The organism is Kluyvera sp., from assembly GCF_047971185.1.
Taxonomy (GTDB): domain Bacteria; phylum Pseudomonadota; class Gammaproteobacteria; order Enterobacterales; family Enterobacteriaceae; genus Kluyvera.
The window spans coordinates 1-41,002 of sequence record NZ_JBKDZH010000102.1 but is presented as its reverse complement, the minus strand read 5'-3'; the positions used below and the strand labels follow the sequence as shown (position 1 = coordinate 41,002).

Genomic DNA, 41,002 nt, shown 5'->3' with positions numbered 1-41,002 from the left:
TCGCAGGTCTGGAAGTCAAACGTATCATCAACGAACCGACCGCAGCGGCACTGGCTTACGGTCTGGATAAAGAAGTCGGCAACCGTACTATCGCGGTATACGACCTCGGTGGTGGTACTTTCGATATTTCCGTTATCGAAATCGACGAAGTTGACGGCGAAAAAACCTTTGAAGTTCTGGCAACCAACGGTGATACCCACCTGGGTGGTGAAGACTTCGATACCCGCCTGATCAACTACCTCGTTGACGAGTTTAAGAAAGATCAGGGCATCGACCTGCGTAACGACCCGCTGGCGATGCAGCGCCTGAAAGAAGCCGCTGAGAAAGCGAAGATCGAACTGTCTTCCGCTCAGCAGACCGACGTGAACCTGCCGTACATCACCGCAGACGCGACCGGTCCGAAACACATGAACATCAAGGTGACCCGTGCGAAACTGGAAAGCCTGGTCGAAGACCTGGTGAACCGTTCTATCGAGCCGCTGAAAGTTGCGCTGCAGGATGCTGGCCTGTCCGTATCCGATATCCAGGACGTTATCCTGGTCGGTGGTCAGACCCGTATGCCGATGGTGCAGAAAAAAGTTGCTGAGTTCTTCGGTAAAGAACCGCGTAATGACGTTAACCCGGACGAAGCAGTGGCTATCGGGGCTGCGGTTCAGGGCGGCGTGCTGACCGGGGAAGTAAAAGACGTGCTGCTGCTGGACGTTACCCCGCTGTCTCTGGGTATCGAAACCAGGGGCGGTGTGATGACTGCGCTCATCAACAAAAACACCACCATCCCGACCAAGCACAGCCAGGTGTTCTCTACCGCTGAAGACAACCAGTCTGCGGTAACCATCCACGTGATTCAGGGTGAGCGTAAACGTGCATCCGTTAACAAATCTCTGGGTCAGTTCAACCTGGACGGTATCAGCCCGGCACCGCGCGGCATGCCGCAGATCGAAGTCACCTTCGATATCGATGCTGACGGTATTCTGCACGTTTCCGCGAAAGACAAAACCAGCGGTAAAGAGCAGAAGATCACCATCAAGGCATCTTCCGGTCTGAACGAAGAAGAAATTCAGAAAATGGTTCGTGAAGCCGAAGCTAACGCCGACGCTGACCGTAAGTTCGAAGAGCTGGTTCAGACCCGTAACCAGGGCGACCATCTGCTGCACAGCACCCGTAAGCAGGTTGAAGAAGCAGGCGAACAGCTGCCGGCTGACGACAAAACCGCTATCGAGTCTGCGCTGACCGCGCTGGAAGCGTCTCTGAAAGGCGAAGACAAAGCGGACATCGAAGCGAAAATGCAGGCGCTGGCGCAGGTTTCCCAGAAACTGATGGAAATCGCTCAGCAGCAGCACGCACAGCAGCAGGCTGGTGCAGCAGGCGCTGACGCTTCCGCGAACAATGCGAAAGACGACGACGTTGTTGACGCAGAGTTCGAAGAAGTGAAAGACAAAAAATAATCGCCCTGATGCAGGGTAATTAATCAGCACGGGCGAAGAGGTTTCCTCTCCGCCCGTGCTCGCATGTTAAGGGGCTGAACAATACCAATGGCAAAGCAAGACTATTACGAGATTTTGGGCGTCTCCAAAACAGCGGAAGAGCGCGAAATCAAAAAGGCGTACAAGCGCCTGGCCATGAAATACCACCCGGACCGTAACCAGGGTGACAAAGAGGCCGAAGCCAAGTTTAAAGAGATCAAAGAAGCGTACGAGATCCTGACCGATGCGCAGAAACGCGCGGCCTACGATCAGTACGGTCACGCAGCCTTTGAGCAGGGCGGCATGGGCGGCGGCGGTGCCGGTGGTTTCGGCGGCGGCGCGGACTTCAGCGATATCTTTGGTGACGTATTCGGCGATATCTTCGGCGGCGGTCGTGGTCGCCAGCGTGCGTCCCGTGGCGCGGACCTGCGCTACAACATGGACCTGACGCTGGAAGAAGCGGTTCGTGGTGTGACCAAAGAGATCCGCATCCCTACGCTCGAAGAGTGCGATATCTGTCACGGCAGCGGCGCGAAAGCGGGTTCACAGCCGCAGACCTGTCCAACCTGTCACGGCTCCGGCCAGGTGCAGATGCGCCAGGGCTTCTTCGCCGTACAGCAGACCTGTCCACACTGTCAGGGCCGCGGTACGCTGATTAAAGATCCGTGTAACAAGTGTCACGGTCACGGTCGCGTAGAGAAGACCAAAACCCTGTCCGTGAAAATCCCGGCAGGCGTGGACACCGGCGATCGTATTCGTCTGAGCGGTGAAGGCGAAGCGGGTGAGCACGGCGCACCGGCGGGCGATCTGTACGTTCAGGTGCAGGTGAAACAGCACGCTATCTTTGAGCGTGAAGGTAACAACCTGTACTGCGAAGTGCCGATCAACTTCTCGATGGCGGCGCTGGGCGGCGAGATTGAAGTGCCGACCCTCGACGGCCGCGTGAAGCTGAAAATTCCGGGCGAAACGCAAACCGGCAAACTGTTCCGCATGCGCGGCAAGGGCGTGAAGTCCGTCCGCGGCGGCGCGCAGGGCGACCTGCTGTGCCGCGTGGTGGTTGAAACCCCGGTCGGCCTGAACGAGAAGCAGAAACAGCTGTTGAAAGACCTGCAGGAAAGCTTCGGCGGCCCAACCGGTGAAAACAACAGCCCGCGTTCAAAAAGCTTCTTTGACGGCGTGAAAAAGTTCTTTGACGATTTAACGCGTTAATTACTATATTTCTTTATATGACCTCAAGCCTGAGCCTGCGCTCAGGCTTTTTTCTGTTGCTTTATTATGGTACTACCAATATTGCTTTTGTCGCGATTAGAGGCTGACTGCGGATGGGATCGAAAGGAGGTGATAAAGATTTTGATTACAACTTAATCAAAATCTTTGGCGCCGTGATTTCTGCAGGCAATGCGGCTAAAGCTGCCCAGCAATTGGGTATCACGCCTGCCGCCGTCTCGCTGGCGCTGCGACGCTTGCAAAGCCACTATCAGGAAGCGCTTTTCGTCAGAGGTAAAAATGGTCTGTTACCAACCGACAGAGCAATAGATCTTCATCGAGATTTTCAACAGGTTATAGAATTACTGAATGGCACTTTCCTGGCTAAAAACCGGCGAGAAGAAGCTGCTCAGATTACGGTGATGGGCAGTGATATTGTCGAAAGCTATTATCTCTCCCAGCTTCATGATATCGACGTTTTTGAACAGGTGCTCATCAATCATTTTTCTTCCAGAAACATTGCACGAGAACAAATGATTGAACGAATTTTTACTTCGCAGTGTGACCTGGTGATTAGTACTGAGCCGATAGCGCGCCCCGGTATTGAAAATCAGTTAATTGATAGCTTTAAAAGTTTTGTGTGCATCTGTGCGAGTAGCCATATGCTAAGCCAATTAACCCAGTTGACTCTGCATCAATTTTACACATCCCGCCATGCGCTTTTTCAAATGAATATCAATCATTCACCGGGTATAAATGAGCGTGTGCTGGTCAAAAATACCTCCTATCATCACGGTCAAAGAATGATAGGCTATTGTAGTGATTCTATTCACGGTTTGGTTAGCGTAGTGGAACGCACCTCATTGATTGCCTTAATGCCGTTAAAAATGGCGCTTTTTTTCAAAAATCAGCGCAAATATGATATTAAGCTGGTGCTGCCACCGCCCGAATTGATGATCCGCCCGATCCAAATTCATGCCTCATGGAAATATAACGATAAGAATATCTCCGTCATCAATGACATTGTCTCCCGGCTGCATACGCTCTCCTCTTTCCGCCGCTGAGAGGCATCATTCCGGATGTATAAGGTTAAATGATGTCCTTTGATTATTAATCTTTCTGGGGATTATCTACACTCCGCATGAACAACATCCGTTCATATTTATACAGGAGTTTAATATGGCTATTCCCAATCATCTACCGACGACAGAAGTGGTGCTTCTGGAAATCGAAATTCTGCTCACGGTTGTGACCATCGGCGCCTGGGGAGGATTTGTGAGCTACTTCATGCGTAAAGATAAGTCGGCGCCCAGTGATTATCATAAGTCTATTTCTAATTGCTTAATTCAGATGATTATATCTTGCTTCACCAGCTTTTTACTCAGCGCGATTGCCATTGAACAGGGTTTTAGTTTTAATATGGTATTGCTGTTTGCAGGTTTAGGTGGGGTATTCGCTGCTCCGATATTAAAAGTCTTAGGGGCGAAAATAAAAACGTACCTTAATACTTCTGGTATTCATTAAAGCTATACTTTCTGATATAAAAGATTCTTCCCTGAGTCTTTTATATCAGTGTCGTACAATATGTTTACGTCACTCTGTTTTTTATCCAGCCATAAATAAACTGCTCATTTTCATGGCGCTTTTCGGTGATCTCCAGATAATAGGCTCCCTGGCTACAGTTCAGTGCTTTTACCAGCGTTGATTCACCTTCCTTTCCCCGCCAGGATAAAAACCGCGTTAGCGCGGCGAGCGTCAGGGGGCCGATATGTCCGTCGGCTTTGAGGTCGTCGTAGCGTTTCTCTTGCTGATTAAGGACATTTAACCAGCGCTGGAGCCATATACAGGGATAGTGCGCGCCGATATTGACCGCTGCATCACACAGCTCGAAAGAGATGGGATAAGAAATCTGCGCGATACGATCAAAACCGGGTTTGATCCAATAGTCATTTTCGAGGATGGCATAGGCTTCAATGCGTGAAAGATCGCGCATATCTCCCGTATAGCCATGCGCTCGGGCTACGGCTTCCGATATCCCCCAGTTGGTTTCACCGCCTTTGTCTTTGTCGTTAAAAGACCAGCCGCCTTCCATTGCTAAAATACCATCAATAATTGGATTCATTTTACACTCCTTTGCATTAATGAATATGCATGAACATTGCCGTGCCTAAGGTCACTGAAAACACCGTAGTGAGCGCTGCCAGCGCCTTCCTGACCACCTGCTTTTTACTTGCCTGGCGGTTGTGTTCCATCACTTTAATGGCAATATCTTTATTAACCTGTAATCCTTGTCGTGGAATGGTGATAAATAGATCGTTAATCTCTAACGTCTTCAGATCTTTGCGAATGAGATAAAGAATTTGTGTCAAATTAGCATCGTTCACAAATTGACTGCGTTCACCCCATAGCGCATTCGCTATCTGCTGCCGCTCAATGATCTCCTGGTTCGCATTTTCAATGATGAAACTGAGGCACCGGGCTCGCATAGCCGTCATCTTGATGACCCTGGAGTTGGTGCTGGTTCTCAGCTCGTACTTCCCTTCATTGTAAATACAACTTTCATTAATGAGATAAGTTTTCATAACGTCATCCTTTAGTTATATAAGTCCTGATTGCCTGAGCTGAATATAGATGCGAGATTTGTCTTAATCTATTAATACTCATCTTGTTTATTGTATTGCCATATCATCGAGAGATGTTCATCACATTATCTCTAGTGAATTAAATGATATTTACTAGCCTGGTAAATGCTAGTTAATTTGATTTTTGTTTGTTAATTATTAAGTTGACTGAACTACGTCATTTTTCCAGTGATGATTGTTTATGTATATAAATGAGTCATCATTGGCTGCGATGATATTCTGTGTTAATTAAATGATGGTTTGTGATTAGCCATTTGGCCTAGGTCGTTGGATTATGGACCCCGCAGAATGACCTGCGAAAATTATTCGAATTTAAAAGGATATTCATAATGGCTACCAGCAAACTGATTCAAAACGATACCCTGACTGAAACCAGCAACGCGGCCGATGGTTTTAACCCAGCAAAAGACGATGTTAAATTAAGCTATACCTCAGCTCGTGTTGCGAAACCGGTTTATAACAAATATAAAGCTTCCACCACCAAGCCTAAAGTATTTGGCTACTATACCGACTGGTCACAATATGACAGCCGTCTGCAGGGTGACGATCTTCCTGATAACCGTGGCCGTGGCTACGATCTAACCAATGTATCCCCAACCGCTTACGACAAATTGATTTTTGGTTTTGTCGGGATTACCGGCTTTGCAAAGATCGATACCAACGAGCGTGACGAGGTGGCCGAAGCCGCTGCGCTGTGCGGTAAAGTAAAATATGAGCCGACCTTCCTCGATCCGTGGGGCGACTTCCAGTCCTACATTAACCTGGGTTTTGAAACCAGCGGCTGGGATGTTGATCCGCGGACCGTCACCCAGGCGAATGCGAAGGGTCTGCTGGGCGCGCTGCGCGATATGCAGGCTAAAGCAAAGCAGCAGGGCCATACGCTGGCGCTGTCTATGAGTATCGGCGGCTGGAGCATGAGTAACGGCTTCCATGAAACCGCAGCATCTGACTCTTCTCGTCAAATCTTTGCCAAAGGCGTGGTGAAGCTGTTCAAACAGTTCCCGATGTTCAGCGAAGTGGATATCGACTGGGAATACCCGAACAACGAAGGCGCCGGTAACCCGTTCGGTGAAGAAGATGGCGCCAACTACGCGCTGCTGATCGGCGAACTGCGTAAGCAGCTGGACTCCGCTGGCCTGAGCCATGTGAAGATCTCCATTGCCGCGTCTGCCGTAACCTCTATTTTCGATTACGCCAAAGTGAAAGATCTGATGGCCGCCGGCCTGTACGGCATCAACCTGATGACCTATGACTTCTTCGGCACGCCGTGGGCGGAAACGCTTGGTCACCACACTAACCGTAAAGCGCTGGTTGCAGGCGGCTGGTCTGTGGAAACGATTGTTGACCATCTGCTGGCTGAAGGCTTCTCCGCCGACCGCATCAATATTGGTTACGCGGGCTATACCCGTAACGCCCGTCAGGTGGAAATTGAATCCCTGTCGCCGCTGAAAGGTTCTTATACGCCGGGCGCGGGTGAAACGACCGGTACCTTCGAGTCCGGTACCTGCGAGTGGTACGACGTGATGTACAACTATCTGGATCTGGAAAATCAGAAAGGCCGCAACGGCTTCAACGTCTACACCGATCAGGTGGCGGATGCGGATTACCTGTTCAATCCGGAATCTAAGCTGTTTATGTCTCTGGATACGCCGCGTACGGTGAAAGCGAAAGGCGAATACGCGCAGAAGCTGGGCCTGGGCGGCGTGTTTACCTGGACCATCGATCAGGACAACGGCGTGCTGGTTAACGCCGTTCGCGAAGGTCTGGGCTATGAAATGGAATCGGAAACCATCGATATGGAACCGTTCTATTTCGAAGGCATCAACGTTGAGCAGGACGAAGAGAAGGAAGAGGACACAACCACCGATGTAAACCACGCGCCAAAAGCGGCGATTGAGCTGCTGGTTGTGGGCGGCTCTACCGTACAGCTGTCCGGCGAAGGCTCTTCTGATGAAGATGACGATGCGCTGTCCTACAGCTGGGGCGTGCCTTCAGAAATCACCGTGGCGGATAAAACCGCGGCCGTTATCGAGCTGGTTGTCCCGGAAGTTTCTGGCAAAACGGCCTTCCAGTTCACCCTGTTCGTGCGTGATGCGCTGGGCGAGCCGTCCTCTCAGCAGCGCTTTGTATTAACCGCGGTTCCTGCTATCTCTCAGGTTCAACCTGAGCCGGAAGAGGAGGTTATCATTCCGGATCCGGTAGAACCCGAAGAAGACACCACCCCGGCGGATGAGGCAACCTCACCCTACGCGCAGTGGAATGCCAGCACCGTGTATGGCGGAAACTGGGGCTCCTTCGAGATCGTGAGCTGGAAAGGCCATAACTACCAGGTGAAATGGTGGTCTATGGGCGACCAGCCGGATCTGAACTGCGCTGCGGGCGGAGCATGGACTGACCTTGGCGCTTACTAATACTCCTCACTCAATGTGAAAGCGTGGGAACCATAGTTTAAGCCCCGGTTTTCCGGGGCTTTTTTCCATCAGGGAATGAGGGATTCGTTTATGACCGTCTCCATACAATGCAGCAAGATTGACGTCAAAAACTGGTATCAGGAAATCACCTTAACGATCGCTAATGAAGGTAGCGGCACCGTTGATATGAATCACGCGTCCATCAGCTTTACGGGATGCGGCTACCAGGATCCGTGGGGTAACTTCGGCGGTACGCTGAAAGGCGATCTGCCGTTAACGTTACGTAGTCACACGCAGGGAGCGCTGGATATTAATGAAATAGTGATTAATCACAGTAACGCGCTGCCGCTGGCGCCGGGTGAGCGCGGCACATTATCTTTTAGCTTCGCGGCGGTGCAGCTACCGGTCAAAATATCTGATTTTACTTTGACGCTGGCTAGCGGCTCGGCTTGTCAGGGCCAGATTATGCTCAAGTTCCCCGCCATGGCGACAAGTACCACACTGAAACCGACTGTCGATCTCCGGTTTCCCGATGCGCGCATACAGCGTTATGTTGGCGAATGGGGGCAGACGCTCTCGATCGGCGATCTTAGCCCGGGTACCTACGGTATTTCCGCGCCGGAACTGTGCGATAACGCGCTGCGGATCGTCCCACAGCAGGCCGATTTTTCGCTGGTACTGACTACCGGCGATGAGGTTCAGACGTGTTCGATCGCCTATCTGCCACCAATACCGCTGGCTTCTATCTGTCTTAACCTGGACGACGATGATTTTGTCGGGGCGAAAAGGGTGGTGGAGCTGTGGTCTGAAGCGGGCCTGTGTGAGCAGACGCTAACGGTTGGGGCGAATCAGATGCTGTGGGTGACGCAGCTACTCGCCGACCATGATTATGCGATTTGTCTGCAGCCGACCGTCATCAACAATCAGTCACTGAGATCGTCGGCGCAGCCTGCCGTGTTCACGCCGGTTGCCGGACGGACAACCATTGTCGAGGTCGCTTTTCAACAGGCCGCCGTGGAGAGCCGTGATTTTGTCGTCGTCAACGTCACGGTGCTGGGGCTGCCGCCAGGGACCGCGCCTCAACGTTACCGCCTGTGCAGCGGCCAGTACCAGTATGTTTTCACGCTCAACAGCGACGCTCAGCAACAAACGCTGCCTATGCGGCTGATGCCGGGGCAATATACGCTTGAGGTGGCGGATATCACCGTGGACGGAACGCTGTGGCATTGCGATCAGAGTGCGCCGGTACGCTTATGGCAAAGTATCAACCATATGACGCTGGAGTTTGTGCCGGGCCGTTAGACGTGTACATCATTATGGGTATTTCCTGACCTCATTTTGTGGCCGACGCTGTGTTTTGCCTATGTAGATGTTAAGAGTATTTTGTAGTGTTTTTTATTTTAAGTTTAATTTATGTTTTGAGTACTTTCTTATCAGTGGGTAATTAGTTTTTAGTGCTCTTCTCTTACATAAATTCTACATCACATAATTACTTATTATTAATTGAATGAGCTTTGGTTAATCTATATCGTGCGTTTATCATTTCTAATATATTTGTATTAAAATATGATTGATTTTGATTCATCTAATGATGTGAATGACCTGCATTCGTATCTTTTCTCCCGCCAGGCGAAGCCATATGCGGCAATAGATGCTTTATTTTCAGCGCTTATGCCCTATGGCCAGCCCTTTGTATTAAAACCTGGGGAAGAGCTGCCTTTCATTGCGGAACAGGGTAACCAGATTATCCTGTTAGAAGAGGGTATTGTCGCTTACTGCCGCAGCGGCGATCGTATGCATATTACATCCGGGTTTGCCCCTGCGCTGCTGGGCCTGGTGGACTGCTATGGCGCGACTTACGATGTTATTAATCGGCCGACACACTACCTGTGTGCTGAAACCGAATGCCGCGGGCGCGCTGTCGCATTGGTCGACTTTATCCGTATCGCCGATGAGTGCGACCTTTGGCATGATATCGCGCGTTTCCTGGCCTATCGCCTAATGGTCATGTACGCCCGCGATCGCGAGCTGGTTGGCGTCGACTCCTATCTTAAAGTACGCGCGCTGCTTATTGAATTATGGGCATACCCCGAGGATTATCGAAAAGGAATTAATGTTCTTTCATTTATTCAACGGCGCACCGGCATTTCTCGTAGTCGTACTCTGAAAATTCTTTCTGAATTAAAGAAGGGAAGCTATATCAATATCGATAATGGGCGGCTGGTGTCCATTCGCAAATTGCCTTTGGCATATTAATCGACCGCTGCGTTGTGAATTTTTTGTGAGTTAATGTTACTGCTTTTTTGTACTGGCGTTGTTGTAAATAAGGTAATGGCCGAATTTTATGATAAATCAGTCGGCCATACTACGTAACCTCATTTATGTCATCAATTGTTTTTAGATACGCAAGGTGATACGTGGTCCTTTAAAGTCCCAGTAAGATTGTTGCAGGGGGATCTATCTCTGATAAATAATAAATTAGCGTCATGGTAAATAGAGGGTGAATTTATTCTGAATGTTTTTATTTCTTTCTGATTTCACAGATTACGTGTGGGATAAGTATTTTATCAGCATTTATTCCATTCTTGAGTGGCGCTACGGCTAGCTTATTTAAATTCATTGCGAAAAAATAAATTATCACTTATTACATTTAAAGAGGAATTTTATGAAAAAGCCTATTTTGGCCCTGGTGGTTGCCGCGGTGGCTGCGGGGGCGCAGATGTCTGCGTTTGCCGAATTACCGGACGGCACCAGCACCACCGTGACCGGCGGTACCGTGAATTTCGTGGGGCAGGTTGTGGATGCCGCCTGTTCGGTCTCGGCGGATACCGTTGACCAGACCGTTACGCTTGGCCAGGTACGCGCGGTCAAGCTGACCGCCGCCGGTATGGTGGCGAACCAGAAAGAGAAGTTCGACATCAAGCTGGAAGATTGCGATCCCTCCGTTAAGCAGAATGCGGCGGTCATCTTTAACGGCCAGCAGGACGCGAATCTGGCGGGGTCGCTCGCCAATACTGCAGGCGCAGGTTCTGCCACCAACGTCGCGCTGCAGCTGTACGGCCCGGATGGTCAGGTGCTGAATATTGGCGATACCTCGTCCTCGATTACGCTGAATACTGGTGAAAACGTGGTTCCGTTAAGCGTGGATTACATTGCAACCGGTGAAGCGACGGCGGGCAACGTAACGGCGACTGCAACGTTCAGCATGGTCTATTCCTGATTTTTATCGTGCTTTCCTCCGTGCGTGATGCGCGGAGGAGCCGTGATGCGCCTGATGCACCGACGTCATTTGAGTATGTACAGTATGAGCAAAAAGACCCTACATATTATGCAGTCACTTCTGCTGCTGGCCATATTGAGCGTGGCCAATATGGCGCAGGCTGGCGGCATTGCGCTAGGCGCCACGCGGGTGATTTATCCGCAGGGCGAAAAGCAGGCTTCTCTCTCCATCATTAACTCTGCCGATAGCAACGTATTTTTGATTCAGTCATGGATTGCGGACGGCGACGGGAACCGCTCGCCTGACTTTATTATCACGCCGCCGCTGTTTGTGATGCAGCCGAAGAGTGAAAATCTGCTGCGTATTATGTATATCGGCCCGTCGCTGCCGACCGACCGGGAGAGCGTATTTTATCTGAACAGCAAGGCCATCCCCTCAATAGATAAAAAGGCGCTAGCAAACAATACATTGCAAATTGCCACCCAAAGCGTCATCAAGCTGTTTGTGCGCCCGCAGGGGCTGCCGACGCCGCCGACCGATGCGCCGGCAACGCTGCGTTGTCATCGCGAAGGTGGGCGTCTGACGGTGGCTAACCCATCTCCGTACTACGTCTCGTTAGTGGATATTCGCGTCGGCGAGAAAAAGCTCAGCAACACGATGGTATCGCCGAAAGGCGTATTAACGCTGAATGCGCCTCAGGGACGCATCTCCTTCCAGACGGTGAATGATTTTGGCGCGACGACGCCCACGCAATTCTGCCTGACAAACTGATTCTTGCCGGATAGAGATCCTATGACGCGCCCTCAGAACTTCGTCGCAAAGCCCGCACTGGCGAGCCTCGTGCTGGCGCTAAGCGGCGTATTGACGCTGCCAAAAAGCTGGGCGGATAACTATTTCAACCCCGCATTTTTATCCGACGATCCCTCGGCGGTTGCCGATCTCTCGACGTTTGCCCATAACGGGCAGGCCCCCGGCGTTTACCGCGTCGATATCTACGTCAATCAGGCGCTGCAGGCAAGCCGGGATCTCACCTTTAACGCCCTCAAACCGGGGCAGGCGGCAAGCGATAATAGTGGCCTGGTCGCCTGTCTGACGCCGGTCATGTTGCAAAATATGGGCGTGAACGTATCGGCGGTGGCGACGCTGGCAAAAGCCGAGCCGACGGCGTGCGTCGATATTGCCACGGCGATTCCGGCCGCGTCGGCCCGCTTTGATTTTACGCAGCAGCGCCTGGATATCAGCATTCCCCAGGCGGTGATGACAAACGATGTCCGTGGCTACATCCCTCCACAAGACTGGGATGAAGGGGTGAATGCTCTGCTGCTGAATTACACCTTTACAGGGGCGAACAGCAGCGATAAAAGCCGCGACGGGACGGCGGATAATAACTATTTTCTGGGCCTTAACGGCGGGCTAAACCTGGGCGCGTGGCGTCTGCGCGACTATTCCACCTGGAACTACAGCAGCAGCCAGGATAACCAGAGTGACTGGCAGCACATCAGCACTTATCTGGAACGCGACATTGTTGCGCTAAAAGGGGAAATGACGGCGGGGGATAGCTATACCCCCGCTGATGTCTTCGACAGCCTGCCTTTTCGTGGCGTGCAGATAGCGTCTGACGACAACATGCTGCCGGACAGCATGAAAGGATTTGCGCCGACGATCCATGGGATTGCCCGCAGTCACGCTCAGGTGACCATCCGTCAGAATGGCTACATCATCAATCAGCGCTATGTCCCGCCCGGCGCTTTCACCATCAACGATCTTTACCCTACCGCCGCCAGCGGCGATTTAGTCGTTGAAGTGAAAGAGTCGGACGGCAGCACCAGCAGCTATAGCGTACCGTACTCTGCGGTACCGCTGCTGCAACGCGAGGGGCGCGTAAAGTATGCCGCGACGGTCGCGCAATACCGTGGCGACAGCAGCCAGAAGAACGATGTGACCTTTGGTCAGGCGACGGTAATGTGGGGGCTGTCCCATGGGATGACGCTCTACGGCGGCACCCAGTTTTCCGAACGCTATAAGGCGGTCGCGTTGGGAACCGGCGCCAATATGGGGGATTGGGGGGCGCTTTCGCTGGATGTGACGCAGGCCGACAGTACGCTGGCGGATAATAGTGAACATCAGGGGCAATCGCTACGCGTGCTGTATGCAAAATCGCTGAGCCAGTTTGGTACCAACCTGCAGCTTCTGGGATACCGCTATTCCACATCGTCTTTTTATACGCTGGATGAAACGGCGTGGAAGCACATGTCAGTCACCGACGACGAAACCAACGACGACGATGGCCAGAACAGCGGATACAGCGATGACAATCTCTACTATACCAAGCGCGGCAAGGTGCAGCTGAATCTTTCTCAACAGCTCGGCGACTATGGCTCCCTCTTTATTACCGCCAGCAAGCAACGCTACTGGCACACCGATGAAACGAATTCGCTGCTCCAGCTTGGCTATAGCGACACCGTCGACGGTATTTCCTGGAGCCTGTCCTATAACGAAAGCCAATCGCCAGGAGAGTCAGGAACCGATCGGATACTTTCACTGAATATGTCACTGCCGCTGGGCCAGTGGCTAAGCCATCACGATGATATGACCCGCGGGCAGCATAACGTTTACGCCACCTTCAGCACCAGCAGCGACAAACAACATCACGTGACGGAAAACGCGGGGATTAACGGCACGCTGCTGGATGAAAATAACCTCAGCTACAGCGTTCAGCAGGGTTCACAAAACCAGGACGGCGGCGAAAGCGGGGCGGCCAGCATGGAATATGACGGCAGCCGGGGTGATGTCAGCGTGGGTTACAACATGAGCGACAACGGCGACAGTCAGCAGGTGAACTACGGATTACGCGGTGGTCTGGTCGCGCATGCTCACGGTATCACCCTGAGCCAGCCGCTAGGCGATACCAATATCCTGGTGGCCGTGCCGGGGGCTTCAGACGTCAGCATTGAGGATCAGTCAGGGATTCACACCGACTCGCGCGGCTATGCGGTGGTGCCTTATGCCACGACCTATCGACAAAACCGGATGGTGCTGGATGTGAACACGATGGCGGACGACGTCGATATTGATGATGCCGTGACCAACGTGGTACCGACCGAAGGGGCGTTAGCACTGGCGAGCTTTAAGGCTCGGGTGGGTGAGCGCGCGCTGCTGACGCTGCGCTATCACGGTAAAGCGGTGCCTTTTGGCGCAACGACGACGGTCGATGAGGCGGGTGATGCCGCGATTGTCGGGGATAACGGTGAGGTATATCTGCCCGGGCTGGCGCCGCAGGGGCGTTTGCACGTTCGCTGGGGCAATCAGGCGGCGCAGGGTTGCGAGGCGCATTATCAACTGCCCGCGCAATCGCAGGCGCTGGTTCGACAAAAAGTGGAATGTAACTAGATGAAATTACGCCTGCTATTGACGCTGCTGGTGGGGGGGCTGCTTGCGCAAAACGTGCTGGCAGCGGTATGCAAAAACGCCAACGGATCGCCGTCGGATATTGCTTACGATCTGACGACGACGCTCACGGCGGCGCAAAATCAGGCCGGCAATATCGTTCAGCGGACGGACAGCCAGAAGGCCAACGTTCAGGCGGTTTGCCCCGACGGTTCGGCGGCGGATGGGCGGACGTTCCGTTCGTATGTCTCGTCCGATCCCGTTGTGGAAACTGACGGTCGCTGGCAATTCCTGAAGCTCGATCGCGATCGTCTGGAAGGCGCGGTGGCGATCCAGGACGCGGGGGCCGGGCCAATCTATCCGCCCGTGAAATATCATCTGATGCCGCAGGATAGCCGCGTCGATTCCGGGCAGCCGTTTTCCCTACGCGATGCGCGTCTGGTTCTCAAACTCAAGATTATGAAACCTTTTGTCGGCACCGTGAGTATTGCGCCGAAAACCATGTTCGGCGTTTACGTGACGACCACCAACGCCGATCCCTTATCCGACGTCGTCTACAACATCATTTACAGCGGCAGCGTTACCGTGCCGCAAAGTTGTGAAATCAACGCCGGGCAAACGATTCTGGTCAATTTGGGGTCGTTATACAGCGGCAATTTTACCCATACAGGCGAAAAGCCCGTTGGCGTCAGGGCGCGCAGCTTCAACGTGCCGGTGAAATGCAGCGGCGTCGACTCGACGGTCAGTCTGAGTATGCGCGTGGTCGCGACGGCGGACAGTAGCTTCACCCAGGCTATCGCGTCGGATAACCCGGACGTTGGCGTGGTGGTGGAAACCAGCGACGGCACGGCGTTGATTCCCAACAGCGCCAGCAGCGCAGCGCCTTTTGCAACGGATGAGGCCGGGAACGCCAATATTGCGTTGAAGGCTTACCCCGTCAGCACCACCGGAAAGGTACCTGCTGAAGGCGTCTTTACGGCGTTAGCCAGCCTGCGAGTGGATTTTGATTAAATGAACAAACGTCTTCTCTTTCTGACCGCGCTGATGCTGGTCTGGGGGCCTTTTTGCTGGGCGGTTGATACAGGCTATAACCTTGAATTTACCGGAACTATCGTCGCGCAAACCTGCGATGTTGAAATGTCCAGCCTGAGCCAGAGCATCGATCTCGGGCAATTTTCGGTCGACGACTTTCCGTCCGTCGGAACGACGACAAAATTTAAGCCCTTTAACGTCAATCTGAAAAACTGCTCACGCGGCATTAGCGGCACGAAAATCTGGTTTACCGGCGAGGCGGATAACGATAACCCAGCGCTGCTGGCGCTGACCGATACGGGAATGGGCACGCAGAATATGCTGGCCAGCGGCGTTGGCGTAGAGATTCTCGATGAAAATCAGGATGACATCAGCATCAATAATACGGATTCGGTGGTGTATCCGCTGAAGGCCGGGCGCAACACCCTGTCATTTTATATCCGCTACAAATCCACCCAGCCGACGGTGACGTCGGGGAATGCCACAGCGGTGATGTATTTCGATCTGCAATATGAATAAGGAGCCGCAATGAAATATGGCATGTTTTCCGCCTGCTGCGTGGCCCTGCTGGCGGCCACGGCGCAGGCGCATGACGGGCGCGTCTACGTGAGCGGGTCCATTAATAATAATACCTGCACGCTGTCGCCGGATTCGCAAGCTATCGCCGTGGATATGGGGACGGTCTCGAATCGGCAGTTTTTGCATCCGGGCGAAGGCGGAGCCTGGCAGCCGTTTGCCATCAACCTGCAGGATTGCGGCTCTACCGCCAGTGGCGTCACGGTGGAATTTAGCGGCACCGAAAGCGAAAACAATCCCGATCTCCTGGCGCTGAACGCCGAGGCAGGCCATGCCACGGGGGTGAGCATTGCCCTCTACGACGGGGCCAAAAACGCGATTCCGCTGGCGGCCAAAAGCGCCGTCGTGCCGCTGATTGGCGGTCAGTCGTCTGTGCATCTCCAGTTTTATGCTCGTTATATTGCGGACGGCGGAACGGTTTCGACCGGTACGGCGAACGCATCGGCCACGTTTATTCTCAACTATGAATAAGTTTATTTTTCTGCTGGTGGCTATTGGGCTTTTATTGCCGCTGTCATCGACACAGGCTGGCGTCGTCATTGGCGGTACGCGCTTTATTTATGACGCAGAAAAGGCCTCGCTCAGTATTCCGGTACGCAATACCTCGTCATCTAGCTGGCTGATCGATAGCCACGTTCAGCCGGCCTCACGCTGGCCCGGTGCGGAGACGTTGCCCGCATCGGCGTTTGTCGTCACGCCGCCGCTTTTTACGCTGGCGGCGGGCCAGGAGAACAGGCTACGGCTGGTCTATTGCGGCGCGGGGCTGCCGGATGACAAAGAAAGCGTGTTTACGCTAAGTATTGCCGCGATCCCTTCCGGCAACGTGACGGCGAACAGCGTACAGATGGCCTTTCGCTCGGCGATGAAGCTGATATACCGCCCCGCCAATTTACGCGGCGATCCGCAGCTGGCTTACCGGCAGCTGCATTGGGCGCGGGGGCAGGACGGGCTAGCGGTACATAACCCAACGCCTTATTACGTCACGCTTTTCCAGCTGCGGATTAATGGTCAATCGCGTGATAGCGCTGGCGTGGTTGCGCCTTTTGCAACGCGGGCAATACACGGATGCCAGCGGACAACGGCCTGCCATCTGCGCTGGCAAAGCATTAATGACTACGGCCGGGTGATGCCGCCGTTGACCGCTGATGCTACCCGTCAGCGCTGATATTTGTCCCGTCAGGACATTTTTTATCGTTTATAGAATGAGGCTTATCTTATGCTACACCCTGCTTTAACTCGTCCCTCTGTTGCGGCGCTGGCGCTGCTGGGCATTATCTCGCTGCCTGCAATAGCAGCAGGTAGCGATAGCGCGCAGATTGGTCCGGCCGCTGAAGCCTATATCGCCAGCCATCCTGATAAGGTGGGCGAGGCGGTCGCGACGTATCTGGCCGATCATCCTGAATTTCTGGTTGCCGCCAGCGAAACCCTGCATCAGCGTCAGCAAATTGCTCAGCAGCAGGCTTATGTGCAGCTGGCGCTCCAGTACCGCGACGATTTATTGAGTCAAAGCACCCCGTCAGTCGGGCCGGTGAAGGCCAAAGCCGCGGTGGTGATGTTCTTTGATTACCAGTGTTCGTGGTGCAGTAAAATGGCCCCGGAGGTTGAGAATCTGGTTAAAGCAAATCCGGATACCCGTTTTATTTTCAAAGAGTTCCCTATATTTGCATCGCGCTGGCCGGTTTCTGGCCTGGCGGCGCGGGTGGGGGAGCAAATCTGGCTCGCTCACGGCGGCGCGCAGTATCTCGACTGGCATAATGCGCTTTACGCGACGGGTAAAGTGGAAGGCGCGCTGACGGAGCAGGACGTTTACGCGCTTGCGGCGCATTATCTGACCCACGCGCAAATCGCTGGCGTTAAAGAGGCGCAAACCCGCGGTGCGGTGCATGACGCCCTGATGACCAATCAGGCGCTGGCGCAGCATATGGACTTCTCCGGAACGCCGGCTTTTGTGGTGATGCCGCAGGCGGAAAACCCAGACCCTCAACGCGTGTCGGTCGTGCCCGGGAGTACCTCTCAGGATCGATTACAAATGGCGATTCAGCGCGCCAAAGGTTAGCGTGCGGGGCATTTTACCGCGAAGGATGGCACAGCAGGTTCACAGGAGTGTCTCTATGATAAGCAGGATTCGCCGCATCACTTTTGTTACGTTGGTCCCACTGCTGGCCTCTTTGGGGGCGGCGCGCGCAGACTCCGGCGGCAAGCTGGTCTTTTCTGGCAGCGTGGTAGAAATGGGCTGCTGGAATGAGACGGCGCGTTTTGAACTTCACTGCCATCAGCAGGGGACCATTTTGCGCCACGCTATCGTTGAAAATATCGCCACCCCGCTAACCGCACCGCACGCAACGGTTGAAACGCACTATCTTGATGCGGAGAATCAGCTTGTACTGCTGCGTGTCGTTTATGATTAAGGCGTGTCCACGCTCACTTCCCTACGCTAGCGCATTCTCTATGTTTCGTTAAGCCCGGCCTTTTGCTGGGCTTTAATTCGTAAAAAGCGAATTATCAACCAATAATAATCTTGTTTTTTCGATTGGTCATGCCAATTAGAATGGTTTAATCGAGTTATTTACGAAACAGAGAGAAAAAAGTGAAGCATCTTCAGCGTTTTTTTAGCAACGAGGCCTCAGGGGGCATTATCCTGATTATCGCCGCGGTTCTGGCGATGCTGATGGCTAACCTTGGCGTAACCAGCGGCCTGTATCATGCCTTTCTGGAGACGCCGGTCCAGCTGCGCGTTGGCGCATTAGAAATCAACAAAAACATGCTGCTGTGGATTAACGATGCGCTGATGGCGGTGTTTTTCCTGCTGATTGGCCTTGAGGTCAAGCGTGAGATGATGCAGGGATCGCTGGCGACAAGACGTCAGGCGATTTTCCCGGTGATTGCCGCCGTGGGCGGCATGGTCGTGCCTGCGCTGGTCTATCTGGCGTTTAACGCCCAGGATCCGATCGCCAGCGGCGGTTGGGCGATTCCGGCGGCGACGGATATCGCTTTTGCGCTGGGCGTACTGGCGCTGCTTGGCAGCCGGGTACCTGCGTCGCTGAAGATTTTCCTGATGGCGCTGGCGATCATCGACGATCTGGGCGCCATCGTGATTATCGCGCTGTTCTACACCAGCGATCTGTCGCTGCTGTCGCTGGCCGTTGCGGCTGCCGCTATTGCGGTACTAGCGGTGCTGAACCTCAGCGGCGTCCGCCGTACCGGGCTCTATATCCTGGTGGGCGTGGTGCTGTGGACTGCGGTGTTGAAGTCTGGCGTGCACGCGACGCTGGCGGGGGTGATTGTCGGCTTCTTTATTCCGCTGCGTGAGCAGAACGGCAAGTCGCCGGCGAAGCAGCTCGAGCATGTGCTGCACCCGTGGGTGGCGTTTATGATCCTGCCGCTGTTCGCCTTTGCTAACGCCGGAGTTTCGCTGCAGGGCGTCACGCTCAGCGGGCTAACTTCGCTGCTGCCGCTGGGCATTATCGCCGGCCTGTTTATCGGCAAGCCTCTGGGTATCAGCCTGTTCTGCTGGCTGGCGCTGAAGATGAAGCTGGCGAAACTGCCGGAAGGGGCCAGCTTTACGCAGATTATGGCCGTGGGCCTGCTGTGCGGGATTGGCTTTACGATGTCTATTTTCATCGCCAGCCTGGCCTTCGGCAGCGTTGACCCTTCGCTCATTAACTGGGCGAAGCTCGGTATTCTGATTGGATCCATCCTGTCAGCCGTGGTGGGATATAGCTTGTTACGCGCACACTTAAAGCCGGTGGTGGCATAAGTGCGAATGATGAACAAAGGAGAGAGGAGCACAGGGCATGTCGCATATTAACTACAATCATCTTTATTACTTCTGGCATGTCTACAAGGAAGGCTCGGTCGTCGGGGCTGCGGAGGCTTTGTATCTTACGCCGCAGACCATTACCGGGCAGATCAAGGCGCTGGAAGAGCGCCTACAGGGCAAACTGTTTAAGCGAAAAGGGCGCGGTATTGAGCCGACGGAGCTGGGTGAGCTGGTGTTCCGCTATGCGGATAAGATGTTCACCCTGAGCCAGGAAATGCTGGATATCGTCAACTACCGCAAAGAGTCGAACTTGCTGTTCGATGTTGGTGTGGCTGATGCGTTATCTAAACAGCTGGTCAGCTGCGTGCTAGATGCCGCCGTTGTGGAAGATGAGCCAATCCATCTGCGCTGTTTTGAGTCAACGCACGAAATGCTGCTTGAGCAGCTCAGCCAGCATAAGTTGGATATGATCATCTCCGACTGCCCAATCGACTCTACCCAGCAGGAGGGGTTGTTTTCGGTGCGAATTGGCGAATGCGGCGTGAGTTTTTGGTGTACTCAGCCATTGCCGGAGAAACCCTTTCCGGCCTGCCTGGAAGAGCGTCGATTACTGATCCCTGGGCGTCGCTCGATGCTCGGGCGTAAGCTGCTGAACTGGATCAATTCACAGGGATTGAACGTTGAAATCCTTGGTGAGTTTGATGATGCCGCATTGATGAAAGCGTTTGGGGCAACACATAACGCTATTTTTGTTGCCCCTACGCTGTATTCACATCATTTCTATACCGATGATTCTATTGTTGAAATTGGACGTATAGAGAATGTGATGGAGGAATATCACGCGATATTCGCGGAGAGAATGATCCAGCATCCGGCGGTGCAACGTATTTGCAAAAAAGATTATACAGAGTTATTTTCAAGTCTTATCCGGTAAGATAAAAAAGCTAAAATTGATATCATTATTGCTCTGTGAGAATTAGTGATGTCAATTTAGCTTAATGTGATTTCTAATTTTCCTTTGCAGTGATTAACGTGAAATGGTTCTAATCACTAACTCATTGTAAGGGAATATTGTGGCGCAGAATTATTATTCACAGGCGGGTAACTTTACCAGCAGCCTGCAAGCAGAAGTTGACGTTCGTACAGGGTTGTATAAATGTAATTTTCCCATTCTTAATATTATCGGCAATCATGGCATCGGACCGGTTCAGGATATTACGTTAAGCTACACACCGTTAGATACACTCAATCGCGGATTTGGCCAAGGATGGGGACTGGGACTAACTTATTACGATAAGAAGAATGGTCTGTTAGTTACTGCAAATGGCGATCAGTATAAGATTATTGAAAATACAACTACTGTACTTATTCAACAGAATAAATTAGAAAACATCAAGTTTCAAAAATTCACCGACCACTATAAATTAATTTATAAAAATGGGGTGGTGGAAATTCTCAGCTCTCCGACCAGTGTGAATGACGTCAAGGTTCCGGTGACGATTTACTCCCCGCTGGGCCGGGCATTACAGCTCCAGTGGAATTTAACCGGTGATTTCCCGCAGTTGCTGAGCATTCGAGATGAAGAAAATACGCTGCTCAAAATTAGCTACAGCGGTTATACCACCATCACCGTATGGCCTTTGTCTATTGAAGAAAAGGTAATACGTGTTATCCAAAGCAACCAGCAGCTAACCTCTTTCAGTATTATCCAGGATAGCGAGAGCCCGGTGTGGAATCTTGCATATCAAACCGTTGGTAGCAACACCCTGCTTCAGGGGATCGAGACGCCTTCCGGTATGTCGGAATTTGTCACCTACGTGGCCAATCAGATTAAATTCCCTAGCTCAGCGGGACAGACGTCGCTCCCGCGCGTAACGGTGCATACGCGACTGCCTGGTGCTCAGCAGCCGGCTATTCGTCGTACCTATCAGTACTCTACAAATAACTACTTAGGCTATGGGTTATCGGCGCCGTGGTCTGCCAGTTCAGATTACCTCTACAATAATGCAACAGACTACCTTTACTGGAGCGAAGAGCACCTGGCTGACGGTGAAGAACTGATCGTCACCCGTAGAACATTTGATAACTTCCATCTGCTGCGTGAAGAAAAAACGATCCAGAATGGTTGTCAAAAACTGACCACTGCAGACTACTACGCGATTTCTGGCGCTATCTATGATAATCAGCCAGATAATTTTTTGTGCCAAAAAAGCAAGGTTGTCACCTATAGCCATACTGCAACGAATGAAGCGCGCTCGGAAACGACCAGCTATGAGTATAGTCTTGATGGCAATCTGTTAAGCCAAATTGAACCTGATGGAAAAACAACGACGTGGGAATATTTTCCTGCTATTGGTGGAGCTGAATGTCCTGCGGATCCACACGGCTTTTGTCGTTACATCAAATCTGAAACGGTGACACCGGCAGGCAGTGAATTTGATACACCGGTTAAAGCAAAGCACTATACCTATATCAGTATTCCGACCGCAGCGGGTGCCCAGGAGGTGTTAGATCACGCTGTGGTACAAAGCACCGTGCGCTCTACGTCAGATAAAAAGATATTGCTTCAGGTGGCTCAGGAGTATTTGTCTGACAACACTTCACCTTACTATGGTCAGGCATCCCGAAGCACCATCAGTAAAGCTGGTGTTGAAGGCGGCGAGCTGGATTACGTATCAACGGAAGAAACGACATGGGAAACCGATGATATCTACTCTACCCGGACGGTAACGTATTATCCTTTTGATTATGATGGTACCAATCATACTTCAATGATCGTTAAATATTATCCTCTGTCGCTTAAAGAGTACATTGTCACTGATACTGAAGGAAATACCACTGAGTATTATTATGACACTCAAGACCGCCTGACGAAAAGCATTAAAAATAGATTCTCGATCTACGAGACGAATCTTTATTATAGCTACCAGATGGAGGAGATTGAGCCTGGAACAGATGTTTTTGTACCAACAATGACTATTCAGGACGAAAAGAAAAATATCTCTAAAAATATCTATGATGGTTTGGGTAATATTGTCCGCCAGGACAAACTGATTAACGATGTATGGACCATTATATTTGAGCGTCGGTACGATGCTTTTGGTTGTGAATATTATAACGATCGCCGCGATCGGTTGAATGATATTGATGCGCTGGTCTCGCAAAAAATGGCATTCAACGACTGGGGAATGGTCAAGTCCATTCAATATAATGACGGCCATTATGAATATAATGACTACGATCCCATTACCATGCAGGCAACGGCCTGGCAGGAATCTGCCACTGAGGCAACTAGCCCTACCGTCACGCAGTATAACGTGAACAGTGCCGTAACCTCGAAGTGGAAAATTAACTCACTGGGTCAAAACGTTGGCGTTAAAAACTTTCACTATGATGGTTTAGGACAGCTCAGAAGCATTGTTGACGATATGGGTGTATTCCTCACCTATGACTATGACAGCTATGGCCGTGTTACTCATACAACTCTTGCCGACGGTACCAAAGTTCGTAAAATTTACGCTGGGCATACTAATGAAAAACTAATTACTCATATTTATGCCGATGACCGTCTGTTAGGAGAACAAACATTTGATGGTCTTGGTCGCCTGAAAACATCGACGGTGGCAAACCGTACTCAGCAGTTTGCGTATGAACTCGATAAAGCGTGCCCATACTGGACGCTGACACAAGATGGTCAGGAACTACAGTATGAGTATATTACTGAGCTTGGTAATGTGGTCAGAAGCGTTAAAGATAAGGACGCGCTGATTCTGCAGGAAATGACCTACGATCCGGCCAGCGGCGATCTCCTTACCGGGGTAAATGCGGAAGGCATTAAATTCGTTAACACCTATAATAATGACTCAACGCTGGCGACGGAAACCTTTACTGATAATGGCCGGACAGTTTCCACCAACTATACATTTTCGGGGAATGGTATTCTGCTGGATTATGTTGGTGTTGATAACAATACCCGTCATTCGACGTTTAACGTACTTGGTCAGTGTCTGAATATTACCGAAGGTAATATCACGCTTGACAATGAATTTGATACGTTAGGCCGTATTAAAAAAATCACAACCACGGACAGCCAATTCTCCACTGTTTCCACGATGGAAATTCATTATGATGAATTCTCTCGTGAGTGGACGCGAAGCTTTAGCTGTGGTGGGCAAAAACGCAGCGTTGAACAACTTTACTATCCTGATGACAGTCTGAAAACACGTATCACCCGTGAGGGAGAAACGGTGCTGCTGCGGGAAGAATTTGTCTATACCAACCGTAATCAGCTCTATACATATTCTGCAACTGGGGAGCAATTACCGGTCGATAAATTTGGCAATAAAATTACCAATCAGGTTTATACCTATGATGGTTTAGGGAATGTTAAAGACATTACCACCACCTTTGCTGATGGGGAAAATTTTACTGAATATCATTATGACCTGAACGATCCGTGCCAGCTCAAACGAATTGTTAATAGTCATAATGCGTATCCGAAAGAAACGCTGTTGGAATATGACTTAGCAGGTCGTCTGACTACCAATGAGGTCGGCAACACGTTAACGTACGATGCATTAGGACGCCTACAGCAGATTTTAAGCGGCGTGAGAGTTCTTGCGACCTACCATTATGATGTCATGGATCGGATGGTACGCCAGCTTGCGCAGGATGGAGGTAATACGCAACTTTATTATCGTGAAGGTAGCGTTGTTTCCCAATATAACGCGGACAATGCTGCTAGCACCGAATTTGTCAAAGTGGCCAATACGATGCTTGCCAGAAGAGACAATGCTGATTCCCAGTTATATCTGGCCGATTTTAAAGGTACGCCAATGAGTCAGGTCGATTCGAAAAGTAACACGATTGCGGATACCTGCTTTACCGCCTTTGGCGCGGGCGTTAATAATGCGTTACCAGCATGGAGCCCGGCATTTAATGGCCAGGTCAGGGACCCGGTCACCGGATATTATCATTTAGGCAGCGGCTATCGTGCCTACAACCCGGAATTAATGCGCTTTAATACGCCGGACAGCTGGTCACCGTTTGGCGAAGGGGGAATTAACCCTTATGCCTATTGCCGTAACGATCCGATCAACTTTATTGACCCAACAGGCCATATGAGTTTGCGGGCAGGCATCAGTATTGGTTTTAGTATATTTAGCCTGCTTCTGACCATATTTACCGCCGGCGCGGCAATTATTGTTGCAGGTGGGGTTGCTGCTGCAGTAGCTTCTGCGGAGGTTGTCTCTTTGGTACTGGGTGTCGTTGGCGTAGTGGGGGATGTCGCATCTATTACTTCTACCTCGCTTGAGGAGAAGAATCCAGATGTTGCGAATGCATTTTCATGGGTTTCCAGGGTTTGTTCTTTGATTAACTTTGGTAGCGTCTCAATGAAGATGTCTAGCCACATTAACGAGATCCCTGACAAGATTCTGGATACCTGGTCTAAGGTTCGGGGGCATTCAGGCTCGTATTCGGTTAAGGTTCATGATACCCGGAGTCTGATGGTCAAAACGGCCAACCGCTACCTGAAAGTGACGGATTCTACCGCTTTCGGTTTTCTGACCGATGGGAGCGCAATAGCTCTGGATATTTATGATTATATCAGTCAGCAGAAAGAGGACACGACATCGGGGCAGACCGGCAGCGATACGTCGAATGCTGATATTACGAATAATACCCTGACCAGTACCAGCGATCTGAAAAATTCTACAATTGAAAATTATTATCTATCCAGCACAGGTATGCAGAGTGGTGATAGTTCGGGATTGGAACCATTATATGCGTCTCAAAAAAATGATATGACTAAAGTTTTATCACCGCTTTTTATACAGTTGAAAAGTAGTGGTGTTCGTTTAGTAAATGAAAATAGTCTTGTGCCCTGGGGGTCAACGGTAGAGACAAAAATGTAACGTCACTTTTATTATAAGTGGTATTCGTTTGTTCGGTATCTGATGCAATAAAATAGATGCTCGCAAACATTGAATAAGTTTGTTCAATGTTTGCGGGGTATATTAATCAAGGAGTTATTATGAGTGCGCTTTTTAAGTATGTAACTGGTCTGGATATCAATCTTAGTTCCAGTAGCGACCAGGATGTTGTTTATGTCAATGGACGCAATCAGGTCGCAATTAATATTAATTTTGTTGTGACTGATGAATATTATAAGCAGATTGTGTTAACTGATGAACAAATCAAACAATGTGTCTTTGTTGGTGATTATCATTTGGGTACCGTTTTATTCCCTGGGCAATCTTCTAATGGATGGATTGCTTCTACAGAAGCCGGTGATTTCATTACCTCGGGAGGCTTAAATACATCTTTGAGATCTGGGAAGACCTATACAAAAGAATTGAAAGATTCTTTTGGTAATAGCTATCAAGGGATTACTTATTACATGAGTTGTGAAGAATACAATGCTTATTCCCGTACGTTCTGTGGTTTTGTAACTCCCGATAATATGAATACTTATGTTACCAGTGCCAAGGGAACTTCATTTGAGGATGGTGTAGTATTAACACCACTGCCAGAAATCTCTTATGATTATATCGACGTTACATTTTCACATACTGAGCCGGCTACATCTGAATATGGTAACCACCATGTTGAACAAGTCGATTATTATGTTAGCATCCCCTCTACTTCTATTAAAAAAGGTGACGTAGACCAATCCGATGATATGTTATATTATCTTCAGCATTATTCCAGTACTGAAGATCGGTATCAGTGCTGTTTTGACGTAGGAGAAGAGGATACCTGGATAGTATTGTTGTCTGATGGCACACAAGTTCCGGTTGAATATAATAAACGAGTAGGGCAGCAAAACATTGTTTGTCTTAAAGTTACTAATAGCTCCAGTCCGTATCTCCTTAACGAAGAGTGTCGATCTACAATTTATGATCCTTTTGGTAATCGCGGTCATCTTAAATTTGTGGCGCAAAATAGCGGCAGTGCTGTTGCGCTTTATAATGCTTAAATAAGGGAATTAACATGTCGGGTATCTTTTCATTTCTTAGTTATTTTACTCTTTCACTTCGTAATAATACAAATGCTGGTTCAATTTATGCGAACGGAAGAAATGAAGTTGAAGTGGTTGTTAACTTTATTGCATGCGATGATAATGGAGAACAGATATTTTTAGAAAATAGCCAAATTAATCACAATCTGAGTTTATGTGATTATTATACCGGGGAGCCTATTGAAAATGATGGGTGGTATAACGGTAATGGAAGCGGGGAATTTATTTCTGACGGTATCTTGTTAGATTCTCAGTCAGCATCGTTAACGGCTGCACTTATGCCAAACAATGTTCACTCACTCTCAACGGAACCAATGGAAGGTTTCTTGTTACCACAAAGTTTTGTCATGAGAGTCTCTGTAGGGAATAATGTCTTTGCGGCAAAATCTATCGCTGCAATCTTTTCTAATGAAGCAGGTCTTGTCTATGAGACTACTGCACGTAGTCATTTTGAGTCATGCATTGTGTTGACTCCGGTTGCAGAGAAAACCTATACGACAGAAGATATGACTCTGTGTGAAGATGCCGATCGTGATATGCGAAGCGGTCAGAAGACTAACGCTACAGGGAAATGGGATACATCAAAATATAATCAATATTATGGATTCACTAATAATCAACTTTTTATCAAAAAGTTTTCAATTAATAATGCAGCTAATCAAGACGATGATGTTGTCATTCGTTCAATGTATATGCCTGCAGAAGAACAGTATTCATCGCATTCTACACAGATTTTAGTCGATTCAATGTTAGGAGAGTCCGTTACGGCCATCGGACCTGATGGCACCGCAACGTATACTAAAAATGTGCGGCCAGGGCATTTATGTATTACCCGCGTAGATGGTAACAATGTTGCTACCGTTGATAATATGCGTCAGAGCGTCATTGTGACCCTATACGATCAATATGGCAACAAAGGCAACTTTACCATCACCACCAGTGACGATTACCAGGCCAGTATCGAAATCACTGACTAATTTATCGTTTTATTCTTCTCTGTCAAAGAGGCCCATGTGGCCTCTTTTTTTGGCGCTGAGATTGCCAACAGCGTGCCAAAAAAATTCGATGCTAATCAATGTGACAATATTTCTTAGGCATAAAAAAACCCGCTTTACGCGGGTTTTTTCACAAAGCTGATAACAATCAGGCGATTAAGCCAGTTTGTTGATCTGTGCAGTCAGGTTTGCTTTATGACGTGCAGCTTTGTTTTTGTGGATCAGACCTTTAGCAGCCTGACGGTCCACGATCGGTTGCATTTCGTTAAATGCTTTTACTGCAGTAGCTTTGTCGCCAGCTTCGATAGCTGCGTATACTTTCTTGATGAAAGTACGCATCATAGAGCGACGGCTAGCGTTGTGTTTGCGAGCCTTTTCAGACTGAACGGCGCGCTTCTTAGCTGATTTGATATTAGCCAAGGCCAACTCCCAAATGTGTTCTATATGGACAATTCAAAGGCCGAGGAATATGCCCGTTTAGCCTTCTTTTGTCAATGGATTTGTGCAAATAAGCGCCGTTAAATTGACAACGCTGCATTACGTATTGATGGCGCAGGATTCTACCAGCTTGTGGTCGATGAATACAGCCTTTCCGGCACAAAAATCACGCGTTCCGACGATATTTTCTTGCCTTTTTAACGGATGCTGATGAAATCATTCCCTCTTTCCGTTACCAGGTGCAATCGCCGGTTAACCTTGACTGCTGTACAAGGTATACTCTGACGATTTTCACTCTTTTGAGCCAGACATGAAGCTGATACGCGGCATACATAATCTCAGTCAGGCCCCACATGGGTGCGTGCTGACCATTGGTAATTTTGACGGTGTGCATCGTGGGCATCAGGCGCTACTGCAAGGCTTACGTGCCGAGGGCAGGGCGCGCGGTTTGCCTGTGGTGGTGATGATCTTTGAACCGCAGCCGCTGGAGCTCTTCGCGGCTGACAAGGCCCCGGCGCGCTTAACGCGCCTGCGCGAAAAGCTGCGCTATCTGGCCGAGAGTGGAGTGGACTACGTCCTGTGCCTGCGCTTTGACCGTCGCTTTGCCGCGCTCACCGCGCAGGACTTTATCAGCGACCTGCTGGTCAAGCGCTTGGGCGTGCAGTTCCTTGCCGTCGGCGATGATTTCCGTTTTGGCGCTGGTCGCCAGGGCGATTTCTTGTTATTACAGAAGGCTGGCGCGGAGTTTGGTTTCGATATCACCAGCACGCAAACCTTCTGCCATGGCGGCGTGCGCATCAGCAGCACCGCGGTGCGTCAGGCGCTGGCCGACGACAATCTCGAACAGGCCGAAAGCCTGCTGGGCCATCCGTTTATTATCTCCGGGCGCGTGGTGCACGGCGATGAACTGGGTCGCACCATCGGTTTCCCGACGGCGAACTTACCGCTGCGTCGTCAGGTCTCCCCGGTAAAAGGGGTTTATGCGGTCGAAGTGATGGGGCTGGGCGATAAGCCTCTGCCGGGCGTGGCCAATATTGGAACCCGCCCGACCGTTGCCGGCGTCCGCCAGCAGCTGGAAGTGCATTTGCTTGACGTTGTAATGGACCTTTACGGTCGCCATATTGATGTAGTACTGCGTAAAAAAATACGCAACGAGCAGCGATTTGCTTCGCTGGATGAACTAAAAGCGCAGATTGCGCGTGATGAGTTAACCGCCCGCGAATTGTTTGGGCTAACAAAACCGGCTTAAGCCAGTTATGTAATCAAACCGAAATACGGAACCGAGAATCTGATGAGTGACTATAAATCAACCCTGAGTTTGCCGGAAACAGGGTTCCCGATGCGCGGCGATCTCGCCAAGCGTGAACCGGGAATGCTGGCGCGTTGGACCGATGATGACCTGTACGGCATCATCCGTGCGGCCAAAAAAGGCAAAAAAACCTTCATTCTGCATGATGGCCCTCCATATGCGAATGGCAGCATTCATATTGGTCACTCGGTTAACAAGATTCTGAAAGACATTATCGTGAAGTCCAAAGGGCTTTCCGGTTACGACTCCCCGTACGTCCCGGGCTGGGACTGCCACGGCCTGCCGATCGAACTGAAGGTTGAGCAGGAATACGGTAAGCCGGGTGAGAAATTCACCGCCGCAGAATTCCGCGCCAAGTGCCGTGAATATGCCGCGACTCAGGTTGACGGCCAGCGTACCGACTTCATTCGTCTGGGGGTGCTGGGCGACTGGCAGAAGCCGTACCTGACCATGGATTTCAAAACCGAAGCCAATATCATTCGTGCGCTGGGCAAAATTGTTGCCAACGGCCACCTGCACAAAGGCGCGAAGCCGGTGCACTGGTGCGTTGACTGCCGTTCCGCGCTGGCGGAAGCCGAAGTCGAGTATTACGACAAAACCTCTCCGTCTATCGACGTGGCGTTCCACGCCGTTGACCAGGACGCGGTAAAAGCGAAATTCGGCGCGGCAAACGTCTCCGGCCCTATCTCGCTGGTTATCTGGACCACTACCCCGTGGACCCTGCCGGCTAACCGCGCTATTTCACTGGCGCCGGACTTCGATTATGCGCTGGTGCAGATCGACGGTCAGGCGGTGATTCTGGCGAGCGATCTGGTCGAAAGCGTGATGAAACGCATTGGCGCTGCTGATTACACCATCCTCGGTACCGTCAAAGGCGCCGAGCTGGAACTGCTGCGCTTTACCCACCCGTTCATGGGCTTCGATGTGCCGGCTATTCTCGGCGACCACGTCACGCTGGACGCCGGTACCGGTGCGGTGCATACCGCCGGTGGTCACGGCCCGGACGACTACGTGATCAGCCAGAAATACGGTCTGGAAATCGCGAACCCGGTAGGCCCGGACGGCGCCTACCTGGCGGGTACCTATCCGGAACTGGACGGTGTGAACGTCTTCAAAGCCAACGACAAAATCGTTGCGCTGCTGACTGAAAAAGGCGCACTGCTGCACGTCGAAAAAATGCAGCACAGCTACCCGTGCTGCTGGCGTCACAAGTCGCCGATCATCTTCCGTGCGACCCCGCAGTGGTTTGTGAGCATGGACCAGAAAGGCCTGCGCATTCAGTCGCTCAAAGAGATTGACCGCATCGAGCAGGAAGGTCTGGCGAAAGACGATCTCAGCGGCTGGATCCCGGCATGGGGTAAGGCGCGTATCGAATCGATGGTTGCTAACCGCCCTGACTGGTGTATCTCCCGTCAGCGTACCTGGGGCGTGCCGATGGCGCTGTTCGTGCATAAAGACACCGAAGAGCTGCACCCGCGCACCACCGAGCTGATGGAAGCGGTGGCCAAATACGTTGAGAAAGACGGTATTCAGGCGTGGTGGGATCTCGACCCGCGTGAAATCCTCGGCGACGACGCCGACAACTATGTCAAAGTGCCGGATACCCTGGACGTATGGTTCGATTCCGGATCGACCAGCTACTCCGTCGTTGACGCCCGCCCGGAATTCGGCGGCCACGCTGCTGACATGTATCTGGAAGGCTCCGACCAGCACCGCGGCTGGTTCATGTCCTCGCTGATGATCAGCGTCGCCATGAAAGGTAAAGCACCGTACCGTCAGGTACTGACCCACGGCTTCACCGTCGATGGTCAGGGCCGTAAGATGTCCAAATCTATCGGCAACACCGTTTCTCCGCAGGACGTGATGAACAAACTGGGCGCGGATATCCTGCGTCTGTGGGTGGCTTCTACCGACTACACCGGCGAAATGGCGGTCTCCGACGAGATCCTCAAACGTGCTGCCGACAGCTATCGTCGTATCCGTAACACCGCGCGCTTCCTGCTGGCGAACCTCAACGGGTTCGATCCGAAGAAAGACATGGTGAAACCGGAAGAGATGGTGGTGCTGGATCGCTGGGCGGTTGCCTGTGCGCAGGCCGCGCAGGACGATATCGTGAAAGCGTACGCCTCCTACGATTTCCACGAAGTGGTACAGCGCCTGATGCGCTTCTGCTCCGTTGAAATGGGCTCCTTCTACCTCGACATCATCAAAGACCGCCAGTACACCGCGAAAGCGGACAGCGTGGCGCGTCGTAGCTGCCAGACCGCGCTGTACCATATCGCGGAAGCGCTGGTGCGCTGGATGGCGCCGATCATGTCCTTCACCGCTGACGAAATCTGGGGCTACCTGCCGGGCGACCGTGAGAAGTATGTCTTCACCGGCGAGTGGTACGAAGGTCTGTTCGGGCTGGATAACGCCGAAGAGATGAACGACGACTTCTGGGAAGAGCTGTTGAAAGTCCGTGGCGAAGTGAACAAGGTGATCGAGCAGGCGCGCGCTGACAAGAAAGTCGGCGGTTCGCTGGAAGCGGCGGTGACCCTGTACGCTGACGCGGATCTGGCGGCGAAACTGACGGCGCTGGGCGACGAATTGCGATTTGTCCTGTTGACCTCCGGGGCGACCGTTGCCGATTATGCAGCAGCGACCGACGACGCTCAGCAGAGTGAACTGCTGAAAGGTCTGAAAGTGGCGCTGAGCAAAGCCGAAGGTGAGAAGTGCCCGCGCAGCTGGCACTATACTCAGGATATCGGCAAGGTGGCGGAGCACGCAGATATCTGCGGACGCTGTGTGAGCAACGTGGCCGGTGACGGCGAAAAACGTAAGTTTGCCTGATGAGTAAATCGATCTGTTCAACAGGGCTACGCTGGCTGTGGCTGGTGGTAGCCGTGCTGATTATCGATCTGGGCAGCAAATACCTGATCCTCCAGAACTTTGCTCTGGGGGATACGGTGTCGCTGTTCCCGTCGCTTAATCTGCATTATGCGCGTAACTATGGCGCCGCGTTCAGCTTCCTGGCGGACAGCGGCGGCTGGCAGCGCTGGTTCTTCGCGGGTATCGCTGTCGGTATCTGCGTGGTGCTGGCGGTGCTGATGTATCGCTCTAAAGCCACGCAGAAGCTGAATAACATCGCCTATGCGCTGATTATTGGCGGCGCGCTGGGTAACCTGTTCGACCGTCTGTGGCACGGTTTCGTCGTCGACATGATCGATTTCTACGTCGGCGACTGGCACTTTGCCACCTTCAACCTGGCTGATACGGCAATTTGTATCGGCGCGGCGTTGATTGTGCTGGAAGGCTTCCTGCCGAAAAAGCAGGCGTAGTCCGTGATTTTCCCGGCGCCGCTTTGCTCGGCCGGGCTACTCCAGTCTGTAGCCCGGCCGAGCAAAGCGACGCCGGGGAGTCTCAACGGCGCACTATTTTATAACAATAACCGTCATTCCAATGTCGTAAGATAAAAGGCTGTCCCTGCATGTCTAACTCGATTCAAAGCAACAGCGCGGTGCTGGTGCACTTCACGCTGAAACTGGACGATGGCTCAACCGCTGAGTCAACCCGTAACAACGGTAAACCGGCGCTGTTTCGTCTGGGCGATGCCTCCCTGTCTGAAGGGCTGGAGCAGCATCTTCTCGGCCTGAAGGCCGGGGACAAAAAATCCTTCTCTCTGGAGCCTGACGCGGCGTTCGGTATCTCGACGCCGGATCTGATCCAGTATTTCTCCCGCCGCGAATTTATGGATGCGGGCGAGCCGGAAATCGGCGCGATCATGCTTTTTACCGCAATGGATGGCAGTGAAATGCCGGGCGTGATCCGTGAAATCAACGGTGATTCGATCACGGTTGATTTCAACCATCCGCTGGCGGGCCATACCGTTCATTTTGATATTGAAGTACTGGAAGTCGATCCGGTACTGGAGGCGTAACATGCAGATCCTGTTGGCCAACCCACGCGGCTTTTGTGCAGGCGTTGACCGCGCTATCAGCATTGTTGAAAATGCGCTCGCCATCTACGGCGCGCCGATCTACGTACGACACGAAGTGGTGCATAACCGCTACGTGGTGGACAGCCTGCGCGAACGCGGCGCGATCTTTATCGAGCAGATTAGCGAAGTGCCGGACGGCGCTATCCTGATCTTCTCCGCCCACGGCGTGTCTCAGGCCGTCCGCAACGAAGCGAAAAGCCGCGATCTCACGGTGTTCGACGCGACCTGTCCGCTTGTCACCAAAGTGCATATGGAAGTGGCGCGCGCCAGCCGTCGTGGCGAAGAGTCGAGTCTGATTGGCCACGCTGGCCACCCGGAAGTGGAAGGCACCATGGGCCAGTACAGCAACCCGAAAGGCGGCATGTACCTGGTCGAGTCGCCGGAGGACGTGCTGACGCTGACGGTGAAAGACGAAAGCAAGCTGTCGTTTATGACCCAGACCACGCTCTCGGTGGACGACACCTCCGACGTCATCGACGCGCTGTGCGAGCGCTTCCCGAAAATCGTCGGTCCGCGTAAAGACGATATCTGCTATGCCACCACCAACCGTCAGGAAGCGGTGCGATCGCTCACCCAGCAGGCCGACGTGGTGCTGGTGGTCGGCTCGAAAAACTCGTCCAACTCCAACCGTCTGGCCGAACTGGCGCAGCGGATGGGGAAAGCCGCCTATCTGATTGACGACGCGGCGGACATTCAGGAAGCGTGGGTGAAAGATGCGGCCTGCGTCGGCGTCACCGCCGGGGCCTCCGCGCCGGATATCCTGGTGCAGAACGTGATTGCGCGTCTGCAGTCGCTGGGCGGCGGCGAGGCCATCACCCTTGAAGGCCGTGAAGAGAACATTGTTTTCGAAGTGCCGCGCGAGCTGCGTGTGGATGTTCGTGAAGTGGAATAAATTAATCCTCCCGCGAATGTGAAAAAATGCCAGGCTTAACGTCTGGCATTTTTTTAGGGAGAAATCATGCGTCTACCTATTTTCCTGGATACCGATCCCGGTATCGACGATGCCGCGGCAATTGCCGCCGCGCTGTTTGCCCCCGAGCTGGATCTCCAGCTGATGACCACCGTTGCCGGCAACGTCTCGGTGGAAAAAACCACCCGTAACGGCCTGCAGCTCCTGCATTTCTGGGGGGCTGACGTGCCGTTAGCGCAGGGGGCCGCCGCGCCGCTGGTGCGCCCGCTGCGCGACGCCGCCTCGGTTCACGGCGAGTCGGGTATGGAAGGCTACGATTTTGTCGAACATAACCGCCAGCCGCTGGCGAAACCGGCATTTCAGGCCATTCGCGATGCGCTGATGCACGCGCCGCAGCCGATCACGCTGGTGGCTATCGGCCCGCTCACCAATATTGCGCTGCTGCTGACGCAGTATCCGGAATGCCGCTTCAACATCCGCCGTCTGGTGATGATGGGCGGCTCCGCCGGGCGCGGTAACTTTACCCCTAATGCCGAATTCAATATCGCCATTGACCCGGAAGCCGCGGCGCTGGTGTTCCGCAGCGGTCTGGACATCGTGATGTGCGGGCTGGACGTGACCAATCAGGCCACGCTAACGCCGAACTATCTGGCCGCGCTGCCTGCACTGAACAAAACCGGCGGCATGCTCCACGCGCTGTTCAGCCACTACCGCAGCGGCAGTATGCAGAGCGGCCTGCGGATGCACGACCTGTGCGCCATCGCCTGGCTGGTACGCCCAGAACTGTTTACGCTGCAAAATTGCTTTGTGGCGGTGGAAACGCAGGGGCAATACACCGCGGGCACGACGGTGGTCGATATCGAAGAGCGCCTCGGGCAACCGGCCAACGCGCAGGTGGCGCTGGCGCTGGACGTCGAGGGTTTCCGCGAGTGGGTGGCTGAGGTGTTTGCCCGCGCGCCGTAACGGTAGACTCCCTGCATTGATGACCATAGACGAGCGGCTCATTGATGCAGGGCGACGGTGCTCATACAGCCCTGTGACTTCAGGCTTACGACACTTTTCGGCGATAGATTCTTTCCGGTCTGCCCACTTTCCCATAGCTGATTTCCGCTTCCAGCTGGTTGTTTTTGACGCACTGTTCGAGATAGCGCCGTGCCGTTGTTTTGCTGCTGCCAAGGAGGCGCGCCAGCGAATCGGCCGTATGCACGGCTTGTACGTCGTCAAATATCTGGAGTACGCGGCTAAGCGTATTCTCATCGATTCCACGCAATCCTCCGGTGGGTTCATTGAGATGTTCTTTCGCCTGGATATTAAATAATGCGTCAACGTGCGTCTGGCTGGCCTGTTCGCTGGAGCGTAGCGAACTGCGATACCGGGCGAAGCGCTCCAGCGTATGCTGGAGCCTCTGGTAATGCACCGGCTTAATGAGGTAATCGAATACGCCCATCCGCAGCGCTTCGCTGATGGTATCCATATGATTATCCGCGGTAATAAAAATAATGCGGCCGCTGTACTGGGTATTAAATGTGTGGCGAATCAAATCGATGCCTTTGCCATCGGGCAGAAAATTGTCCAGCAAAATAAGCTCAGGCTGATAAAGACGGATCTGTTTTTTTGCGCTTTCGACTTTGTCAGCAATGCCGATGACATGAAACTGTGGTGATTGTTTGAAGGTATCCACCAGAATTTCCGCCAGCATCGGTTCATCTTCAATAATGAGGGTTGAAATGCTATCCATTATTTTTTTCTCTGGTAAAAGGAATGTACAGGGTAAAAATGGTGCCGCGAGGAATATTGTTATCAACGATAATGTTGCCGTTGGCCTGCTCGATGTAACTACGCACCAGCCATAAGCCAATGCCGTGATCGCCGCTGTCGTGGCTGGTCACGCCGCGCTCGAAAATATGCTGGCGAATTTTTTTATTAATTCCGCATCCCTGGTCGGCTATTTCTATGATGACTTCTTTGCCTTCACTATTAATCAAACACTCAATCTGCCGTGAACAGGGCGGGCTCAGCAGCGTCGCATTGTAGGCGTTGTCGAGCAAATTACCGACAATAGAAATCCACTCATTGTGTGAGAGTGAGGCGGGAAGATGTTCTACATAACAGCCCGGATCGAATATTAGCTCAAGCCCCAATTCTTTCGCCCGGTAATACTTACCGATAAGTAACCCCGCCATATGATGATCTTTAAAGTTCTGCGCAATAAAATCGAGGACCTTCTGATGGCTTTCTGATTGTTGCTGGATAAGCGCCAGCGCATTATCGTAGCGCTTAAGAAACAGCAGCCCAGCGATGGTGGAAATAAGGTTGCGGTGCTCGTGCTGGACGGCCCGTAGGTTGTCGGCATATTGCTGTATCTGGCTTAGCTGCAGGCTTAACGTATTAATATCATCTTTACTGCGGAAACTGATGACCCAGCCTTGTGGCTGGCTGTTCAGGATCACCGCCATCCGGCTGGCAATGACTTTGATATCGTTGAAGGTGACGATTTCATCTTTTTTATTTTTCTGCGGTGCATCATAAAAAAGGCTTCGGGCCGAACGACGCTATTGATGGCGTTGCCGATAAGCTCAGACTCCGGCAGGCTCAGGTTGAGCATACGTCGTGCGGTTTGATTGATGGCCGTGATGCGATGCTGTGAGTCAATGGCGATAAGCCCCTCAAACACCGACTCAAAAAGCACGCTTTGCTGGATGAGCAGCTGTGACAGCTGCTGTGGTTCCATATCCAGCATCTGTTTTTTAATGTGCAGTGAAAAGCGGCGTGCGCAGTAAAGTAGCAGGAGTAATAAGATAGCCATCGGAAAAAGCAGGGAGCCAATTTGCAGGTTGAGCCAGCTCTCCAGCTGTTCGAGGGTATAACCCACGGAAACGATACCGAGCACTTTCCCCGTACTGTCCTGAATCGGCGATTTACCCCGCAGTGACGAGCCTAACGATCCCTTACGGACAGAGACATAGCTTTTCGCCTGATAAAGTGCGTCATCGCTGTCACCGCCTTCCATGTACTGGCCGATTTCATCCGGATTAACATGGTACAGGCGCAGGCCTTTTTCATCGCCAACGGTGATATAAGTAGCGTCGGAAAATGAACGCATCGGATCGATCAGGGCTTTTATTCGTTGCAGATCGTGTTCTTTAACCGCCTCGACAAGTTCAGGCATGGCGGAGATTTGCATGGCCTGGATCAGCGCACGTTGCCCCACCTGATAGTGCAGGCGTTCTTCGGTAATACTGGTGAGGTAACCGGTGATTGCCAGCATGACGATCGTCGAGGTAAACAGAATGAGCAAAAAGATCCTGTTCTGGAACGATCGTCTGGCAAACCATTGATTAATTTTACGAATAAACATATCTCTGTAAGAAATTAAATGACGCATTGTCTGTGATTCGCCGCAGCTGGCGTTGTGCCAGTTCCTGTTTTTCGTGTTTTAGGAAAACATTTGAATAAAAATGGGATACGACGCGCGTATCCCATTGGTTATTACATCGCCAGCACGTACTTCAGCATCACGCCCGCCGCAATCGCCGAGCCAATCACCCCCGCCACGTTCGGGCCCATCGCGTGCATCAGCAGGAAGTTCTGCGCGTCCGACTCCAGCCCCACCTTGTTCGATACCCGCGCCGCCATCGGCACCGCCGAGACGCCCGCCGAGCCGATCAGCGGGTTGATTTTGTTTTTGCTGAACACGTTCATCAGCTTCGCCATCAGCACCCCGGCGGCGGTGCCGATACCAAACGCAATCACCCCCAGCAGCAGAATGCCCAGCGTCTGCGGCTGCAGGAACTTGTCCGCCACCAGCTTAGCCCCCACCGACAGGCCGAGGAAAATGGTGACGATGTTGATCAGCCCGTTCTGCACCGTGTCGCTCAGGCGTTCCACCACGCCGCTTTCGCGCATCAGATTGCCGAAGCAGAACATCCCCAGCAGCGGCGCGGCGTCCGGCAGCAGCAGCGCCACCAGCAGCAACAGCACCACCGGGAAGAGGATTTTTTCCCGTTTGCTGACGGTACGCAGTTGCACCATGCGGATCTGCCGCTCTTTCTCGCTGGTCAGCGCGCGCATAATCGGCGGCTGGATCAGCGGCACCAGCGCCATATACGAGTAAGCCGCCACCGCGATCGCCCCCAGCAGCTCCGGCGCCAGCTTGCTCGACAGGTAAATCGCCGTCGGGCCGTCCGCGCCGCCGATGATGCCTATCGCCGCCGCCTGCGGCAGGGTGAAGTGGATGAAGCCGAAGTAGTTCAGCGTCAGCGCCCCCAGCACGGTGGCGAAGATGCCGAACTGCGCCGCCGCGCCGAGCAGCAGCGTGCGCGGGTTGGCCAGCAGCGGGCCGAAGTCGGTCATCGCGCCGACGCCCATAAAGATGACCAGCGGCGCGACGCCGGAGCCAATCGCCACCTTATAGAACAGCGCCAGCACCCCCGGCGTGTAGCCCATGTCCACCGCCAGATTCTCCATCTGGCCCTGCACCGACGGCAGCGCCAGCGCTAACGCTTCCTTGATGGCGTGCACGTCCGGCGCGCAGTTAAGCTTCGCGGCAATCACCGCCAGCTGCCCGGCGTCGTGATGCGCCAGCAGACTTTCCAGCGCGGTGAGGGCCATGCCCGCCTCCGGGATGTTGGAGAGCAGGCCGCCGAAGCCAATCGGCAGCAGCAGCAGCGGCTCAAACTTCTTCGCTATCGCCAGCCACAGCAGCAGCAGGCTGACCAGCAGCATGATGGCCTGACCCGCGCCGAGGTGCATCAGCCCCATGCCCTGAAACAGGGCGTTCAGACTTTCCATTTCCGCTCTCCGTTACGCCAGCTGCATCAGGGTGTCGCCCACCGCCACCGCATCCCCGGCTTTCACCGCGATACCGCGTACCGTGCCCGCCTGCGCGGCGCGGATTTCGGTCTCCATCTTCATGGCTTCCAGAATCAGCAGCACGTCGCCTTCCGCCACGCTCTGGCCTTCGGTGGCTATCACTTTCCAGATATTGCCCGCCAGCGGCGCGGTAACCGGCGTACCTGCGCCCGCCGGAGCCGGAGCCGCGACCGGCGCGGACGCGGAGAGCTGGCTGATATCGCCGCCGTCGCTGACCTTCACCACAAAGGCTTTGCCTTCCACTTCCACGGTGTAGATGCCGGAGGTGGCCGGTTTTGCCGCCGGGGCCGGTTTCGCGCTTTCCACCTGCGGAACGGCCTCAAACGCCGCCGGGTTATGGCGGTTTTCCAGGAACTTCATCCCCGGCTGCGGGAACAGCGCCACGGTCAGCACGTCGTCAATGGCGTTATCGGCCAGGCGGATGCCTTTTTCCTGCGCCTGACGGGTGATGTCGGCCTCCAGCGCCGCCAGCTCCGGCTGCAGTAAATCCGCCGGGCGGCAGGTTACCGGTTCCGCGCCTTCCAGCACCCGCGCCTGCAGCGCCGCGTTCACCGGGGCCGGGGTGTGGCCGTATTCGCCTTTCAGAATGCCCGCCGTCTCTCTGGCGATGGTTTTGTAGCGCGCGCCGGTCAGCACGTTGAGCACCGCCTGGGTGCCGACAATCTGCGAGGTGGGGGTGACCAGCGGGATAAAGCCGAGGTCCTCGCGCACGCGGGGGATTTCCGCCAGCACCAGGTCCAGCTTGTCCGCCGCGTTCTGCTGCTTCAGCTGGCTTTCGAGGTTGGTGAGCATCCCGCCGGGCACCTGGGCCACCAGAATGCGGCTGTCATAGCCTTTCAGCTGGCCTTCGAAGGCGTGGTATTTTTTGCGCACCTCGCGGAAGTACGCGGCGATGCTCTCCAGTTTGTTGATATCCAGCCCGGTGTCGTGCTCCGTGCCGGCGAGCGTCGCCACCAGCGCTTCAGTGGCCGGGTGGCCGTAGGTGGCACTCATCGAGGAGATGGCGGTATCCACGCCGTCGACGCCCGCTTCGATAGCCTTCAGCAGCGCCATCTCCGCCATCCCGGTGGTGGCGTGGCAGTGCAGGTGCAGACGCACGTCGTAGCGTTTTTTGATTTCGCTGACCAGCTCATACGCCGCCACCGGCGTGAGAATGCCGGACATATCCTTGATGGCAATCGAGTCGACGCCGGTCTCCAGCAGCTGTTCGGTCAGGTCCAGCCAGGTCTGTAAGGTATGCACCGGGCTGGTGGTGTAGGAGAGCGTGCCCTGCGCATGCGCCCCGTGGCTGCGCACCGCCTGCAGGGCGGCTTTCATATTGCGCGGGTCGTTCATGGCGTCGAAGACGCGGAACACGTCCATGCCGTTTTTCACCGTGCGTTCGACGAAGCGCGCCACCACGTCATCGGCGTAGTGGCGATAGCCGAGCAGGTTCTGGCCGCGCAGCAGCATCTGCAGCGGGGTTTTCGGCATGGCTTTTTTCAGCTCGCGCAGGCGGACCCACGGGTCTTCGCCGAGAAAGCGGATACAGGCGTCAAAGGTGGCGCCGCCCCAGCACTCGAGCGAGCCGTAGCCGACGTCGTCGAGCTGTGCGGCGATGGGCAGCATGTCATCAAGACGCAGGCGGGTGGCAAACAGGGACTGGTGGGCGTCGCGCAGGACGACATCGGTAATGGCAACGGTCATGGGTTCCTCCGTGAATTAAACATGAAGACGGTGATGGTGAATGGCGGCGGCAATCACCGGCTTTAAGCGGGTGAAATCGTCCACGACGGGCGCGG

Annotated in this window: 33 protein-coding genes and 3 pseudogenes; 28 read left to right on the top strand and 8 right to left on the bottom strand. The window is 52.8% G+C overall.

From position 1 onward, the window contains the following. The 4 genes from dnaK to ACK5JN_RS21030 all read left to right on the top strand — a co-directional run. Window positions 1–1,445 (top strand): molecular chaperone DnaK (gene dnaK, locus ACK5JN_RS21045; protein ID WP_416871930.1); only part of this gene is annotated, 1,445 nt, incomplete at its 5' end. An 87-nt stretch (window positions 1,446–1,532) separates the two neighbouring features. After that, entirely contained in the window at window positions 1,533–2,672 is a 1,140-nt protein-coding gene (gene dnaJ / locus ACK5JN_RS21040; protein ID WP_064547269.1) for a molecular chaperone DnaJ, read from the top strand. Between the two features lie 113 nt (window positions 2,673–2,785). Next, a complete protein-coding gene (locus ACK5JN_RS21035; protein ID WP_416871929.1) occupies window positions 2,786–3,733 on the top strand; it encodes a LysR family transcriptional regulator in 948 nt (315 codons plus the stop codon). 115 nt (window positions 3,734–3,848) lie between these two features. Further along, window positions 3,849–4,193: a phage holin family protein gene (locus tag ACK5JN_RS21030; protein ID WP_416871928.1), complete on the top strand. Its 345-nt coding sequence runs from the start codon at window positions 3,849–3,851 to the stop codon at window positions 4,191–4,193. A 64-nt stretch (window positions 4,194–4,257) separates the two neighbouring features. Here ACK5JN_RS21030 and ACK5JN_RS21025 read toward each other — a convergent pair whose 3' ends face one another. Continuing rightward, window positions 4,258–4,791, bottom strand: a complete 534-nt coding sequence (locus tag ACK5JN_RS21025; RefSeq protein ID WP_416871927.1) for a glycoside hydrolase family 108 protein — start codon at window positions 4,789–4,791, stop codon at window positions 4,258–4,260. A gap of 16 nt (window positions 4,792–4,807) precedes the next feature. Continuing rightward, window positions 4,808–5,251, bottom strand: a complete 444-nt coding sequence (locus ACK5JN_RS21020) for a winged helix-turn-helix domain-containing protein (protein WP_416871926.1) — start codon at window positions 5,249–5,251, stop codon at window positions 4,808–4,810. Window positions 5,252–5,640: 389 nt separating this feature from the next. On the opposite strand from ACK5JN_RS21020, the gene ACK5JN_RS21015 reads away from it, so the two are divergent. From ACK5JN_RS21015 to ACK5JN_RS20935, 17 genes are all read left to right on the top strand, one after another. Further along, entirely contained in the window at window positions 5,641–7,722 is a 2,082-nt protein-coding gene (locus tag ACK5JN_RS21015; RefSeq protein ID WP_416871925.1) for a glycosyl hydrolase family 18 protein, read from the top strand. A 90-nt stretch (window positions 7,723–7,812) separates the two neighbouring features. Then, entirely contained in the window at window positions 7,813–9,024 is a 1,212-nt protein-coding gene (locus ACK5JN_RS21010; protein ID WP_416871924.1) for a hypothetical protein, read from the top strand. A 264-nt stretch (window positions 9,025–9,288) separates the two neighbouring features. Continuing rightward, window positions 9,289–9,978 (top strand): helix-turn-helix domain-containing protein, encoded by a 690-nt coding sequence (locus ACK5JN_RS21005; RefSeq protein ID WP_416871923.1) that lies wholly within the window; start codon window positions 9,289–9,291, stop codon window positions 9,976–9,978. A gap of 409 nt (window positions 9,979–10,387) precedes the next feature. Continuing rightward, a complete protein-coding gene (locus ACK5JN_RS21000; RefSeq protein WP_416871922.1) occupies window positions 10,388–10,942 on the top strand; it encodes a fimbrial protein BcfA in 555 nt (184 codons plus the stop codon). An 84-nt stretch (window positions 10,943–11,026) separates the two neighbouring features. Further along, a complete protein-coding gene (locus tag ACK5JN_RS20995; protein ID WP_416871921.1) occupies window positions 11,027–11,713 on the top strand; it encodes a fimbria/pilus periplasmic chaperone in 687 nt (228 codons plus the stop codon). Window positions 11,714–11,734: 21 nt separating this feature from the next. Continuing rightward, on the top strand, window positions 11,735–14,332 hold the full coding sequence (locus ACK5JN_RS20990; protein WP_416871920.1) for a fimbrial biogenesis usher protein: 2,598 nt from the start codon (window positions 11,735–11,737) through the stop codon (window positions 14,330–14,332). Next, window positions 14,333–15,340, top strand: coding sequence for a fimbrial protein BcfD (locus ACK5JN_RS20985; protein WP_416871919.1), 1,008 nt, complete (start codon window positions 14,333–14,335; stop codon window positions 15,338–15,340). After that, window positions 15,341–15,880 carry a fimbrial protein BcfE gene (locus ACK5JN_RS20980; RefSeq protein ID WP_416871918.1) on the top strand — a complete coding sequence of 180 codons (540 nt, stop codon included), beginning with the start codon at window positions 15,341–15,343 and terminating at the stop codon, window positions 15,878–15,880. 9 nt (window positions 15,881–15,889) lie between these two features. Beyond that, entirely contained in the window at window positions 15,890–16,408 is a 519-nt protein-coding gene (locus tag ACK5JN_RS20975) for a fimbrial protein (RefSeq protein WP_416871917.1), read from the top strand. Then, on the top strand, window positions 16,401–17,102 hold the full coding sequence (locus ACK5JN_RS20970; protein WP_416871916.1) for a pili/flagellar-assembly chaperone: 702 nt from the start codon (window positions 16,401–16,403) through the stop codon (window positions 17,100–17,102). Before ACK5JN_RS20975 ends, ACK5JN_RS20970 begins: the two co-directional genes overlap by 8 nt. Before the next feature lie 51 nt (window positions 17,103–17,153). Further along, complete coding sequence (locus ACK5JN_RS20965) at window positions 17,154–17,993, top strand: DsbA family protein (RefSeq protein WP_416871915.1); 840 nt, start codon at window positions 17,154–17,156, stop codon at window positions 17,991–17,993. Window positions 17,994–18,048: 55 nt separating this feature from the next. Further along, the gene (locus ACK5JN_RS20960; RefSeq protein ID WP_416871914.1) at window positions 18,049–18,345 is read left to right on the top strand and encodes a hypothetical protein; all 297 of its coding nucleotides are present in this window, start codon (window positions 18,049–18,051) and stop codon (window positions 18,343–18,345) included. Window positions 18,346–18,524: 179 nt separating this feature from the next. Beyond that, window positions 18,525–19,694 (top strand): Na+/H+ antiporter NhaA, encoded by a 1,170-nt coding sequence (nhaA, locus tag ACK5JN_RS20955; RefSeq protein WP_416871913.1) that lies wholly within the window; start codon window positions 18,525–18,527, stop codon window positions 19,692–19,694. Window positions 19,695–19,731: 37 nt separating this feature from the next. Beyond that, window positions 19,732–20,631, top strand: a complete 900-nt coding sequence (gene nhaR / locus ACK5JN_RS20950) for a transcriptional activator NhaR (RefSeq protein WP_416871912.1) — start codon at window positions 19,732–19,734, stop codon at window positions 20,629–20,631. A gap of 139 nt (window positions 20,632–20,770) precedes the next feature. Continuing rightward, window positions 20,771–25,612 (top strand): RHS repeat-associated core domain-containing protein, encoded by a 4,842-nt coding sequence (locus ACK5JN_RS20945; RefSeq protein WP_416871911.1) that lies wholly within the window; start codon window positions 20,771–20,773, stop codon window positions 25,610–25,612. Window positions 25,613–25,731: 119 nt separating this feature from the next. Further along, on the top strand, window positions 25,732–26,676 hold the full coding sequence (locus ACK5JN_RS20940) for a hypothetical protein (RefSeq protein WP_416871910.1): 945 nt from the start codon (window positions 25,732–25,734) through the stop codon (window positions 26,674–26,676). Between the two features lie 14 nt (window positions 26,677–26,690). Beyond that, window positions 26,691–27,695: a hypothetical protein gene (locus ACK5JN_RS20935; protein WP_416871909.1), complete on the top strand. Its 1,005-nt coding sequence runs from the start codon at window positions 26,691–26,693 to the stop codon at window positions 27,693–27,695. A gap of 174 nt (window positions 27,696–27,869) precedes the next feature. Here the strand turns inward: ACK5JN_RS20935 and rpsT are convergent, their stop codons facing one another. Next, the gene (rpsT, locus tag ACK5JN_RS20930) at window positions 27,870–28,133 is read right to left on the bottom strand and encodes a 30S ribosomal protein S20 (protein WP_416871908.1); all 264 of its coding nucleotides are present in this window, start codon (window positions 28,131–28,133) and stop codon (window positions 27,870–27,872) included. A gap of 102 nt (window positions 28,134–28,235) precedes the next feature. On the opposite strand from rpsT, the pseudogene ACK5JN_RS20925 reads away from it, so the two are divergent. From ACK5JN_RS20925 to rihC, 7 genes and pseudogenes are all read left to right on the top strand, one after another. Further along, window positions 28,236–28,436 (top strand): annotated as a pseudogene (locus ACK5JN_RS20925) (DUF2575 domain-containing protein). 25 nt (window positions 28,437–28,461) lie between these two features. After that, window positions 28,462–29,400, top strand: a complete 939-nt coding sequence (gene ribF, locus ACK5JN_RS20920) for a bifunctional riboflavin kinase/FAD synthetase (protein ID WP_416871907.1) — start codon at window positions 28,462–28,464, stop codon at window positions 29,398–29,400. A gap of 42 nt (window positions 29,401–29,442) precedes the next feature. Further along, on the top strand, window positions 29,443–32,292 hold the full coding sequence (gene ileS / locus ACK5JN_RS20915; protein WP_416871906.1) for an isoleucine--tRNA ligase: 2,850 nt from the start codon (window positions 29,443–29,445) through the stop codon (window positions 32,290–32,292). Then, window positions 32,292–32,780 carry a signal peptidase II gene (lspA, locus tag ACK5JN_RS20910; protein ID WP_416871905.1) on the top strand — a complete coding sequence of 163 codons (489 nt, stop codon included), beginning with the start codon at window positions 32,292–32,294 and terminating at the stop codon, window positions 32,778–32,780. Before ileS ends, lspA begins: the two co-directional genes overlap by 1 nt. A gap of 149 nt (window positions 32,781–32,929) precedes the next feature. Next, complete coding sequence (fkpB, locus tag ACK5JN_RS20905; RefSeq protein WP_064547280.1) at window positions 32,930–33,379, top strand: FKBP-type peptidyl-prolyl cis-trans isomerase; 450 nt, start codon at window positions 32,930–32,932, stop codon at window positions 33,377–33,379. Between the two features lies 1 nt (window position 33,380). Then, window positions 33,381–34,331, top strand: a complete 951-nt coding sequence (gene ispH / locus ACK5JN_RS20900) for a 4-hydroxy-3-methylbut-2-enyl diphosphate reductase (RefSeq protein WP_416871904.1) — start codon at window positions 33,381–33,383, stop codon at window positions 34,329–34,331. A gap of 66 nt (window positions 34,332–34,397) precedes the next feature. Continuing rightward, a complete protein-coding gene (rihC, locus tag ACK5JN_RS20895) occupies window positions 34,398–35,312 on the top strand; it encodes a ribonucleoside hydrolase RihC (protein WP_416871903.1) in 915 nt (304 codons plus the stop codon). An 85-nt stretch (window positions 35,313–35,397) separates the two neighbouring features. On the opposite strand, the gene ACK5JN_RS20890 is transcribed toward rihC, so the two are convergent. The 5 genes and pseudogenes from ACK5JN_RS20890 to ACK5JN_RS20870 form a co-directional block, all read right to left on the bottom strand. Continuing rightward, window positions 35,398–36,087 (bottom strand): response regulator, encoded by a 690-nt coding sequence (locus tag ACK5JN_RS20890; protein WP_416871902.1) that lies wholly within the window; start codon window positions 36,085–36,087, stop codon window positions 35,398–35,400. Continuing rightward, window positions 36,080–37,707, bottom strand: a pseudogene (locus tag ACK5JN_RS20885) (ATP-binding protein). Before ACK5JN_RS20885 ends, ACK5JN_RS20890 begins: the two are co-directional and overlap by 8 nt. A 131-nt stretch (window positions 37,708–37,838) precedes the next feature. Beyond that, window positions 37,839–39,140 (bottom strand): oxalacetate decarboxylase subunit beta, encoded by a 1,302-nt coding sequence (locus tag ACK5JN_RS20880; RefSeq protein ID WP_416871901.1) that lies wholly within the window; start codon window positions 39,138–39,140, stop codon window positions 37,839–37,841. A 12-nt stretch (window positions 39,141–39,152) separates the two neighbouring features. Next, a complete protein-coding gene (gene oadA / locus ACK5JN_RS20875) occupies window positions 39,153–40,907 on the bottom strand; it encodes a sodium-extruding oxaloacetate decarboxylase subunit alpha (RefSeq protein ID WP_416871900.1) in 1,755 nt (584 codons plus the stop codon). A 15-nt stretch (window positions 40,908–40,922) separates the two neighbouring features. Next, window positions 40,923–41,002, bottom strand: a pseudogene (locus ACK5JN_RS20870) (oxaloacetate decarboxylase subunit gamma); the annotation flags it as partial.

Coding starts and splice junctions, on each gene's coding strand:
- oadA (WP_416871900.1), bottom strand. CDS start 40,907: ATGACCGTTGCCATTACCGATGTCGTCCTGCGCGACGCCCACCAGTCC.
- fkpB (WP_064547280.1), top strand. CDS start 32,930: ATGTCTAACTCGATTCAAAGCAACAGCGCGGTGCTGGTGCACTTCACG.
- ACK5JN_RS21010 (WP_416871924.1), top strand. CDS start 7,813: ATGACCGTCTCCATACAATGCAGCAAGATTGACGTCAAAAACTGGTAT.
- ACK5JN_RS20980 (WP_416871918.1), top strand. CDS start 15,341: ATGAACAAACGTCTTCTCTTTCTGACCGCGCTGATGCTGGTCTGGGGG.
- ACK5JN_RS21030 (WP_416871928.1), top strand. CDS start 3,849: ATGGCTATTCCCAATCATCTACCGACGACAGAAGTGGTGCTTCTGGAA.
- ACK5JN_RS20970 (WP_416871916.1), top strand. CDS start 16,401: ATGAATAAGTTTATTTTTCTGCTGGTGGCTATTGGGCTTTTATTGCCG.
- ACK5JN_RS20960 (WP_416871914.1), top strand. CDS start 18,049: ATGATAAGCAGGATTCGCCGCATCACTTTTGTTACGTTGGTCCCACTG.
- ACK5JN_RS20940 (WP_416871910.1), top strand. CDS start 25,732: ATGAGTGCGCTTTTTAAGTATGTAACTGGTCTGGATATCAATCTTAGT.
- ileS (WP_416871906.1), top strand. CDS start 29,443: ATGAGTGACTATAAATCAACCCTGAGTTTGCCGGAAACAGGGTTCCCG.
- ACK5JN_RS20975 (WP_416871917.1), top strand. CDS start 15,890: ATGAAATATGGCATGTTTTCCGCCTGCTGCGTGGCCCTGCTGGCGGCC.
- ACK5JN_RS21000 (WP_416871922.1), top strand. CDS start 10,388: ATGAAAAAGCCTATTTTGGCCCTGGTGGTTGCCGCGGTGGCTGCGGGG.
- ribF (WP_416871907.1), top strand. CDS start 28,462: ATGAAGCTGATACGCGGCATACATAATCTCAGTCAGGCCCCACATGGG.
- ACK5JN_RS20965 (WP_416871915.1), top strand. CDS start 17,154: ATGCTACACCCTGCTTTAACTCGTCCCTCTGTTGCGGCGCTGGCGCTG.
- ACK5JN_RS21035 (WP_416871929.1), top strand. CDS start 2,786: ATGGGATCGAAAGGAGGTGATAAAGATTTTGATTACAACTTAATCAAA.
- rihC (WP_416871903.1), top strand. CDS start 34,398: ATGCGTCTACCTATTTTCCTGGATACCGATCCCGGTATCGACGATGCC.
- ACK5JN_RS20995 (WP_416871921.1), top strand. CDS start 11,027: ATGAGCAAAAAGACCCTACATATTATGCAGTCACTTCTGCTGCTGGCC.
- ACK5JN_RS21005 (WP_416871923.1), top strand. CDS start 9,289: ATGATTGATTTTGATTCATCTAATGATGTGAATGACCTGCATTCGTAT.
- ACK5JN_RS21015 (WP_416871925.1), top strand. CDS start 5,641: ATGGCTACCAGCAAACTGATTCAAAACGATACCCTGACTGAAACCAGC.
- ACK5JN_RS20985 (WP_416871919.1), top strand. CDS start 14,333: ATGAAATTACGCCTGCTATTGACGCTGCTGGTGGGGGGGCTGCTTGCG.
- ACK5JN_RS20880 (WP_416871901.1), bottom strand. CDS start 39,140: ATGGAAAGTCTGAACGCCCTGTTTCAGGGCATGGGGCTGATGCACCTC.
- nhaR (WP_416871912.1), top strand. CDS start 19,732: ATGTCGCATATTAACTACAATCATCTTTATTACTTCTGGCATGTCTAC.
- ACK5JN_RS20890 (WP_416871902.1), bottom strand. CDS start 36,087: ATGGATAGCATTTCAACCCTCATTATTGAAGATGAACCGATGCTGGCG.
- lspA (WP_416871905.1), top strand. CDS start 32,292: ATGAGTAAATCGATCTGTTCAACAGGGCTACGCTGGCTGTGGCTGGTG.
- dnaJ (WP_064547269.1), top strand. CDS start 1,533: ATGGCAAAGCAAGACTATTACGAGATTTTGGGCGTCTCCAAAACAGCG.
- ACK5JN_RS21020 (WP_416871926.1), bottom strand. CDS start 5,251: ATGAAAACTTATCTCATTAATGAAAGTTGTATTTACAATGAAGGGAAG.
- ACK5JN_RS20935 (WP_416871909.1), top strand. CDS start 26,691: ATGTCGGGTATCTTTTCATTTCTTAGTTATTTTACTCTTTCACTTCGT.
- ispH (WP_416871904.1), top strand. CDS start 33,381: ATGCAGATCCTGTTGGCCAACCCACGCGGCTTTTGTGCAGGCGTTGAC.
- ACK5JN_RS21025 (WP_416871927.1), bottom strand. CDS start 4,791: ATGAATCCAATTATTGATGGTATTTTAGCAATGGAAGGCGGCTGGTCT.
- ACK5JN_RS20990 (WP_416871920.1), top strand. CDS start 11,735: ATGACGCGCCCTCAGAACTTCGTCGCAAAGCCCGCACTGGCGAGCCTC.